The organism is Terriglobales bacterium (genome assembly GCA_035691485.1).
GTDB lineage: Bacteria > Acidobacteriota > Terriglobia > Terriglobales > Acidobacteriaceae > JAIQGF01.
On record DASSIZ010000043.1, the window covers coordinates 1 to 57,671 of the forward strand.

At 60.9% G+C, this 57,671-nt stretch carries 47 protein-coding genes (1 of these 47 running past the window's edge); 22 read left to right on the plus strand and 25 right to left on the minus strand.

Annotation, left to right across the window (positions count from 1 at the left end; all coding sequences use genetic code 11):
• The 5 genes from VFI82_05250 to VFI82_05270 form a co-directional block, all read left to right on the plus strand.
• Window positions 1–554: hypothetical protein (locus tag VFI82_05250; GenBank protein HET7184067.1), on the plus strand; the 554-nt coding region annotated here is incomplete at its 5' end.
• Entirely contained in the window at window positions 526–1,566 is a 1,041-nt protein-coding gene (locus VFI82_05255) for an ornithine carbamoyltransferase (protein HET7184068.1), read from the plus strand. The genes VFI82_05250 and VFI82_05255, both read left to right, overlap by 29 nt.
• The gene (locus VFI82_05260) at window positions 1,563–2,540 is read left to right on the plus strand and encodes a carbamate kinase (GenBank protein HET7184069.1); all 978 of its coding nucleotides are present in this window, start codon (window positions 1,563–1,565) and stop codon (window positions 2,538–2,540) included. The genes VFI82_05255 and VFI82_05260 overlap by 4 nt, the downstream gene beginning before the upstream one ends.
• Window positions 2,537–3,865, plus strand: coding sequence for a putative aminohydrolase SsnA (ssnA, locus tag VFI82_05265; protein HET7184070.1), 1,329 nt, complete (start codon window positions 2,537–2,539; stop codon window positions 3,863–3,865). Before VFI82_05260 ends, ssnA begins: the two co-directional genes overlap by 4 nt.
• Window positions 3,865–5,250 carry a pyridoxal-phosphate dependent enzyme gene (locus tag VFI82_05270; GenBank protein ID HET7184071.1) on the plus strand — a complete coding sequence of 462 codons (1,386 nt, stop codon included), beginning with the start codon at window positions 3,865–3,867 and terminating at the stop codon, window positions 5,248–5,250. The genes ssnA and VFI82_05270 overlap by 1 nt, the downstream gene beginning before the upstream one ends.
• A gap of 213 nt (window positions 5,251–5,463) precedes the next feature.
• Here VFI82_05270 and galE read toward each other — a convergent pair whose 3' ends face one another.
• The 9 genes from galE to VFI82_05315 all read right to left on the minus strand — a co-directional run bounded on the left by galE (window position 5,464) and on the right by VFI82_05315 (window position 16,509).
• A complete protein-coding gene (galE, locus tag VFI82_05275; protein ID HET7184072.1) occupies window positions 5,464–6,453 on the minus strand; it encodes a UDP-glucose 4-epimerase GalE in 990 nt (329 codons plus the stop codon).
• A gap of 16 nt (window positions 6,454–6,469) precedes the next feature.
• A complete protein-coding gene (locus tag VFI82_05280; GenBank protein HET7184073.1) occupies window positions 6,470–7,471 on the minus strand; it encodes a hypothetical protein in 1,002 nt (333 codons plus the stop codon).
• Between the two features lie 109 nt (window positions 7,472–7,580).
• Entirely contained in the window at window positions 7,581–9,287 is a 1,707-nt protein-coding gene (locus tag VFI82_05285) for an alkaline phosphatase family protein (protein HET7184074.1), read from the minus strand.
• Window positions 9,288–9,349: 62 nt separating this feature from the next.
• A complete protein-coding gene (locus tag VFI82_05290) occupies window positions 9,350–11,077 on the minus strand; it encodes a pyrrolo-quinoline quinone (GenBank protein HET7184075.1) in 1,728 nt (575 codons plus the stop codon).
• Window positions 11,078–11,212: 135 nt separating this feature from the next.
• Window positions 11,213–12,166, minus strand: a complete 954-nt coding sequence (locus VFI82_05295; protein HET7184076.1) for a glycosyltransferase family 2 protein — start codon at window positions 12,164–12,166, stop codon at window positions 11,213–11,215.
• 66 nt (window positions 12,167–12,232) lie between these two features.
• Window positions 12,233–12,748 carry a hypothetical protein gene (locus VFI82_05300; protein HET7184077.1) on the minus strand — a complete coding sequence of 172 codons (516 nt, stop codon included), beginning with the start codon at window positions 12,746–12,748 and terminating at the stop codon, window positions 12,233–12,235.
• Window positions 12,745–13,614 (minus strand): hypothetical protein, encoded by an 870-nt coding sequence (locus VFI82_05305; GenBank protein ID HET7184078.1) that lies wholly within the window; start codon window positions 13,612–13,614, stop codon window positions 12,745–12,747. The genes VFI82_05300 and VFI82_05305 overlap by 4 nt, the downstream gene beginning before the upstream one ends.
• A 4-nt stretch (window positions 13,615–13,618) precedes the next feature.
• A complete protein-coding gene (locus VFI82_05310) occupies window positions 13,619–14,752 on the minus strand; it encodes a hypothetical protein (GenBank protein ID HET7184079.1) in 1,134 nt (377 codons plus the stop codon).
• Window positions 14,752–16,509: a hypothetical protein gene (locus VFI82_05315; GenBank protein ID HET7184080.1), complete on the minus strand. Its 1,758-nt coding sequence runs from the start codon at window positions 16,507–16,509 to the stop codon at window positions 14,752–14,754. Before VFI82_05315 ends, VFI82_05310 begins: the two co-directional genes overlap by 1 nt.
• Window positions 16,510–16,800: 291 nt before the next feature.
• Here VFI82_05315 and VFI82_05320 point away from each other — a divergent pair, with 291 nt between their 5' ends.
• Both VFI82_05320 and VFI82_05325 read left to right on the plus strand, forming a co-directional pair.
• A complete protein-coding gene (locus tag VFI82_05320) occupies window positions 16,801–21,015 on the plus strand; it encodes a tetratricopeptide repeat protein (protein ID HET7184081.1) in 4,215 nt (1,404 codons plus the stop codon).
• 14 nt (window positions 21,016–21,029) lie between these two features.
• Window positions 21,030–22,316, plus strand: a complete 1,287-nt coding sequence (locus VFI82_05325; protein HET7184082.1) for a glycosyltransferase — start codon at window positions 21,030–21,032, stop codon at window positions 22,314–22,316.
• A gap of 96 nt (window positions 22,317–22,412) precedes the next feature.
• Here VFI82_05325 and VFI82_05330 read toward each other — a convergent pair whose 3' ends face one another.
• The 5 genes from VFI82_05330 to VFI82_05350 form a co-directional block, all read right to left on the minus strand.
• Window positions 22,413–23,297 (minus strand): hypothetical protein, encoded by an 885-nt coding sequence (locus tag VFI82_05330; GenBank protein HET7184083.1) that lies wholly within the window; start codon window positions 23,295–23,297, stop codon window positions 22,413–22,415.
• 419 nt (window positions 23,298–23,716) lie between these two features.
• A complete protein-coding gene (locus VFI82_05335; GenBank protein ID HET7184084.1) occupies window positions 23,717–23,947 on the minus strand; it encodes a hypothetical protein in 231 nt (76 codons plus the stop codon).
• Window positions 23,948–24,253: 306 nt separating this feature from the next.
• Entirely contained in the window at window positions 24,254–24,424 is a 171-nt protein-coding gene (locus VFI82_05340; GenBank protein HET7184085.1) for a Trm112 family protein, read from the minus strand.
• A complete protein-coding gene (locus VFI82_05345) occupies window positions 24,425–25,120 on the minus strand; it encodes a haloacid dehalogenase type II (protein HET7184086.1) in 696 nt (231 codons plus the stop codon).
• Between the two features lie 48 nt (window positions 25,121–25,168).
• The gene (locus VFI82_05350) at window positions 25,169–25,735 is read right to left on the minus strand and encodes a hypothetical protein (GenBank protein HET7184087.1); all 567 of its coding nucleotides are present in this window, start codon (window positions 25,733–25,735) and stop codon (window positions 25,169–25,171) included.
• A gap of 312 nt (window positions 25,736–26,047) precedes the next feature.
• Here VFI82_05350 and VFI82_05355 point away from each other — a divergent pair, with 312 nt between their 5' ends.
• The 9 genes from VFI82_05355 (at window position 26,048) to VFI82_05395 (ending at window position 33,058) form a co-directional block, all read left to right on the plus strand.
• Window positions 26,048–26,596, plus strand: coding sequence for an inorganic diphosphatase (locus tag VFI82_05355; protein ID HET7184088.1), 549 nt, complete (start codon window positions 26,048–26,050; stop codon window positions 26,594–26,596).
• A 139-nt stretch (window positions 26,597–26,735) separates the two neighbouring features.
• Window positions 26,736–27,980: a PP2C family protein-serine/threonine phosphatase gene (locus VFI82_05360; protein ID HET7184089.1), complete on the plus strand. Its 1,245-nt coding sequence runs from the start codon at window positions 26,736–26,738 to the stop codon at window positions 27,978–27,980.
• Window positions 27,981–28,192: 212 nt separating this feature from the next.
• Complete coding sequence (locus VFI82_05365; GenBank protein ID HET7184090.1) at window positions 28,193–29,107, plus strand: fatty acid desaturase; 915 nt, start codon at window positions 28,193–28,195, stop codon at window positions 29,105–29,107.
• 9 nt (window positions 29,108–29,116) lie between these two features.
• Window positions 29,117–30,055, plus strand: coding sequence for an acyl-CoA desaturase (locus VFI82_05370; protein HET7184091.1), 939 nt, complete (start codon window positions 29,117–29,119; stop codon window positions 30,053–30,055).
• Between the two features lie 87 nt (window positions 30,056–30,142).
• The gene (locus VFI82_05375; protein HET7184092.1) at window positions 30,143–31,051 is read left to right on the plus strand and encodes a HAMP domain-containing sensor histidine kinase; all 909 of its coding nucleotides are present in this window, start codon (window positions 30,143–30,145) and stop codon (window positions 31,049–31,051) included.
• On the plus strand, window positions 31,048–31,779 hold the full coding sequence (locus VFI82_05380; protein HET7184093.1) for a response regulator transcription factor: 732 nt from the start codon (window positions 31,048–31,050) through the stop codon (window positions 31,777–31,779). Before VFI82_05375 ends, VFI82_05380 begins: the two co-directional genes overlap by 4 nt.
• Before the next feature lie 33 nt (window positions 31,780–31,812).
• Window positions 31,813–32,199 (plus strand): DoxX family protein, encoded by a 387-nt coding sequence (locus tag VFI82_05385; protein ID HET7184094.1) that lies wholly within the window; start codon window positions 31,813–31,815, stop codon window positions 32,197–32,199.
• Window positions 32,200–32,251: 52 nt separating this feature from the next.
• On the plus strand, window positions 32,252–32,446 hold the full coding sequence (locus tag VFI82_05390; GenBank protein HET7184095.1) for a hypothetical protein: 195 nt from the start codon (window positions 32,252–32,254) through the stop codon (window positions 32,444–32,446).
• Between the two features lie 45 nt (window positions 32,447–32,491).
• Entirely contained in the window at window positions 32,492–33,058 is a 567-nt protein-coding gene (locus VFI82_05395) for a BON domain-containing protein (GenBank protein ID HET7184096.1), read from the plus strand.
• Between the two features lie 68 nt (window positions 33,059–33,126).
• Here VFI82_05395 and VFI82_05400 read toward each other — a convergent pair whose 3' ends face one another.
• From VFI82_05400 to VFI82_05410, 3 genes are all read right to left on the minus strand, one after another.
• Window positions 33,127–34,056 carry a 2-dehydropantoate 2-reductase gene (locus tag VFI82_05400; GenBank protein HET7184097.1) on the minus strand — a complete coding sequence of 310 codons (930 nt, stop codon included), beginning with the start codon at window positions 34,054–34,056 and terminating at the stop codon, window positions 33,127–33,129.
• 140 nt (window positions 34,057–34,196) lie between these two features.
• Window positions 34,197–36,053, minus strand: a complete 1,857-nt coding sequence (locus VFI82_05405) for a carbon starvation protein A (protein ID HET7184098.1) — start codon at window positions 36,051–36,053, stop codon at window positions 34,197–34,199.
• A 159-nt stretch (window positions 36,054–36,212) separates the two neighbouring features.
• On the minus strand, window positions 36,213–37,430 hold the full coding sequence (locus tag VFI82_05410) for an ABC transporter permease (GenBank protein ID HET7184099.1): 1,218 nt from the start codon (window positions 37,428–37,430) through the stop codon (window positions 36,213–36,215).
• 538 nt (window positions 37,431–37,968) lie between these two features.
• Between VFI82_05410 and VFI82_05415 the strand changes: the two genes are divergently transcribed.
• The 3 genes from VFI82_05415 to VFI82_05425 all read left to right on the plus strand — a co-directional run bounded on the left by VFI82_05415 (window position 37,969) and on the right by VFI82_05425 (window position 39,302).
• On the plus strand, window positions 37,969–38,316 hold the full coding sequence (locus VFI82_05415; GenBank protein ID HET7184100.1) for an RNA-binding protein: 348 nt from the start codon (window positions 37,969–37,971) through the stop codon (window positions 38,314–38,316).
• Between the two features lie 390 nt (window positions 38,317–38,706).
• Window positions 38,707–38,973 (plus strand): hypothetical protein, encoded by a 267-nt coding sequence (locus VFI82_05420; GenBank protein ID HET7184101.1) that lies wholly within the window; start codon window positions 38,707–38,709, stop codon window positions 38,971–38,973.
• 119 nt (window positions 38,974–39,092) lie between these two features.
• Window positions 39,093–39,302, plus strand: coding sequence for a hypothetical protein (locus tag VFI82_05425; protein ID HET7184102.1), 210 nt, complete (start codon window positions 39,093–39,095; stop codon window positions 39,300–39,302).
• A 15-nt stretch (window positions 39,303–39,317) separates the two neighbouring features.
• On the opposite strand, the gene VFI82_05430 is transcribed toward VFI82_05425, so the two are convergent.
• From VFI82_05430 to VFI82_05460, 7 genes are all read right to left on the minus strand, one after another.
• A complete protein-coding gene (locus VFI82_05430) occupies window positions 39,318–42,461 on the minus strand; it encodes an efflux RND transporter permease subunit (GenBank protein ID HET7184103.1) in 3,144 nt (1,047 codons plus the stop codon).
• Window positions 42,458–43,711: an efflux RND transporter periplasmic adaptor subunit gene (locus VFI82_05435; protein HET7184104.1), complete on the minus strand. Its 1,254-nt coding sequence runs from the start codon at window positions 43,709–43,711 to the stop codon at window positions 42,458–42,460. The genes VFI82_05430 and VFI82_05435 overlap by 4 nt, the downstream gene beginning before the upstream one ends.
• A gap of 166 nt (window positions 43,712–43,877) precedes the next feature.
• Window positions 43,878–47,000, minus strand: a complete 3,123-nt coding sequence (locus tag VFI82_05440) for a multidrug efflux RND transporter permease subunit (GenBank protein ID HET7184105.1) — start codon at window positions 46,998–47,000, stop codon at window positions 43,878–43,880.
• 2 nt (window positions 47,001–47,002) lie between these two features.
• The gene (locus VFI82_05445; protein ID HET7184106.1) at window positions 47,003–50,116 is read right to left on the minus strand and encodes a multidrug efflux RND transporter permease subunit; all 3,114 of its coding nucleotides are present in this window, start codon (window positions 50,114–50,116) and stop codon (window positions 47,003–47,005) included.
• Window positions 50,113–51,303 carry an MdtA/MuxA family multidrug efflux RND transporter periplasmic adaptor subunit gene (locus VFI82_05450; GenBank protein ID HET7184107.1) on the minus strand — a complete coding sequence of 397 codons (1,191 nt, stop codon included), beginning with the start codon at window positions 51,301–51,303 and terminating at the stop codon, window positions 50,113–50,115. Before VFI82_05450 ends, VFI82_05445 begins: the two co-directional genes overlap by 4 nt.
• A 212-nt stretch (window positions 51,304–51,515) precedes the next feature.
• The gene (locus VFI82_05455; protein ID HET7184108.1) at window positions 51,516–54,011 is read right to left on the minus strand and encodes a hypothetical protein; all 2,496 of its coding nucleotides are present in this window, start codon (window positions 54,009–54,011) and stop codon (window positions 51,516–51,518) included.
• 76 nt (window positions 54,012–54,087) lie between these two features.
• Window positions 54,088–54,465 (minus strand): holo-[acyl-carrier-protein] synthase, encoded by a 378-nt coding sequence (locus tag VFI82_05460; protein ID HET7184109.1) that lies wholly within the window; start codon window positions 54,463–54,465, stop codon window positions 54,088–54,090.
• A gap of 159 nt (window positions 54,466–54,624) precedes the next feature.
• On the opposite strand from VFI82_05460, the gene VFI82_05465 reads away from it, so the two are divergent.
• A complete protein-coding gene (locus VFI82_05465) occupies window positions 54,625–55,932 on the plus strand; it encodes a citrate synthase (protein ID HET7184110.1) in 1,308 nt (435 codons plus the stop codon).
• A gap of 71 nt (window positions 55,933–56,003) precedes the next feature.
• On the opposite strand, the gene VFI82_05470 is transcribed toward VFI82_05465, so the two are convergent.
• The gene (locus VFI82_05470) at window positions 56,004–56,654 is read right to left on the minus strand and encodes a response regulator transcription factor (GenBank protein HET7184111.1); all 651 of its coding nucleotides are present in this window, start codon (window positions 56,652–56,654) and stop codon (window positions 56,004–56,006) included.
• 208 nt (window positions 56,655–56,862) lie between these two features.
• Between VFI82_05470 and VFI82_05475 the strand changes: the two genes are divergently transcribed.
• Window positions 56,863–57,462, plus strand: coding sequence for an MXAN_5187 C-terminal domain-containing protein (locus VFI82_05475; protein HET7184112.1), 600 nt, complete (start codon window positions 56,863–56,865; stop codon window positions 57,460–57,462).
• A 123-nt stretch (window positions 57,463–57,585) separates the two neighbouring features.
• A protein-coding gene (locus tag VFI82_05480; GenBank protein ID HET7184113.1) for a hypothetical protein crosses the window boundary here: on the plus strand, window positions 57,586–57,671 show its beginning. Its footprint extends 460 nt past the window's final position; the window shows 86 of its 546 coding nt (coding positions 1–86); its start codon is at window positions 57,586–57,588; the stop codon falls past the right edge of the window.

A 57,671-nucleotide genomic window follows, 5' to 3' on the forward strand; every position in this document is an offset into this window, starting at 1 on the left:
CCGAAATTGCATACCACAACTACGAATTTCTCTCCGGCGGCGAAGCGCGCGCGGTGCCCGGCGGCGTGTTCAAGACAACGCGCGCGCACCAGTTCGCCAATTACGCTGACGCTTGCAACGACTGCGGCAATTGCGACATCTTCTGTCCGGAAGACGGCGGCCCGCAAATCGAGAAGCCTCGCTTTTTCGGAAGTCTGGAGTCGTACCATAAATTTGCCGGGCGCAACGGGTTCTTTCTCGATTTCGATGGCGCCACCACCACCATTCACGGCACCATCGCGGGCAAGCCCTACCGGTTGAGTTGCGCGGCGGGGGAGGCATGCGCTCATTTCGACAATGGCGCCGCCGAGGTCCAGGTCCGCACGAGCGACCATGCGCCGGTGACGTGGTCACTGAAGCCGGGCGTCGCGTGGCCGCACGTGGTGGACATGCTGCCGTACCTGCAGCTGAAGTTCTTGCTGGACGCAGTTTCCAATCCGAGCCGCGCGCATTACGCCAACGTCGCGGCGCTCGCGGGAGCGAACCTTGCTAAAAAAGGCGCTGTTCAAAGGTAAGGATTACATCACCACCGAGGAATGGTCGGACGGGCAGATCGAAACGCTGCTCGCTGTTTCCTACGACCTGAAGCGCAAGTTCAAGCATCGAGTGCCGCACCGCTATCTTCCCGACCAGACCATCTTCCTGATGTTCTTCGACAAATCCACGCGCACGCGCAATTCGTTTGAGGCCGGGATCACACAACTAGGCGGGCATGCCCACTTCCTGACCGCCGATGTCATGCAGGTTTCGCACGGGGAGAGTCCGAAGGACACCGGCATTATCTTGTCGCGGTATGGGCACGCCATCGCCATCCGTCACGACCTGATTCCCGGCGAGGGCAATGCGTACATGCGCGAAGTGGCGAAGTGGGCCGACGTTCCGGTGATCAATATGCAATGCGACGTCGACCATCCGTGCCAGACGCTGGCCGACCTGATGACGATGCGCGAGAAGCGCGGGCGGGACTTGCGTGGGCTGAAGGTCGCGGTCTCGTGGGCGTACGCGCCGAGCTACGCCAAGCCGCTCTCCGTGCCCCAGGGGCTGATCATGCTGCTGCCGCGCTTCGGCATTGACGTCACCCTGGCGCATCCGCCGGAGTACTTCCTGATGCCGCAAACAATGAAGGCCGCGCAGGACAATGCCCGGCGCTGCGGCACAAAGTTCGAAGTCACCCATAACATGGACGACTCCTTCCGCAACGCCGATGTGGTCATCCCCAAGAGTTGGGGCTGCCTCGACACCATGGGCCAGAACCCGCAGGAGTCGCTGCGCATTGCGACCCAGTACAAGCACTGGATCTGCGACGCCAACCGGCTGAAGCTCGCCAAGAATGACGCGCTCTACATGCACCCGCTGCCTGCCGATCGCGGCAACGAGGTGACCGACGAAGTGATCGACGGTCCGCACTCCGTGGTGTACGACGAAGCGGAAAACCGGCTGCACACCTGCAAGTCGATCATGGCGCTGACCATGGCCGGCGAGGAAATCGAGTACGAAGAGGAGCCGGCCGCGGCCGCACGGGCATGATTGAGTCCCTCGTGATCGCGCTCGGCGGCAATGCCATCACCCGTCCCGGCGAGCGCGGAACTATTCCGCAGCAGTTCGCACACACACGCGAAACTCTGCAGCACCTGGTGCCGTTGTTTCGCAGCGAGCGCCGCATCGTCATCACCCACGGCAACGGCCCGCAGATCGGCAACATCCTGATCCGTTCCGAGGAAGGCGAGCGCCGCGTGCCGCCGCTCCCGCTCGATACCTGCGTTTCCGACTCGCAGGGCGGCATGGGCTACATGATCCAGCGCGTCGCCGACGAGATGTTCCGCCGTGAAGGCATTCGCCGCGAGTGCGCCACCGTGATCACGCAGGTGCTGGTCGATCGTAACGACCCTGATTTCGAGCACCCTTCGAAACCGGTGGGCTCCTTTCATACCACCGAGGAGTTGGAGAAATTGCGCGTCGACAAGCCGCACTGGCGCATGAAGGAAATTGAAGCCGGCCGCTGGCGGCGCGTGGTCCCCTCGCCGCGTCCCATCGATATTCTGGAAAAGGAATCGATCGCGGCGATGCTGGCGGCCGGGGTCGTCGTGGTGGCATGCGGCGGCGGCGGCATTCCGGTGGCCTGGGATGGCGAGCGACTGGTAGGCGTCGAAGGAGTAATCGACAAGGACCTTGCGTCCTGCTTGCTCGCCAAGCAGGTGCGCGCGAACAAGCTGATTATCGTAACCTCGGTCGACCAGGTGGCGGTTTCCTACCGCAAGCCGGAACAGCAGTGGCTCTCCAACTTGACCATCGAAAGTGCGCGCGGGCACCTCGACGCCGGTGAATTTCCGCGTGGCTCCATGGGTCCCAAGATCGAGGCCGCCATTGATTTCCTGGAGAACGGCGGCGAGGAGTGCATCATCACCTCGACCGAAAAATGCGCCGATGCGGTCGAGGGCAACGGCGGAACGCACATCGTCGCCGCCTGGGGAAACCGCTCGCTTTCGTTCAACGCGCCATGATCATCGAGAATGCCCGGATTCTGACTTTCGACTCGCGCAACCGCGTGTTGGATTGCGGCCGGGTCGAAGTGCGCGAAGGCTGTGTGGCGCGTGTTTCTGACACGCGATCAAAGGTCGACGACCCAGACCACACCGATGGGGAGCGCCTCGACGCTCGCGGGCGCCTGCTCATGCCCGCTCTCATCAACTGCCACACTCATCTCTACAGCACGCTGGCCCGCGGAATCTCGCTGCCGGGTGCGCCGCCGAAGAACTTTCCCGAGATTTTGAAGAAACTCTGGTGGCGGCTCGACCGCGCGCTGAACGAACAAGACGTTTATTACAGCGCGCTGGTGGGGGTCATGGATTCGGCGCGCTGCGGCGTGGGCACGCTGGTGGACCATCACTCCAGTCCGTCGGTGGTAAAGGGCAGTCTTGACTTGATCGAGCGCGCGTTCCGCGAAGTCGGATTGCGCGGTGTCCTGTGCTATGAAACCACCGACCGCAATGGTCCGGCGAATGCTCAGGAAGGATTGGACGAGAATGTTCGGTACATCGAGCGTGCACGGCGTTCAGACAGCCTGGTGAATGCCAGCTTCGGCCTGCACGCGTCGTTCACGCTCAGCGACCGCACGCTACGCCGCTGCGTCGAAACCAACCAATCCCTCAAAGCCGGCTTTCACGTGCATGTTTCCGAAGACGGCAGCGACAACAAGGATGCCCGCAAGAAGTACGGCAAGTCGCCGGTTCGCCGCCTGCGCGACATGGGTGTGCTTGACGACCGCGCGCTGGCGGCACATTGCATTCACGTCAGCGGTGCCGACATCGCGGCGCTGGCGCGGCACAAGATCAACGTGGTTCACAACCCGCAATCGAATTGCAATAATGCGGTGGGGACGGCGCGAGTTCTGGAAATGATCAAGGCGGGCGTACTGGTCGGACTTGGCTCCGACGGCTACAGCCCGCGCATATGGGATGAATTCAAGACCGCCTTCCACGTCCAAAAAATGCGCGCCGGTGACCCGCGTGTCGCCTCCAGCGAAGCATTCGCACTGGCCTTGTTAAACAATCGCACCATCGCCAAGAAAGTTTGGGACTTGGACGTGGGCCGGGTCGAAGAAGGCGCGCGCGCCGATCTCGTTCTCTACGACTACTTCCCGCCCACACCGCTCACCAACGAGAACATCTTCGGCCACGCTCTGTTCGGCATTGCGCACGCGCCGGTGAATTCGCTGATCGTGAACGGCCGCTTCGTCATTCGCGATCGGCAATTCGTTAACCTTGACGAGCGCGCAGTGGCGGAGAAGGCCAGCGCCTGCGCGCGCGAACTCTGGAGAAGATTCTGATGCCAGCTCCCCGCCTGAAATCCGAGTTCGGCCTCGGTCCGACCTATCACGAGATGCTTCATCCCGAAACACTGCCGGCGCCCATCCGCCAAAAAGCAATGGCGGCACAGGCCGATGAACTCGACCCGATGAATTTGTACAACATCACATGGCGCGAACCCGACAACCGGATCCGTCACATCGTGCTGCCGCAGACGCTCACCGGGGTGCAAGCGAACATTGTCGTGTTAGTGGGCCGCGAATTTCCCTCGGGCAGCCACAAAGTAGGGCCGGCGTATGCGACGCTGATGGAGGGCGAGTTGGCGGACGAAATCCGTCCTGGCGAGAACACCATCATCGGACCGTCCACCGGCAACTTCGGCATCGGCGTGGCCTACATCTCGAAGCTGAAGGGATATCCCGCCGTGGTCATCATGCCCGAACAGATGAGCGCGGAACGCTATCAGCGCATCCGGCAGTACGGCGGAAAGCTGGACCTTACGCCGGGTTCCGAGAGCGACGTCATTCTGGTGCTGGAGCGCACCGAGGAATACAAGAAGGACGCGCAAAACAAGGTATTGGCGCAATTCGAGCTGCTGCCGAACTACCGTTTCCACCGCCATGTTACGGGCGGCAGCGCGCTGGAAGCTGCGCGTGCGCACGGCAACGGCAGGGTCGCGGCATTCGTGGCAGCGCCGGGATCGGCGGGAACGCTGGCGGCGGGCGACCAGGTCAAGGCGCAATTTCCGGACGCCGTAATCTGCGCCCTGGAACCGCGCGAGTGCTCCACGCTGTTCAACAACGGCCGCGGCACGCACCGTATCGAGGGGATCGGCGACAAGATGGTCACCCTCATCCACAACGTGCTGACCACCGACTACGTGATGCTGATCCACGATGACGACTGTGTGGTCGGCCTCGAGTTGCTGCAGCAGCGGCAGGCATTCGTGGAAAAGCTATTGCACATGCAAGCCGGCTCGCTGCGCGCCTTCGATGGCTTGTTCGGCATTTCGGGATTGTGCAATATTCTCGGCGCCATCCGCTTGGCCCGGCATCTCAGGCTGGGGCCAAAGGACAATGTGGTGACCATTGCGACCGATGGCTTTGATCGCTATCCGTCCGTGCTCGCCGAGTTGGCAAGGCGCAAGCCCATGACTGCCGACCAGACACTGCAGGATCTGTTCGAAGGGATCTTCCGGGGCGGCGCGCGCGAGGACTTGCTCGATGTGCGCCCACGCGACCAGAAGCAGCGCCTGTTTCGCTACAAGCAGGAGACGTGGAGCAAGTTCGGATATTCCGATGCCTACCTGGAAAAAATGAAGTCGCAGGGGTTTTGGGAGACCGAAGCAGCCAAGGTAGAGCAGTTCGACGCAGACCTGCTGCGCGCCCGCAAGAGCTCGGCGTAGCCCGCGTGCCGGGCCTCATCGCACCACTCCGTAGGCATCTAAGTACGGATGGAGATGGAGCGATCTTCGAGCATTCTGCTGCTGGGCATCGCCATCCTCATCTTGTCTTTTGTTCTGGGCGCGCTGTGGTGGTTTCATCGAACCGATGAGGCGCCGAAACCGCCGCTCCATTCCGCATTGGGCCAATCTGCGCCTTGAATCGCTGAACCTGCCTCAGCGCTCCGATACCGCCTCGGCGCGGCGGCCTCGATGCTGCACAAACTTCCAGGCGCTGGATACCATGTCCTGCAACGAGCGCTGCGCCTTCCATCCCAATAATTTCTGGGCCCGCGAAGGATCGGCCAGCAGCACTGGAGGATCGCCGGGACGTCGCCCCGTAACGCGCTTGTTGAGTTCGCGGCCGATGATGCGCTCGATGGTCGTGACCACTTCTTTCACCGTGTGGCCCTGGCCGGTGCCGAGGTTGAGAATCCCGGAGGCGCCGCCGTGCGCAAGGTGTTCCAGCGCGAGCACATGAGCTTCCGCCAGGTCTTCGACGTGAATGTAATCGCGGATGCAGGTGCCGTCCGGCGTGTCATAGTCGTCGCCGTAAATCTGCAGCTCCTTGCGCGCACCCGTGGCTGACTGCAGCGCGGCGGGAATCAGGTGCGTCTCGGGATCGTGCAACTCCCCGATTTCGCCGCTGTCTTCGCATCCGGCCGCGTTGAAGTAACGCAAGCTCATGAATCGCAAACCGTACGCCTTGTCGTAAGCCTGCAGGGCATACTCAAATGACAGCTTCGACATCCCGTACGGATTGACCGGCGCTTTGGGCGCGTCTTCCACGATCGGCACCTCGCGCGGATTCCCATACACCGCCGCCGTGGAAGAGAAGATGAAGTTTTTGACGCCGGATTCCAGGCAGGTGTTGAGCAGCACGAGGCCGTCGCGGACATTGTTCCCGAAATATTTGCGCGGGTTCTCCACCGATTCCCCGACCAGGGAATGCGCTGCGAAATGCATGACGGCATCGACGCCACGCAGGGCGCGGCCAAGGAAAACGGCATCGCCGACGCTGCCTTCGACCAGTTCGAAACCGGCGGCGAGTTCGCGATGGCCTGTGGAGAGATTGTCGTAGATCACGACCGAGTGTCCGCGACGCGAGAGAGAGCGCGCGCCGTGGCTGCCGATGTATCCGGCGCCACCGGTCACCAGAACTCGCATGGGTTTTTACCCCTCGTTAGTCGGAGTTGGAATTGGCGGCAGCGGTGGCGGCGCGCGAATTCCCCGGCTCGCGGCAGTTGAGGCCGCGCTCGATGGCGGTGCCCTCCTCATAGTCGTTCCAAGTGACGACGAGGAGAAACGGCAGCGGGTCGGAGCTGGTATAGTACCGCCGCCACAGCCGAAGTGACTCCTCAAAAGTCTTGCCGCATCGCGGATCCATGTAACGGTTCAAGCTCCAGGAGGCTTTCCGGTCGTTGAAGCCGGGCCAGGCGGCGCCCACCGCGAGCTTGTTGGGATACTTTTCGCGCATTTTCTTATAGAACCCTTCCAGGTACTGGCGGCCCCAGTTGCTGCCGTCGGCCGACCAGCCATGGTCGCCGGGCTGGACCCAGGCGTAGAAGCCGTCCAGAACGTCGGCGAAGCGCATGCCGCCGTCTTCCATGATCAGGATGGGATTGGCCTCCCAGCCCTGGACATGCTGGCGAACCTGGCGCCAATCCGTCTGCTTGCTCCGCGGCCATAGGAAGATAACGGGACGGCCGTCATAAGTCAGATATGCGGAACGACCCTCGGCCTTGGGCCCGATGTAGTGTTCATAGGCGTAATCGAGCGCGGACATAGCGGCGGAGGTGAAGTCGGGGGAATCCTCCGGCTCGTCATACATCAGCGCGACTTTGAAGTTTTTCTGCGCCGCGGTTTGCTGCAGCAGGGCGTAACTGGCGTCGAGAAACTCCTTGCGCGGCCCGTACCAGTCCACCACAAACGATGAGATCCCCAGATTCTGTGCCTGGTCGATCTGCCGGCTCAGTACCACACGGTCATGGCTGGAGTATCCGACGTCCATGTGGTCGTTGTCCCCGAACCAGGGCTCGTAGACGGCCAGGACGATGGGCGCGCCTTCGGCTGGACGCAGGTTCTGCTTCAACGTCTGGTGAATGTCGGCGCGATGACAGCCAAGAGAAGCAAGCAGTGCCACCACAGCGGCCAGAAGCTGCCAATGGGTACGGAAGCTCAGCATAAGAAAGATGCACTCATTTGGATGTGCGCTGCTGAAAACGGGTTGGCATTGGAGCGCCACCCACCCCGGTCTCGCGCGATGCGAAACCAGGATAAGTGGCGGTTCCCTCCTACGGCAGCGCCGTGTAGTCACACCTCATGTTCAACGACTGCAGGGGCGGCGTTGGCGGAGTCGGAGTCGGCGGCGTGTCGAAGGTGAAGAACTCCTGCATGTCAATCTGCGCTGCATCCCGCTTCGTCAAACTCGGAAGATTGAAACGGGTCTCAATGAACTTGAGAATGGCGGTGAAATCGGCGACGCTGTGGGACACGTAACCCTTCTTGGTGAACGGCGATACCACGATGAGGGGAACGCGATAGCCGGTACGATTAAAGTCACCAGGCGGTTGAATGACCTGCTGCTCCACCGGCGTCAGATCCGTGGGAGACAGCCCGTCGGGATGGACGGCGGGCTGCGGCGATACGTGATCGTAATATCCGCCGCCCTCGTCAAAGGTAAGGATGAACACGCCATCCTTCCAATAAGGGCTGTTCATGAACGTATTGATGAAGGTGGAGACGTACTGCGCGCCCGCCTGCACATTATTGCCGGAATGAATATTTCCCGGCAATACGGCGCCCGGGTGCTCATCTTCGCCGGGCAGTTCCTCGATGAAAGCCACCTGCGGCAAAGTTCCATTCTTCAGGTCGTCGAAATACTGTGAAGTCGGCACCAGGTTAGCCATGTGCTGGCTGGCAAAGGGCTGGAACCGCGTCAGGAAGGTATGCGGAACGTTGGGATTGCCGGGTTCTGTCGTGTAATACACCTTCCAGGTAATCCCGGCGGCATCGAGCAACTGGAAAATGTTCTTTACCACTCCGGAATCAAACGAACCAGGATCATGAGCGTGCCCATGGGTGGTGGCGGCATACATGTACGACCGGTTGGGTGGACTGTTGCTGGAGACGGGCGAGAACCAGCGGTCGGAAGTCGCGAAGGTAGACGCCATGTAATAGTAGTAATTGAGGTCGTCGCCGGTGTAGTAGCCCATGGCGCGAGTGCCCAACAGGTCGTAATGCCAGTTGATCATCGTGTCCCTGGCGTTGGGAACGGTCCACGTCAAAGTAGTTGACTGGCCCGACGTGATGGTCGAGGGCGTTGCGGTGAATACGACACCAGAGGCCGGAGTGATGTTCGGGGCAACCGGCGAAGGGGTCTGCGTGTCGCCGGAAACGGTGACGCTGGCTACCGCCAGCGGACGCGTGTCGAAGTTTCCGTAACCATCAGAATTAGCGTAAAGGTAGTAGTTCGTCGTCTTTGTCGGCGAGACTTGGAATGTACCCATGGAATTCGCGACATAAGCGATAAAGCCGTCCGATCGGGCCGAACCCTGGCCGCCGTGAACGAAGCCGTCGCCCAGGTAGGTATTGGACCCCGGACTCTGCAGGTTGTAAGAGCCGTGCGCGCCGAGCCAGTCGGGATCCGTGTTTTCCAGGCATGCCGTTTGCAGATGGAAGGCGTTCACCAACACGCCGCTATCGCTCTTGTTGCTGGTGCCGGGCGGCAGACCATCCACCCCGGCGAGATGCCCGAAGTAATTGTCGAACGACCGATTTTCCTGCAGCATGAAGATGACGTGATTGACCGCCTTGATCCCCAACGGCGGCGGCGGTGCCGGCGGAGTGGGAGTCGGAGCAGGAGCAGGAGTAGTAGTCGTCGTCGTGGTAGGCGAGGCTCCTAAGCCACTACAGGCGCTCAGCAGGATGAGAGAGGCAGCCACCAAGCCAAGCAGCAGAAACTTTCGCCGGGATTGCAGGTAACGCAGAGTCGTAATCATGTTCAGTCCTACTCCAGCTCGTTCGATTTTAGAAACTTGGGTGCGAGTGCTCTGCATTGAAACTAATGCGACAGCAATCCGTACACGGTCAGCGTGCTGCCTCCGCTGATGTAAACCTTGCCATTGATGACAGTCGGAACAATGAACTTCACCGCCGTGCCCGCGGTGTCGCGTCCGCCCGAAGCTTGGTCGCTGTTGTACAGTTCATGAGTGCAATCGTTGGCGTCGTAGGCGTGGAGAGTTGCAGGGCCGTTGTCCCACTGGTCCACCTGCAGCGCCCATACAATGCCGTTGCTGTCACCATTGGAGGAAACAGCGGTACTGATTCCAGGGAAACCAGAGGTCGCCGATCCCCGGCTGCCAAGCGTCAGTTGTCCATTGCTGATCTTGTAGCACTGCAGCGGGGCGCCGACCGGACCGATATAGACGTTGTCCTTCCACACTGTAGGATTGGTGAACAGCCCGCTGCCGAGGGCGATTTGCTGCACCGCCTGGCTGTTGTCGCTGGCATGGCTGTGACCCATGGCGTCGCGATTGATGACAAAGAAATCGCCCGCTTTGTCGCCGCCCATCAGAAGATGGGCCGGACCCGACGGCTGATCCGGCAACAGGATGGGCCCTCCGGATCCCAAATCGTGATCGAGATCATTCAGTTCCTGGAAATTGAACGGCGTAAACCAGTCCACGACGTTGAGCGTGTTTCCGGATAGCGCGAGCTTCAGGAACGAGTCGCCGTAATCGCGTCCACCGATATCGGCCGTGTAGTCGCCGTTTCCTATTCCGACAAACACATGGCCGGAAGCATCGGCGGCCGGACCATTTCCGCTTTCCCAAATGCCTCCTCCGGTGCCATCCGCGCTAGGAGCAAAGGCCGCAACCTGCTTCAGCGTTTGCGCGTCATAGACCAGCAACCAACCCAGGAACGGATCAAAATCGCCGTGCGACGCAAACGCGATATAGATCTTGCCGTTGAGGAGAAGCAGCGCGCTTCGCTGCAGGCAATTCAGGGGACCGAAGACGATGTTGCCGTTGCCATCGTTCACGATACCGGCGCCGGGAATGGAAGCTTGGATAGTCGTCGGGCCGCCGAATTTTTCCGCTCCGCTACTGATATCGAGCGCGTGCAGGCGCTGAAAAAACTTGCCGTTCTCTTTCGTCTTGGCCACCACGTAGATGGTGCCGCTCGTGGAGTCGATCACCGGCGTACTGGTAATGCCCACCTCGGGAGCAATGTCTTCGTACGGCACTGGGAAATCTGTAGCGGAATCGACGGTGGTAATGCCGGCGCCCGGGTTGAGGAAGTTCTTGTGCCAGAGAGGCGACGTGGTTTTCGCGTCGGCGTCGAAGGCGTATACGCTGTCGTGCTCAGTGGCGACGAAGACGACGTTGTGCGCTGTTCCGCCGATGCTGACGCTCTGCAGGTAAAGAGGCTGGCCGTAAATCTCCCCGTCCACGTCGAACGAAGCCACTTTCCCGAAGGTGGATGCATTCACGTTCGCGAGCGTGAGAATGGTTTCATTGCGGTTCGCGCCCGTGCGCAACGTATCGTAGTGGTAGGTGGTGACGGCCAAAGCTCCCGACTGATTTCCTGACGGATTGCCGGATGGGCTACCGCTCGGATTGCCGGAGGGGCTGCCGCTCGGATTGCCAGAGGTTGAGGAGCCGGACTTGCTCGACGTGACCCCGCCGCAATTCGACAACATGAGTATGATTCCGAACACCACCAGCGCTGCCAATGCGCCGGAAACGAACTGGTAGGAACAATTCGATCTCCTGCGGCCCTTACCCATGTCGAACACCTACCTCAAAACACTCTCGCTTTCTGAAGCAGAGCACCTGCAGGAATGTGTGAAGGCGGCGTCTGGGCGCGAGTTGCCACGCCATCGGAAGGGCCACCAGCACTCGAAGCTGGATAGGGGCTTGCATTACGCGGCGGCTGGCAAGACCTCCTGGCCGGCCTCGGAGGGAACTTCCTGGGCTCGATGGACGGCATTGATCAGCGAAATCGGCCGGCGGCGCACCTCGTCGTAAATGCGGCCAATGTATTCCGCCAGCACGCCGACGCAGAACAACTGCACTCCTCCCATGAAGAAAACCGAGGCCAGAATCGCGGCGGTTCCGGTCAGGTTGCCGCTCACGGCAAGCGCGAGGGCTGTGATGAGCGCCAGGCAAATAGCGGGAATGCCCAGCGCAAAACTGAGGCGCAGCGGCTTATAGCTGAAGCTGGTAATGGCATCGAGCGCGTACTTGATGCGGCTGACGAAGCTTAGCTTGCCATCGCCCGCCGCCCGGTCTTTGCGGTCGTAGCTGACGATCGTGGTGGGATAACCTATCCAGGCGCGCAGCCCCGGCAGGTAGCGGTTGTACTCACGCAGCGCCAGGAAAGAATCCAGCGCTTGTCGGTCCATCAGGCCGAAGATGCCGGAATTTAGCGGAATCGGAAAATCGGAGAGCGCGCCCAGGATGCGGTAGAACAGCGCGAACAGGACCAGCAGGTACTTGCGGCTCTCTTCGCGCTTGCGCCGGACCGCGCTGACCACCTTGGCGCCGTTCCGCCACGCCCGCACCATTTCCGGAATTACTTCGGGCGGGTCCTGCAGATCGCCATCCATGAGGACCACGGCATCGCCGCGCGCCGTCTGCATGCCCGCGCTGAGCGCGCCCATGTGACCCCAGTTGCGCGATAAATCCACGACTACGATATGCGGATCCTTGGCCTGGAGTTCGAGCAGCAGCTTGAGCGTGGCGTCCTTGCTCCCGTCGTTGACGTATACGACCTCCCAGTTCTCGCCGATGCCGTTCATCACGTCGGAGACGCGGGAGTGGAGAAGATGGACAAGTTCCTCTTCGTTGTAAACCGGGATCGCAACCGAAATCATCAGGGCCCTCGGACCGTTTTAGTTATTTACAACTCTTCACGGGTCAAAGACCCATGCCACACGCGCCTATTGGCCAGGGACTTCCTGCAACAGGCGAACCTTCCAGCGAACTTCCGTCGGCGTCATCAGCGAAATGTAATGCGCGGTAACCTGCTCGCTGTGGATGACCTTGTCACCGTCGAGCACCTGCCGCTCCAATTGCGCTGTGTCGCGCAGCTCGATGGAGAGTCCTTCCGGCGAATAAAAAAGCACATCCAACTTGTGACCGTGATCAACCAGGCGAGTGTGCAGGCCGGCTCGTGCCTGGTCACTGACCGCGGCGGCGAACTTCTCCGCCGCGACCCCAACGAAATCGTTGTCAATCACGCTCGCGCGGTTCTGCTCCATCGCCTCCGCTAGCGAACGCCAGGCCTTGGCATAATCGCGCGCCACCGATTTCCTGGTCAGTTCTTCGACAGGGCGGCCCGCGGCGTTGTCGCTGTTCAACTGCACGTTCGGCAGTTGCGGATCGGCAGCGCGGACCGGAGTAGCCGGGCAGACGAGCAGGACGAGCCCCAAGGTCGCAATCAATGTCCTGGTCATCGGCCACTTCCCAGGTGAATTTCATTCCCCATCACTACGCCCGAGGCAACGGACACGGTGGCGTCGTGCAGATTGGGCAGCTCGGCTGTGGCGATCCCTTTTTTGATGCGTGCGTCAACGCTGCTCTTGCCCTGCGCCGACACCGCGGTAAAAGTGACGATCGTTCCATCCGGAACCGGGTTGCCGCTGCAATCGCGAATGGGATCGGTTTCCACCCGAATTCCGACTTTTGCTGGCTGCGCGTGCATACGCAGGTTGCAGGGATCAGCTGCAACTTCCTGCACCACCCGCCGCTCGGTCACGTCGCCGATGCCGGCCACAAACTGCGCCGGGCCGACTTTGCGGCTGGAGTCGAGCGAGAGCCACGCCATGCCGTACCGGGTCGGCACGTTGCGGGTGAGTTCCTGCGAACCAGCCACCGAAAACTTGAAGGTCACCTGTCCCGGCTGGACGTCCAGGTTGTGAAACTTGTCGAAGACGTAAACTACGCCGGAGACGCCATTGGTTACCGCGACCGGCAGGCGCGACGGACGCGCGATGAAGCTCATCCGCGCCGGCTTAGCGGGATCCACCCAGAAGTTACCGCTGCTCGCGCTATCGCCGGTTCGAAGCACCACGACGTACTTGCCCGCGGTCTGGACCTCTTCCGGTGCGATGCGGATGTCTCCGCCGAGCTTGACCGCGCGCTTCACTGCGCTCGCCGGCCCGACCAGGTAGAGAGTGGCCTCGCCGCTGCCTGCAGAAGGAATCGCCAGCCCGGTGCCGGCCTCCACGTGCTGCGGCAGCGCGAGGTCAGAGGCATGCGCCGCGTAAGCAGCGAACCAGCACACCGCGACAAAAAGTAGCCCAACCGTTACCGTTCTCATGTCCCTAGTACCCGGCACTCGAATAGTGGTTCACCGTAACGCGATAGCTCTGCACGTCCTTTGCGATGTCGTCCGGTACATCGACTGCGAATGCTATCGGTGTCTGCGGCATCAGCGCCCTGTCGACATAGCCGTCCGAAACCCAGATCACCTGGCCGTTGTTGTTGTAGTAAGTCGCCAGCACGTGCGGGATGTTCACCACCTGGCCGCTTTCATTCAGCAGTTCGCCGGCCAGGACCCGCCGCCCGCGCGCATCGGTTTCCAGTCGCTGATGGAGCACACCGATAACCGGATCGGCGGAGGCTGATACCAGCGAAGAATCCGGCTGCATGCGCACGCTCTTCACGTCCGCCAGCTTGATGTTCGGGAAGTCGATGCGAAACGGTGAAACTTCCTTGGGGAGCAAGGTGTGCGACATCTTGTCGAAGCTGCTCTCCTGCCCGATGGTGGAACCGTCCTTGCCGACCAGCGTCGCGTTCACCGAGACAAAAGCCGGGACCGTGTCTTCGTTGAGCACTTCGCCGACGATGACGGTCGCGTTGCCACGGCTGGTCGCCTTCATTGAGATCAGCCGCACGTGCGGCGCTTCGACGTTCTGCGCGCCCCATTCATCGCCGGCGCCGCGGTAGATCACATCCCAGCGCAGGTAGTTGACGGGGATCACTTGCGGCGGGGCCTTGGTCTCCTTGACCTCGGGCCAGACCACCTTCCACTCGCCGTCGCGGTTGACCACCTTGAGGTCGCGGGTGTCGTAGAAGGCGCCCACCGCGGTTGCCCAGCGCATGTTGGTGCGCACCACGGCTTCGCTGTCGGTTTTGCGCAGCACGCGAAGGTCGGCGTCTTCAAGATTGGAATAGGTGCGCAGGCTGCCGTAGGTCCCGCGCATGTCGTCGGTGAACTCGCGTTCGTCCACCTGGTTGGTATTGGCGATGTAGGAGTACGCGCCATGGTACTGGCGCTTCTTCACATTGTCGATCACCGACTGGACTGCGCCCTCAGGAGTCTTGCTGGTAGCCAGCGCGCCGGTGCCTTCGCCGGCGATGTACATCACCGTCGTGGTCTGCTGCGGCCACAAGGTTCCCACCGTGACCAGCGCCAGCGTGATGAGAGCGATTAGGACTGGGAGCGAGAATTTCATTACTTCACCCCCTCGCGCAGATATGCGCTCTCGCGCGCTGTGGCGGGAGCGGGGAATGCAATCGGTTCTTGCGCGCGCCGGGACTCCGGCAAGGCAAGCAGCAGGAAAATTGCCAGTATGCTGCTGCCGATCGGCAGAATGCCCCACATCAGGCCTTCCCACGGCGCGGGCATTGCGTTGGCCTCGATCGGCTGCGCCGGAGGAACGTCATCCTTGGTCCACACCTGGATCGCCCCGACGTCGAGCGAGTCCACCATGCGCCAACCGGCAAATGCCATCAGCGGCCGGTAGAACGGATCGCGTACGAAGACCCACTTCAGGCCGTACTTGTCGGCATGGCCCAGGATGGCGCGCAGTGAAGCGATGCCGTTGGTGCCGTAATACTTCGCATTGGTCAGCTGCGCCGCGCCGTGCTCGGTCATTTCCGGCAGCATGCGGGCGGAGTTGTATTCGCCGTCCACCGTCTCCGCGTCGGTCATGATCGACAATTCCGACAGATGCGACCCGAAGCCGAGCGTCAGGTAACGGTACTTGTCGTGCCCGTCGCGATTCAGAAAATCGGCAACCGGACGGACGCGCAGTTCTTTGTCGTAGTTGATGGGGTGGAACGTGGTCCAGGCCACCGATAGCGCGCAGGTTCCTACCGCCGCCATCGCCAGTCCGACGATGGCTCGGGCGCGATAGCGATCGATCAGGTGCGAAGCGATCACGCCCACAAACGGGAGTGCCATGATCGTCGCCCAGAAGCTGAAGCGCTCAAACGTCAGAATTTCGTAGGCGCGCCCCAGGAGCCAGCGCGGAACCGGCGTCGTGCCGCCCAGTCCGAACAGAAACGTGATCCAGAATCCGAGCAGCAAGGGACGCAGACGCTTGTGCCTGGAACCCAGCATCACGATAAACGGAAGCGCCAGAATCAAAGCGCCGTATGGCACCACCCAGTAGTTCAGTCCCCACTCCGGATTCAGGATGTAGTTGCTGCGGCTGGCGTGAGGAATGGGAACCTGGTTGATCGGGTTATGCAGGAAGGCCACGAAGTACGGCAGGATGACGATCGCGGCGCCGATGCCGGCAATCGCGGCAAAAACCAGCGCGCGCGAGACTACCGCCGCGGTCGCGCGCTCCTCGCCGTCATTGTTGCGGTCCATGATGGCCAGCCACAATACGGGGAGCGCAAACAGCACCGATCCGAACAGCAACGTAACGTGGTGCGCCGCCGCCCCGGCCAGCGTCAGCGCCACCCCTTTCAGCAGCGACTTGCCCTTTGCCTGGCGGCTCCATTGATAAAAATAGGGAAGCGCGTTCAAGTAGAGCGGGATCGCCGCCGTGGTGGACAACTGTCCGGCCTGGTAAACCAGCATGCCAAGCGATCCGAGAAACACGCTGCCCAGCGCCGCGTAACTGGCGGAGCGCTCATCCACCCACAATTTCGCGAAGCGATACACACCGACCGGCAGCAACAGGATGATGATCAACTGCACCAGCATGTACGCCAGGTGCAGCCCGGTGACGTACGAGACCAGCGCCAGCCATTGCTGCGGCAGCGGCGGATACGTGGTCTGGGAAAACCCGCCGAACCACATCGGGTTCCACGGACTGAACCAGTGGTGCGCGTAGTGGGAAGCAAAGAAGATATGGAAATTGGCGTCATAAGAACTGAGCGGCAGTTCCATCAGCAGCAAAGGGCCGTGGACGGCCACTGCGGCCAGCAGGATCGCCAGCAAGGGGATCGGCCTGCGCAGGGGATTCGTAGGGGACATCGCAGTCAAGGTATTCCTCCGCTGCTTCTCTCCAGCAGCAGTTTCGATTCCGAATCGCGCACCTCGGGTTTCCCTTCTAAGCACGGTAAGCTGCCGCTGAAACGCGATGTCACGATAATCGCCAGGTGTGAACTAGGCGAGGTACAGAGAGCATCGGCGTACCACCTTGTGGTACTCGGCACGCCCCCTCAGCTTCAAAATGATTGATTTCGTTGACAAATCCGGCTGAGCAGTTGGAAGCGCATTTGCGGGTGCTCAGGACAGCGGACACTGTCTCGAGCGGGTGGTCTCGTGAAAAGAAATCGAAGTTTGTTCCTGATCTGTTCCCTGGCAGTGCTGGCCTGTTCTCCCCTGGCCGCGCAGACGTTTGAAATCAATCCTAAAGGAGGGGCGCAGGCAACGCCCGCCTCTCCGCAGGCAAAACCAGGTAACAAGAATCAGAATCCAGCGGCGAGTTCCGGTACCCAAGGCTCGCTCTCGTGGGGATCCAGCATCGAAGTGGCGCGCACCGCCCGTGCCGCCGACAACGCACTGCGCCGCAATGACTTCAATGGCGCCCTCGTTTATGCCGAGCGAGCCGCCCATGCCGCGCCCCAGGACATCAACATGTGGCTGATGTACGGCTACGCCGCGCGCGGGGCCGGCCGGCTGCAAGTCGCTCTCGACGCCTACAACCGCGCCCTGCAGTTGAACCCCTCGTCGGTCGAAGCGCTTTCCGGATTGGCGCAGACTTACATGCGCATGGGTCAGACAGACCAGGCCAAGCAGATGCTGCGCAAGGTGCTGGCGCTCAATCCACGCCGCGCCAACGACCTCATGATGGCCGGCGAACTGTTTATTCAAACCGGCGACTACAACGGCGCGCTCCAGCTGTTGCAACGCGCTGACGCCATCCAGCCTTCGGCGCGCGCTGATCTCCTGCAGGCGCTTGCCTACCAGCATTTGCATAAGCCCGAACAGGCGCGCCAGCTGCTGGATCGCGCCCGTTCCAAGGCGCCGAACAATCCCGAAGTGCTGCGCGCGCTCGCCGGCTACTATCGCGAGACCCGGGATTACCAGGCAGCCATTAACACCCTGCACGCCGTGCCTAACCAGAGCGCCGACGTCCTCGCCGAAGTCGGCTATACCTACGAGCTTTGGGGCAAACGGAAGGAAGCCGCCACCAATTACGGCCGCGCCGCCAGCATGGCGCCCGGCCAGTTGTCCTACCAGCTTTCGGCGGCGGCGTCGGATCTGAGCCTCGGCGATCTCAAGCAGGCGCGCGTCTATCTCGACCGCGCGCAGAAGATCAACCCGAATTACTACCGTGTGCACGCCATTCGAGCCGAGGTCGCCAAGCAGGAAAATCATTACGACGAGGCCATCCGGGAGTTCAACGCGGCCTTAAGCGCCCTGCCCGAATCTTCCAATGAGGGCGTGCTCTATCCCATGGAGCTGCGGGTCACGCTTGGCGAGCTGTATCGCGCAGTTGGCGACGACAATGCCTCGCACCAGCAGTACCAGGCAGCATTCAACCAGATGCAGCACATGAATATCGAGGGCCCGACGCGGGCCGAGTTCCTGCGTCTGCGTGGCAGCCTGAAGGCCAACCTCAACGACCCCGAGGGCGCGCTGGCCGATTTGAAGGAGGGCGCCGCGCTCGATCCCACCAAGCCCGACATCCTTTTGCAGTACGGCAGCGTGCTCTGGCGTGTGGGGCAAAAGAGCGAGGCCAAGAAGCAGTACGAGCGCGTGCTGACGCTGGACGCGAAAAACGAGTGGGCCATGACCGCGCTCGGTTACCTGGCCCGTGACATGGGTGACACGAAATCTGCCGAGGCGTACTTTCACAAGCTCGCCGCTGCCTATCCCACAAACTACGTGCCGTATCTCGCGCTCGGCGACATGTATACCGCCGACCGTCGCTTCGCCGAAGCCAACGATGCTTACGACAAAGGCTGGAAACTGGCGCCGACGAATCCGCTGCTCGTAGCCGGCGGCGCCAACGTCGGCATTGAGTGGCACAAATTCGATCTCTCCAAGACCTGGCTCGATCGCGCCAACGCCGAAATGAATACCAATCCATACGTCATGCGCGAGCGCGAGCGTTACCTTACCTGGACCGGCAAGTACGCCGAGTCTGCTCAGCTGGCGGAGCAGACGATCAAGAAGCTGCCCAAGGACCGCGATGTCATCGTCTATTACGGGTATGACCTGCTGCACCTCGGGCGTTACGACGATCTGCTCCAGCTCACCTCGAAGTACGAAAAGGTTCTTCCCAAGGACGCCGATCTGCCGCTGCTCGCCGGTTACGTACACAAGAATGCCGAGCTGCTGCATGAGGCAGTCGACGATTTTACCCGCGCCATCGAGCGTGGACCGGAAGTGCGCACGGCCTACGTGAATCGCGGCTATGTGTACAACGATCTACAAAATGCCGAGGCTGCATCCGCTGACTTCAATAAAGCGTTGCAGCTTGATCCCAAGGACGGTTCCGCCCAGCTTGGCATGGCTTTTGCCCAGTTGGAGCTTCATCACGGCAAAACCGCGCTCGACCATGCCCAGGCGGCGCAGAAGCTGCTCGGCGAATCCGGCGCCATTCACGACGCCATGGCCACCGCCTACCGTCAGCAGGGATTGCTGGCCCAGGCGGAGAAGGAGTACCGCGCGGCCCTGAAGTATTCGCCCGACGACCTGAAGCTCCATCTCGCGCTCGCCGACACCCAGTATCACCTCCGGCGCTATGACGACTCGCTGGCATCGCTGCGCGCGGCGCTCGCGTATTCCCCTGACGATCCTTTCATCTACGCGCAAATGGCACACAGCTACGCAGAAATGAAGCAGCGCGATGAAACCTTGCGTTACGTGCAGACCGCGGAAAAGATCGGCTACGATCAGTCCGACGTCCTGCTGGCCACAGGCGACGCGCTGCTTGCGCTCGGCGATCGCGACGCCGCCCTCGATCGATTCGGCCGCGCCCTCGACGCTCCCGATTCCGATCGCGTGGAAGCCCGCCTGGCCGTCGCCAGGGTCCTGCAGCGTGAAGGCAGGTGGGACGCGGCACGGGAACAGGTGAGCCTTGCTTTCGCGGAGTCACGCATTGGCGAAGCTTCCCCGATCACCGCCGAGCACCTGCTCCAGGCCGCCGACATGTTCCTTCGCATGCATGACTTCGACATGGCAGTGAAGCTGTTTGAGCGCGCCCGGGCAGCCGGCGCCGCCGACCAGGTGGTTGCCATCGGCCTCGCCAACACCTACCTGGAGAAGGGCGACGCGCTCGACGCGCAGCGCCAGTTGGCCAGCCTGGGCAGCCCGTCCCAATACCAGGAAAACTATGATTACATGCTGGCGCAAGCCAATGTCTATCGCCAGCAGCACCACGATTTGCTCGCCCTGTCAGCGTTCGCCCATGCCAACCAGATTGCCGGCCAGGACGACGTTGCCGAACGCGAGTTGGAAGAAATGGCAGGCCAGGAAGGTCTTCGACTGACCGAGAAGGTCAGCGTCCTGACTGATTTTGCCGTTTCGCCGATCTACGAGGACTCGACCATCTACCAGATGGACGCCCGCATGTTCGGCGCCACCGGCCAGACCCTGCCCCCGCCGCGGTCCTCGCTCGAGACCCGCTGGACCAGCGCTTATCGCGTGCATGAGCAGGGTCTGCCGACCATCAGCGGATTCTTCCAGGTGCGCAACGCATCCGGCACCACCTCGCTGCCGGCGGAAAATGTCATCCTCAATCGCAACACCTTGGATTACAACTTCAACGGCGCTCTCAATCCCGTCCTGCGGCTGGGGCGCAACTCGATCACCTTCAATACCGGCCTGCAGTTCACGGTGCGCCGCGACAAGAACGACCCCATCGACGTGAACCAGAACCTGTTCCGCCAGTTCGTCTACGCCAACACGAATTCGCTGGGCAACTGGCTGATCATTCGCGGTGAGGGTATCCACGAGTCCGGTCCTTTCAGCCTGCGCGACCTGCACTCGCGCGAACTGGTGGGCCGGTTGGAGTTCCAGGTCGGCCGCCCCTGGGGTACCACCTCCCTGATAACCGGCTACGTCATCGACGACCTGCTGTTCCGGCCGCTGGTTCGGGAATGGTTTACCACCTCGACTTACATAGGGCTGCAGCATCGCTTCGGCCAGAAGCTGACCGTCCGCGGCCTGGCGCAGTACATCCGTGGCTGGCGCGTGCAGGACATGCAGTTCGCGCTCGGACAGGCCTTGCGCCCCGGCGCCGAGATCCATTACGTGCCCAAGAAGAATTGGTCGGTGGATGCCAACTTTGCCCTCTCCCGCGGCATGGGCATCCACACGTACGACAATGCCACCAGCGGCGTGTTTGTCACCTACCAGAGGAAGTTGCGTCGCACCGTCAACGACGGCCTGGGAGCCGTCCCGGTGGATTATCCCTTGCGTCTCTCTATCGGACTGGAAAACGATACTTTCTATAACTTCAACAGCGCCGGCGGCGTGGGATCGCAGATGATCATGCGCCCGGTGATTCATCTGAGTATTTTTTAGGCTCCAGGGGGCCCATGAAGATTTGTCTGATTACTGCTTTTCCGCCAAGTGGGCGGCAGTTGAACGAATACGGGCTGCATCTGGCGCGTGAATTACAGAAAAATCCGCTGCTCAGCCTCACCGTGGTCGGCGACGAACTGGCGGCCTGCGACTGGGCCACCGACGCCCACGGAAAGCAATTGGACGCGCACGAGGAGTTGCCCGAGTTCGACGTCGTCCGCACCTGGCGTTTCAACAGCATCAGCAGCCCTTACCGGATACTGAAGGTCCTGCGCGAAATCAAGCCCGACGTCGTCTGGTACAACCTGGTGTTCTCCACCTTTGCCACGCAGCAGCATCCCGTAGCCGCTTTCGCCGGGCTCTGCATTCCGGCGCTGACACGGGCCGCCGGGTTCTACACGCACGTTACCTTGCACCACCTGATGGAGCACGTCGATTTCGGCGCTGCCAACATTCGCGCCGAGCGGCTGTTCCGCTTCGCCAGTTCGCTGGCCACGCGCATGCTGCTGATGTCCAATTCCATCTCCGTGCTCTTGCCGGCTTACCGCCGCACGCTGATCGAGAAGTATCGCGCCGAAAATGTGCACTTCCGATCGCACGGCATCTTCGGCGCGCGCCCGGAGCCACCCGATTTCTCGCGCCGCGGGAATCCCGAGCACCGCGTTCTCGCCATCGGACACTGGGGTACTTACAAACGCCTGGAGACGCTGATGGAAGCGTTCCAGAAAATCCAGCGCCGCGTCCCCAATGCCAGGCTGGTCATCGCCGGCGCCAACCACCACACCATGCCCGGGTATTGGGAATCGATCGCGGAGAAGCATCGCAGTAATTCGGCTATCGATTTTCGCGGCTATGTCCCGGAGGACGAGATTCCCGATCTTTACAGCACCGCCAGCGTGCTGGTTCTGCCCTACGATTCTTCGACCGGTTCCAGTGGCCCCGCCCACCAGGCCTGCCAGTTCGGCCTGCCGATTGTCTCTTCCGACCTGCGCGAATTTATTGACATGGCCAGCGACGAATCCATGGCCATGGAATTTTTCCACCGCGGCGACGCCGAAGATCTCGCCAACAAACTGGTATCGATGCTGGAATCGCCCGAAAAGCTACGCGAGATGGCCGAGCAGAACTTTTCCGCCGCCTTGCGCATGACCATGCCCCAGATTATCCGTGAATACCTGCGCTCTTTCGACTTGCAGAAACGGGCCCGCGCCCTGTCGCATTCACGCTTCCGCCGCATCCCCCGTTGGAGCACGTCGCACTCGGAAAGCTTCCGCTTCGGCGGCTGGTCTCCCTGGATGTAAACACTTGAGGTCGTCTCCAGCAGTACAAAGGCCGTCCCGGAATTTCGAGACGGCCTTTCTTACTTTCAATGCAGTGAACGTGCTCAGGGTTTCAGATCATTGCCCGTCGAGGCAGCCGTTCTGGCCCGAATTGTTCGGGTAACCGGTGCCCGCAGTGTACGCCGCATTCGACCACTCCCCTTGCAGTTTCCAGCTGATTCCATTCGGGAACGTAACGTAAGGGACATTGAACGTCCAGGCGCACTTGTCACCATTCTCGCTGCCGCGGCTGTCGTACCAGCCGCCGTTCCGCGGATCGGTGCGTGCCTCCGACAATTCGTGCGCGCTCACGTTCGCCAGGGCCGCCAGGCCCTGCGAGTGCCCCGTCTGCGTATCCTGCGGATCGCATCCCGCGTCTCCATCAAGCTCCCAGAAGAACGCAAACTGCACCGGTGTGGTGCCGCACGTACCATAGCTGTGCCATGCGCAGTACCCGGCATTGCCGCGTGGCAGGTCGGTGTAAACCGGATAGTATCCGTTCCATACAACCGCGTTGCCGATCATACGGCAAACTTCTGCCAGGATCGCTGACGTCGAACCACCTCCGGAAGCTGTCGTGGTGTCGATCAAGTGACCGCCATAGCTGGTTGTCGACGTTACCTGACCGTTGGTACCGGTATATTCATCGGAAGTCGCGGCATAATGGGAACCGCTGAATCCCACATACCAGTTGTCCAGCCCTGAAATCTTGTCGTTGATGAAGTTGCTGTCGGTCCATCTCGGTCCCCACAAAATTACCGTCGATGCCGCCGTCGGCATAATCTGGCCGTTGTGAAAGACCATGTTTGCGCTCGATCTCGGGCGCGCCGCTTTGATGTCCTTGGCCCAATGAATTCCGAGCATCGGCGGTTCTGGCCGGCCATGCTCCTTTTGCGTTTCTTGCGCGAATCCGAACTGCACTGCCAGCAGCATAGCGAAGACCGCGACACAACCCCTCTTCATGAATGGCTCCTTAATGGATTCTTGACTCCAAGTCCCGTTGTGAATGCCGGAAACCCCACCAGCAGTTCTGACAGCGCAGGGAACCGCACGTCTCACCCCAGTTCAGGCATCGTAAAAGTGAGCAGAGCAGCGGGTCAATCCCGAAACTCACGATGTCTGCACCGCCGTAACCTCCAAAGCAGGTACTTAAGTTGTGTGCCTCTCGGAAGGCGGATGAGCTGAATGTACTAAGGCATGCGGGGACTAAGGCAAGAAAGGCGGTTTCGAGCGACCTTTGGCCGGAGAACTGGTAGAAAAAGGAGAACTGGTAGAAAAAGAAGAGGCCGGACTGTTTGGTCCGGCCTGGTCTCTCTTGTACTTCGCCTGAGTTCCGGCGAATCTTTAACTCGACGCGGCGTCACCTTCCGCGCCGAAAAGACTTACATCACGAGCGCGATCCCTTCCAACTCCTTCTGGATCACAGCCAGCGAACAGCCCGCGCCTTCCACTCTGCTGGCGGCATCGAGCGCTGCCTCGGGCGAGACCCCGTAGCCTCGTCCGGCCAGGAAAATCTGGAGTACGCGCGCAGCGTCCCAGGAATCCACGCTGCTTTGCAGCAATTCATTCCGTAGGGCTGCCAATTCACCGCTTGAAAACTTTTCAGCCATCATGGATCACCTCCGACCCTGAAGCTGGGTTCCTCACCCTCTCTAACAGTGCTAACCCTTACCTAATGAATTAGACTCCGCGTCCCCACTCTTAGTTGCAAGCAATTTTGAGACCAAATGTTGTGCAGACCCGCCTTCGGATGCTTAACCTTCATGCAAACTATTACAAATAAACAGTTTGCCAGTATTGTTTTGTTGCATGGGGAAGCACTCGCCGTCTCCCTTTGAGCCGGCCAAAGGACAAATCTTGTTCGCTGTTGGGAAAACACGTCGCCGAATCCGACCGCTCGCACCGTTGGTAGTGCAAATTTATGTCACTTCGGCTTCTTCCTGCAGCAGGATAGGAATTCCGTCCCGAATGGGGTAGGAAAGGTGGCAGTTGTCGCACTGCAGCCTGACCGCCTCAGTCAGCCGCAAATGCGTCTTGCAGACAGGGCAGGCGAGAATGTCGAGCAGTTCCTGGCTGATCACATTCACCATCTAGGCCACCATCGAGGCCAGTGTCATCATGTCGCCTACCACCAGATCAGGCTTAGCGCCACCTGGCGTTCCGCCCGATGCCCCTGGGCGCTGGTGCCGGTTCACCCACACGCTCGCAATCCCCAGCTCGTTGGCCGGAGCGACGTCATGATACAAGCTCTGCGCAACGTGTAAAACCTGCTCTCGGCCCACGCCCAACCGTTGCAGGGCAAGACGAAAGTTGTTCAACGATGGTTTGTAGCTTCGCGCCTGCTGCGCCGTGATCACGGCATCGAACGGAACCTCCAGGTGGACGGCGGTGCGGGCGAACAAATCATCATCGGTGTTGGAGATTACCGCCAGCTTGTAACGCTGCTTCAGCTTTCGCAGCGCCTCCACCGTATCGGGAAACGGCGCCCAATTGCCCAGCGCATCGGGCAAGGAGCGCATCTCCTCCCCGCTGATGGAAAACACCAACCGAGCCGCCATCTTTGCGATCACCGTCTCAAGGATCTGCCGGTATGTACGGTATTCACCCGCCTCCTCCACCCGCTCGATGTTGGCAAACAATTCGAGAATGCCGGTATCGCTCAGGTTGCGCCCATGCACCGCCAGGATCGGGCGGATCGAGGAAAGGATACCGGCGTCCCAATCGATCAGGGTGCCGTAGCAATCGAAGGTGAGCCAGGAAAACTTCGAGAAATCGAAATCTGACATGAACGAATCCGCCCTGACTCCTCAGCCCGGACTCCACCCCTACGCGCTCTACTTGAGTTGAAGCGGCTGCAGCAACTTGAAGCTGAGCGCCGATTCCGAAGGCAGCACGATGTCCTTGTTGCCGGTGAAGGCCGCGCCCGCCGTGCCCGCGCCCGCGCCCGCCAACACGCCGATCGCAGCACCCTTGCCGCCACCCGCCAGCCCGCCAATGATCGCGCCCAGTCCAGCGCCTCCGCCGACAGCAACTGCGGTGCGTTTACCCTTGCCCTTGGTGGCTTCGGTCACTGCCGCCGTCTGAATGTTGTAACTGTTACCGCCAACCTTCAATGTATTCAGCGCCAGCCGCAGCCGCGCGCCGCCTTTAAACCGGCCCAGCGGCACCGCTTCCGCGACCGTTCCGCTCGCTTCGGCGCCCGTCGGGATCACGACCTTGCCATTGATCTCAATCGGCTGCGACACCGTCGCCGCAAACGCCTGTCCGGGGCTGCTGATCTTGGATCCGACCGCCTGGCTCAGCCGCACCACGATGTGCTGGCCTGCCGGGACCACCAGGCTCTCGGCCGCCGATGGCTTTGCTATGGTTCCGGTTGCGGCCGTTTTAGCGCCTGCGGCCATGCCACCCGCCGCACCCGATGCGCCTCCTGCAGCAGTCGTTCCACTCGCAGACGGCCCTCCCTCCGTGGTCGCCGGCTCAGCCGGTTTCTTCGCGCACGCCAGCAACAATGAAATACACAAGACTATAAGAACCGACGGGAGTAATGTTCGCCGCATACGCACCTCCACTTTCTCGCACGGTTTTTACCAGAACCCCGCTTGGATATCAATCTTACTGGAAACCGGCTCCCGCGCTGCGCCTGGCCCAGCCCGATTTGTGCTCCCACGCGAAACCCTGTTGCATCCAACCTTCCGTCGAAGCACGAAAGAACCGTGGCGCACGCATGGCACGACATCAGTCCGGGTGAGCATCTGCCGCAGGAATTCTACGCGGTCATCGAAATCCCGCTCGGTTCCAATGTCAAATATGAACTTGACAAGGTGAGCGGCCTGATCAAAATGGACCGCGTGCTCTACTCCGCCGTGTATTATCCCGCAAATTATGGGTTCATTCCGCAAACCCTGGCTGAGGACGACGATCCGCTCGACGTTCTAGTGCTCTGCCAGGAAAGCGTCGCTCCCCTGACGCTGATCGCCGCCCGCGCCATCGGCGTGATGACCATGGTGGATTCCGGCAAGCTCGACCACAAGGTAATTGCGGTCGCCGTCAACGATCCTGAATTCAGCGCCTACCATGAGGCCGAGGAGATGCCGCCGCACCGGCTGGTCATGGTCCGCCGCTTCTTCCAGGACTACAAGCAGCTGGAAGGCAAGGCGGTTGAGGTCGACACCATCCAGCCCGCCCACAAGGCCTATCCGATCATCGAAGAGGCCTTGGCCCGTTACCGCAGAATGCCGCGACGTGGCCTCAACACGAAATAATAGTGTCCATTCTCTGAGGCCTAAGCCCGAAACTTTTTTGGCACCTGCTCCCACTATGGTTACGCGGCGTTTTCTTGTCTGGCTCCATTCCCCCCGCACGGCGTGCGCAATGCTAGCCTGAGGGCTGACGGGAGCGGCTATGCCTACGGGTAGCAGCGTGCGCGAGCCGGAGCGCGTGGCGCCGGAGAAGTTCCAGTGGTACTTGATCGAGAGCTCCAGCGCCGGACCTTCCCCGCTTGCGGACCGACCACTCGAGCTTGGACCCTTCGCCAGCGAGAACGAGTGTCGCGCCGTGCTCGACAGCGCCAGGCGCATCGAGCGCTTCCGGAACTCCGTTCTTGAGATTCACAAGCGAATCGAACGCGGCGACCAGCGCTTTCGTGTCGAATACACGGTGCGCCTTTGCCGACCGGGCAACGACGCCGCGATACAGCTTCCCCACACCTTGGATTTGTCTATCTCCGGTGTGCGTCTTGGCGGCCTCACCGCCAGGGTCAATCCCGGCGAGATCTTCACGATTCACTGGCAGGAACGCAAGGCGCCGTTCCAGGTGGTCTGGGTTGGCTCAGGATCAGTGGCCGACCAAGCCGGGCTGAAGTGTCTTGCCCCCGACGTCAACATCTGGAAGCTGGAGTCTCTGGAACTGACGCCTGAGCAACGCCTGCCTCGGGAGATCGACCGCGCACGAGCGGTGCAGAACCGGCTCTTTCCCCAGCAAAAGCCATGGTTGCAAACGCTGGACTACAGCGGACACTGCATCCAGGCCAGGACGGTGGGCGGCGATTATTATGATTTCCTGCCGTTTGCGCCTGGAGACGTCGGCTTGGTGGTGGCTGACGTCTCTGGCAAGGGCGTCGCAGGGGCTTTGCTGATGGCCAACCTGCACGGCAGTCTGCAGGCACAGTGCGCTTCCGGCTCGCGAGATCCCCTCCGCCTGCTCGCCTCCGTCAATCGCCATCTTCACAGGCACACCGAGAGCCAGCGCTATGTCACGGCATTTCTCGGCTGCTACCGGGACCAGGGACGCGTGTTGCGATACGTCAATTGCGGGCACAATCCGCCCCTGTTGCTGCGCCACCACGGCGCGGTGGAGCGGTTGGAACCAACCGCCACCGTGCTCGGTGTGTTTCCTGGCTGGGAGGGCGCGGTCGGCGAAACCACGATTGCGCCCGGCGACATTCTGACCATCTACACCGACGGCATCACCGAGACCAGGGGCATTCATGACCAGGAGTTTGGCGAAGCCCGCCTGCTTCGCACCATCCGAATAAATCGCCACCTTGAGGTGGCATGCCTGCTTGAGAAAGTGGAGAAGGTGGTGGAAGAGTTCCGCTTCGGCGACTGCCACGATGATTTGACCATGATTATTGCCCGGGGCAGGTAGCGCAGCCCCGCCAGGCTTCCGTGATTGCGGAACTGCGGCATTAAAACGGGCAGTTCGACATCAATTCCCCAATTCGCCAATTTCGCAATCCAAAACACCATCTGCCCGCTTCGAGTCCCGCCCAGAGATTACACAAGTATTACAAACCCTGCCCTCCTCGGCTGCTACCTTAAGTGTGGGGCGTTTTCCCAAATCATCTCAGGATGGCATTCATGCGCATTGCTGCGCGAGACCGCACGTTTCGCGAATCCATTAGTCCGCTGACCACGTTCTTCATGTTGATGTACCACATCGGCGCCGTCGCCGCCCTGTTCCTGTTCACCTGGAAGGGAGTGCTGGCCGCGGCCATCCTTTGGTGGATCTCGGGAAGCCTCGGCATCGGCATGGGCTACCATCGCCTGCTCACCCACCGGGGCTACAAGTGCCCCAAGTGGGTGGAATATTTCTTGACCCTTTGCGGAGCGCTGGCGCTGGAAGGCGGACCGATGTTCTGGGTGGCAACGCACCGCGTTCACCATCAGAACTCCGATCATGATGGCGATCCCCACTCCCCTCGCGACGGCGGCTTCTGGTCGCACATGGGCTGGATCATCACCGGCCGCGCCATTCACAACAACTCCAGCGAAGTGCTTCCCTACGTTCCCGACCTCCGCAAAGACAAGTTTCACGTCTGGATCAGCCAATGGCACTGGATGCCGCAGGTAGTCGTCGGCCTGGCCCTGCTCGCCTTCGGCGGCTGGAGCTGCATGCTTTGGGGCGTTTTCTTCCGCACCACCATCGGCCTGCACGCCACTTGGCTGGTGAACTCGGCAACCCACATGTGGGGACGCCAGCGCTTTCTCACCGGCGACACCTCGCGCAACAGTTTCTGGGTTGCCGTGCTGACCTTCGGAGAAGGCTGGCACAATAACCATCACGCGCACGCCCAGTCGGCGCGCCATGGCCTGGCTTGGTACGAGTTCGACATGAACTGGTACGGCATTTGCGCTCTGCGCGCTCTCGGCCTGGCATGGGACGTTAAGCTCCCGCGGTTCATGACCGACGCGCCTTCCCGGCCACTCGCCACTATTCCCGTTGAAACCCCGTTGCTTGAAGAACAGCTGGCCCCGGTCACATCCGGTGACTAGGAGACCCACATGAGAATCACCGCGCGTGATCGCACCTTCACGCAACCCCTTAATTTCACCATCGCATTTTTTCTTGGCTTGGTTCATGTCGGGGCGATCGCGGCCTTCTTCTTCTTTACCTGGCAGGGGCTGGCGTGGGCAGTCTTTCTCTGGTGGGTTTCAGGAAGCCTGGGCATCGGCATGGGCTATCACCGCCTGCTCACGCACCGCGGATACAAATGTCCGAAGTGGGTGGAATATTTCCTCACCGCGTGTGCCTCCATCAGCTTGCAAGGCGGGCCCATCGGCTGGGTCTCCACGCACCGCCTGCATCACCAGCGGTCCGACAAGGAAGGCGACCCGCACTCCCCGCGCGAAGGCGGATTCTGGGCGCACATCGGCTGGGTGATCACCGGCGAAGCCAATCACAACCGGACTACCGAGCTACTGGCGTATGTTCCCGACCTTCGCAAGGACAAGTTTCACCTCTGGATCAGCAAGTGGCACTGGGTACCACTCGCTGCGCTTGCTGTCTTCACCTTTGTCATCGGCGGCTTGGCCTTCGGATGGGCGGTGGGATGGTCGTGCCTGCTTTGGGGAATTTTCCTGCGCACCGTCGTCGGCGTTCACGCCACGTTTTTCGTGAATTCCGCTACCCACATGTGGGGCCCGCAGCGCTTCCCCACCGGCGATGATTCCACCAACAATTTCTGGGTCGCACTCTTCACCTGGGGCGAGGGCTGGCACAACAACCACCACGCCCATCCGCAATCCGCGCGGCACGGGCTGGCGTGGTACGAGTTCGACATCAACTGGTATGGCATCCAGGTGCTGCGCCGGCTCGGCCTCGCCTGGGACGTGAAGACGCCCAAGTTTGCAGCTCAGCAACCGGAAACGCCTGCCGTTCCGCAATCGTCGGTCGAAGTTCCAGTCAGTGCCGACCTGGTCCAGGCCGCTTCCGGCAACTGACAAATGCTGTCTCCAGAAGTTGAAGTGCCTGGTGAGCGCCAGCCGGCGTGAACGCGATGCGACCATCGCGTAGAATATTCACCGCCGATGCGCATCGCCAGCCGCACCAAGACGATCGCTTTCTTCATCACTTTGGGCGCCTGTCTGATCGGCGTCGCCATCGCGCTCAACGTCAGCTGGATCGTTCTCAAGTGGCGCGAGGTCGGAGCGCTCGTCCTCGGCATCATCTTTTTCGCCTTCATTATCGCCGGCGTGGTGCTGAACACCGTTTTTCTGGTTCGCGAAATTCGCCGCAACGAGCAGCAGGACAGTTTTCTCAACGCCGTCACCCATGAGTTGAAAACTCCGGTGACCTCGATCCGCCTGTACTTGCAGACCCTGCAGCGCCGCGAGTTGGCCGACACGGAACGCCGCGATTTCTACCGCATCATGCTGGAGGACACCGACCGTCTGCTGGGCACCGTCGAGCAGGTGCTCAAGGCGGGCGAGGCGCGGCATGGTGTCAGCGACGAGCGCCATCGCGAGGAGGTCGATTTTGCCGCGGTGGTGAAAGACGCGGTCGAATTGGCGGCGCTTCGCCATCACCTCGAGCCCGGCGTCCTGGTGCTGCACCAGGGTTCCGCCGACGGCATCGTCGTCATCGGCAATCGCGAGGAACTGCGCACCGCGGTGGCCAACTTGTTGGACAACGCGGTCAAGTACACACCGGCGGAAAAAAACATTGTCGTGGACTTGCTCACCCCCGATATCGATAGCGCGCTCCTGCGCGTTCGCGACAACGGCGTCGGCATTCCGCGCTCCGAGCTGAAGCGGATATTCAAGCGCTTTTATCGCATCCCGGCTAAGATCACCAGTTCGGTCCGCGGCACCGGGCTGGGACTGTTCATTGTCCGCTCCATCATCAAGCGTCACGGCGGAGAAGTGATGGCCGAGAGCCCGGGCGAGGGCCGCGGCAGCACCTTCAGCGTCCGCCTCCCGAGGGTCTATCGCACATGAGCCGGATACTCATTGTCGAGGACGAACCGCACCTGGCCCAAGGCTTGCGCTTCAACCTGCAAGCCGAAGAGCACCAGGTTGACCTCGCCCCAACCGGCGAAGACGCGCTGCAGTTCCTGCTGCAGGACAAAAAGAACTTTGACCTCGTCGTGCTCGACATCATGCTCCCCGGCAAGGACGGCTTCGAGGTTGCGCGCGAGCTGCGCGATGCCGAGCTCTACGTTCCACTGCTCATGCTTACCGCGCGCGGCCGCCCGGAAGACGTGCTCAAGGGCTTTGAAGCAGGCGCCGACGATTACCTGCCCAAGCCCTTCAACCTCGACATCCTGCTGGCCCGTATCCGCAGCCTGTTGCGCCGCAAGGACTGGCTGCAGGGCGGCAATGACAAAGCCCCGGGCAGCCGCGTGTCGCGCGAGCCCGACGTGTTCACTTTCGGCCACAATACCTTCGATTTCGGCAAGCTTCAGATCCGGTCGGGCAAACAGGTCTTCCAGCTCACCATGATGGAAACCGACCTGCTCCGCTACCTGATCCGGAACAGCGGCCGTCCGGTTTCGCGCAAGGCAATGCTGGAAAATGTCTGGAACCTGGCGGAAGACACCGAAACCCGCGCCATCGACAATTTCATCGTCCGCTTGCGCCGTTACATTGAGAAAGACCCGGCCAAGCCGCGGCACCTGATCACCATCCGCGGCCTCGGTTACCAGTTCGTGCCTGCTCCTGATTAATTGCTCCAGAAGTCAGGAACCGAAGGAGGGTGGATGTTCCGGCTCCCGCCAGAGTACGCCGATGCCGCACTGCTGCTGTTGCGTCTGATGATTGCTTCCATCTTTATTACCAGCGGATGGAGCCACGCCAAGGATCCCGAGGGCCGCGGCAAAAGCATCGGCATGAGCAAGGGCTTCACGCTCTTCCTCGGCTTGGCAGAACTGGCCGGAGGACTCGGCGTCGCCTTTGGCGTGCTCGCGCAACTCGCGGCGCTGGGCTTGATCCTGGTCATGCTCGGCGCCATCCACAAAAAGATCTTTCTCTGGCACACCGGCTTCTGGGGAAAAAATGCATCCGGCTGGCACTACGACCTGATGCTCGTCATCATGAACCTGGTGGTGATTGCCACCGGTGGCGGACGCTGGGTCCTGCTGAAGTAAAGTACGCCGGGCGAAGCGCTACAATTCCAGGCGCGTGCAACGATCAAGATCCATGCGCGAAGTGCTGGAAGCGTTGGACTGGGTGCGGCACGAGATGATGCACCGCGGCTCTCCTGACTTCATCCGCCAACGCCAACTGGAGCAGCGCGTCCACCAGCTCGCGTCTGGGCTGGCGCGCAGCAACTCCGGAAAGCCCGTTTCCACCTCGAATCTGCGCCACGCCTGGAAAAACTATCCTTCCGGGTAAGCACGGCAACTTCGAGCCGCATCGTAAGTTGCGGGAGGTAAAGGCATGAAACGAGTGTGTCTGCTGCTATTGGTGCTAGGACTGTTCACCGCCACTGTTGTCGCCCAGACAACAGCCTTGCCGTCGGAACGGCAGAGACTTGGAGGGAATGACCCGAGTGCGCGGGTCAGCCGCGAGGTCATGCACGAGTTGCTGATGCTGCCCTACTACAGCGTGTGGGACAACCTGGCATTCCAGGTGAACGGGTATACGGTTACCCTGTTGGGGCAAGTGGTGAATGGCGCCACGAAGTCTGATGCCGAGTCAGCGGTAAAGCACATCGAGGGCGTGCAGAAAGTGATCAACAACATCGAGGTGCTGCCGCCATCGCCGATGGATGACCGGATCCGCCGGCAGGAGTACCGCGCCATCTTCGGCTACGACGGGCTGAGCAGGTATTCCTGGGGCGCCGTGCCGAGCATTCACATCATTGTGAAGGGCGGTCACGTTACCCTGGTCGGCGTAGTGGACAACGATGCTGACAAGCATGTGGCGGAGATACAGGCGAAGAGCGTGCCCGACGTGTTCTCGGTGGATAACCAGTTACAGGTAGCATCCAACCGGCCGAAGTAGCCGATTTGAGTTTCCACCAAGGTTCCCCGAGGAACCTTGGTGGAGATCGTGAGCTACTGAATCTGAAATCACTTGCCGCGAGCGCGGATTTCCTGGGGCAGGAGCGCGGCGTAGGTGAATTCCATGGCGGGAACGGCAACAGCGGCGGCGCGGCCCAGGCGCACAACGCTGCCGACAATTGCCTCCAGTTCTGACGGACGCCCGTTCACGATATCGCGCTGCATGGAGGCGGTGCCTTCGCCGGGTATGCTGTCGATGAACGCCAGGTTGCGCGCAACAATGTCGTCGGCGAGGCGCACCCCGCGCTTGCGCGCCACCGCCGCCACTTCTTCCATCATGCGCTGAACCAGTTCACGCGTAGGCCGCACCTGGCGCATTTCGCCCGCAGTGGCGCGCGACACCGCGCCGACACCGCTGATGGAAGAGATGAACAGCAGCTTCTCCCAGAGCGCCGCCTGGATGTCGGGAGTTGCCTTCACGTTCACGCCCGCAGCATGCAAGGCATCGAGAAGAGCTTTCGCGTTCCCGTTCAGGGCGCTGCCGTCAACTTCTCCCAGCACCACCGCCGGTTCCAGCCCGCCAATTTTGATTACGCCAGGCGCAGCGATGGAAGCGATCACGCGGCACAGGCCGCCGAGGACGTGCTCGCGCCCGAGAACTTCGACCAGCTGGTCTACCGCCTCGACGCCATTCTGAAGCGGCACCACGCGCGTGCCGGATTTCAGCAAGGGCCGCATCGCTCGCGCTGCGTCGGGAACCTGCCAGGCTTTGACCCCGACGATGACACTGTCCACCGGACCAATATCGGCGGGATTGTCGCTGGCGGCGGCGGGTTTGATAGTGAACTCTTCCTTGGGGGTCTGAATGCGCAGGCCGCCGGCGCGGATGGCTTTCAGGTGCTCGCCGCGCGCAACCATGGAAACGGAGTCGCCGGCGCGCGCCAGGACAGCGCCGAAGTAGCCGCCCACACCACCCACGCCATAAATAGCAATTTTCAAAATGCTCAACTCAATCACCTACCGGACACAAGGATCACAGTGATAGTAACTCGCCGCAGCAGCCGGCGATTGCCGATTGCAATCGGTCAAAAAACAGCCCCGGCGATGGCGCCGGGGCCCTGGACCGAAGAAGTTAACTTCTAGCGTGTTCCGACCAACTCGGCTTCCTCTGTCATCTTGGCCTGTTGTTTCGCAGGCTCCAGGTATATGGGCGTATCGAACTCTGGGATCAGCAGCGGTTGCTTGCGCTGCAGCAGTTCGATCCACCGTTTGAAGGTGGCGACAAAGAGGATGACCATCAGTACCATCACCGCGATAGAAAAGCCCACCAGCAGGTACAACTTCTTGGGCAGGAAGTTGTCCACCACGTTCAGGTACCCGGCATACATGGTGATGAACGCCATGCAGACACCGGGCACGCCCGTGACCCAGGCGTACTTCTTTTTGCCGGTGCGGATCAGCATGGTCGTGCAGATGATCAGGGCACTGGAGGCCAGCAATTGATTGCTCATGCCGAACAGCGGCCAGATGGTCGCAATATCGCCGGTGTACACCAGGTAACCCCAGGAGCCGGTAAACAGCAAGCTGGTAAGAACGATGCCCGGCCACCACTTCTTTTCCAGCATCTTCGGGAACACCTTCCCGAGCAGCTCCTGCAGCAGGAAGCGTCCGACGCGCGTGCCGGTGTCGACGGCGGTCAGAATAAACACCGCCTCGAACATGATGCAGAAGTGATACCAGTAAGACATCAGGTGCTTCATTCCAGGCACTGACGAGAACACGTAAGACATGCCGACGGCCAGGGAGACGGCGCCACCCGGGCGACCTTGTATGGTTTCACCGACCTCCTTCGAAAGCGTTGGCAAGTTCACCGGCAAGAGGTGAAGCTTGGCGAACGCGGCCGGAGCCGAGTTAATCGCGAAGTAGTCGGCGGGGACCAGCACGCAGGCCGCGATCAGCGCCATGATGGCCACGAAGCCTTCCAGCAGCATCGCACCGTAGCCGATGAACAGGATTTCTCTTTCATTGGCGACCATCTTCGGCGTAGTGCCGCTGCCGATGATGGCGTGAAATCCCGACAGCGCGCCGCACGCGATGATGATGAAGACGAACGGAAACACCTTGCCCGGTACTACCGGCCCGCCACCGTGGATATAAGGCGTTAGCGCCGGCATCTGAAGCGTTGGGTGGACAAAGAAGATGCCCAGGGTCAGTGCCGCGATGGTGCCGACTTTCAGGTAAGTGGACAGGTAATCCCGCGGGCACAGCAGCACCCAAACGGGCAACACCGATGCCACGAACCCGTAGAGCGGAATCACGATCGCCAGTTGGTGCTTGGAAAGCATGAACAGCTTCGACAAAGCGGGACTCGCGGCGACATAGGGTCCTGTTATGACAGCAGCGAAGAGCAGCACCACGCCGAGAATGCTGGCGCCAAGTACGTCACCCTTTCGGAAGCCGTAGAGCCAATATCCCATCAGCAGCGCGATCGGAAGCGTGCAGAAGACCACGAACGCGCCCCAGGCGCTCGAAAACAGCGCGTTGACCACGGCGATGGACAATCCGGCCAGCGTCAGGATCAGAATGAACAGGAACGCGAAGTGCGCCACCATGCCGGCGACTTTTCCGACCTCGGTTTCGGCGATCATCGAGAGGCTTCTGCCCTTATGCCTCACCGAGGCGAACAACACCACCATGTCGTGAACCGCGCCCGCCACCACGCACCCGATCAGGATCCACAGCGCACCGGGGAGGTAGCCAAATTGCGCGGCCAGCACCGGGCCGAGCAGCGGGCCAGCGGCCGCTATGGCAGCGAAGTGGTGTCCGAACAGTACGTATTTGTTGGTTTTGTGGTAGTCCACGCCATCGGCCATATAGTTGGCCGGTGTCGCTCTGCCATTCAGCTGAAGAACCTTGTCCGCAAGGAATATCCCGTAGAACCGGTACGCCATTGCGAAAATTAATAATGCGGCGAAGACAAGGACTAATGAATTCATCAATTCCTCCCTCAGGGCCTCTGGACAGCGTCGGGGGACCGGGCGGCCAGGCCTGGGTCTTCAACGTGAAACTATCGCTGCCGGAAGCCATCTACCGTGATGTGACGCACTTGGAAATGTGCGGTCCGACACAGGGCAGTGTGCGGGGGGAGAGGGCGCTTATTCGTAGCGCAGAGCTTCGATGGGGTCGAGCTTGGAGGCCTTGCGGGCGGGATAGAAGCCGAAGAATACGCCCACGGCGACCGCAAAAATGGCGGCGATGCCGATGGCCTGCGGGGGGATCTCCATCGGCCAGCGCAGCGCTTGCCCGACCAGGAACGAACCGGCCACGCCGAACCCCACCCCCAACACTCCACCAAACAGGCTGAGGATCACGGCTTCCCCGAGGAACTGCTTGGCGACGTCGCCATCGGTGGCGCCGATGGACATGCGCACGCCAATTTCGCGGGTGCGCTCGGTGACGGAGACGAGCATGACGTTCATGATGCCGATGCCTCCCACCAGCAGGGAGACGCAGGCGATGCTGATCAGCAGGAGCGAGAATGTGCGCCGGGCTTCCAACTGCGCGTTGATGAACTCATCGGGCCGGCGGATGTTGAAGTCGTCGTCCTGGCCGGCACGGATGTGATGGCGCTCGCGCAACAGGGCCGTGATCTGCTGGATCGCGGGATTAATGGCGTCCGGTGATACCGCGGAGCAGACGATGTCGTCCAGCCAGTTGTTACCCTTCAATTTTTTTTGCGCCGTGGTGTACGGCATGATGATGGTGTCGTCCTGGTCCTGGCCGAAGGAAGTCTGCCCGCGGGCAACCAGCACGCCCATCACCTGGCACGGAAGACTGTTCACGCGGATCACTTTGCCGATCGGGTTCTCGGCTTCGAAAAGCTGCTGGCGCACGGTTTCACCGATCACGCAAACGTCGCTGGCGCGGTCCACATCGGCCTGCGTGAAGGGCGCGCCCACGGAAAGTCCCCAACGCTTGATGGTGAACCACTCCGGCGCAACGCCGCGATAACCCGTGTTCCAGTTCTTGTTGCCGTAGATGATTTGAATGCGGGAATCGACGTTGGGCGAAGCCAGCTTGATCAGCGGCACCTGGCGCACGATGGCTTCCACATCGCTCTGCATCAGGGTCTTGGTGCCATGGCTGCCGGTGCGGATACCGTTGGGAGCGCGCGAACCGGCTTCGATCCAAACGAAGTTGTCGCCCAGATTGTTGAGCTGCTCCTGCACCTGCGCCGATCCCGCCTGGCCGATGGCAACGACGCAAATGACCGCGCCGATACCAATGGTGATGCCGAGCACGGTGAGCGTGCTGCGCATCTTGTTGCGGAACAGAGCGCGCAGCGCTTCGCGAACGATGGCGCGAGGAGACATCTGCTGATTATTCTAACTCCTGATCGGAAGGCGAGTCGCGCCATGCACTTGCAGACCCGGCACCGGATGTCCGGCAGCGAGTTTTGCTAGCTCCGGTCTCGGAGGGAGGCGAGGGAAGGATACGGCGAACAGTCGGGAGAGGATGCGGGCTTACAGGCGTGGGCGAGATAGTGCTCGGCATCACGGCACATCAACTGGCACTTGTGACACCGAATCGGCCCTTTGACCTTGGACGGGGACTTGATGGGTTCCGACTCCGAATTACGCATGGCCTTCATCGCCACCGATAGTAGTCTTTGTAGCCATTCTGCGCAAATCACGCTGCCCTTAGAGCGCGGCGCAGCGTTCATTCCTAAATCAGGAGAGCCGAGGAATCCGCCTCCTGCCGGCCTTCAATCGCCTTTTCTCGCTGCGGCTATGTTATGGTTAATGTACCGAGGCCGCCTGGTGCCCTCCCTGCAAAGCGATTTTCGCGCCCGATGTTGGCAGGTCGTGCATACAACGTCTTCCCAGTAAATGAAGTGCAGAAGGAACAAACATGAAGAAGATTTTTGTTGGAAACTTTTCGTTTAAGACAACCGAAGAAGATCTGCGCAAGTGGTTCAGTCCTCACGGCGTAGTCGAGAGCGCGACCGTGGTCAACGACCGCGATACCGGACGGTCGCGTGGCTTCGGCTTTGTCGAAATGCCGAACAATAGCGAAGCCGACGCCGCCATCCTGGCCTTGAATGGCAAGGATGCCGATGGCCGGCCGCTCACGGTCAACGAAGCACGGCCGAAAAGCGAACGCCCGGGCGGTTTCCGTGGCGGCCGCGGCGGCGGCGGGGGCGGCAGCAGCGACGACTACCGCGGGCATGCCCGGCAGCGCGGCGAGCCCCGCTGGTAAGCGCCACAGCTCAGGCTTGGGTTTGCGGACGTGCTTGCTTTTTCTGAGGCGCGGTTGGACGCGACTCAGGCGCGCCCAAGTGCTGGGACAATTCGCGATTGAGTTTTCGCCGAAGAATTTTCTTCCTGCGTTCACGGCCAAATCTTGACTTATCGCCGTTGCGTTCTGACATCATATCCTCCCTGCCGAAAGCTCGCCGGCTTGGCGCTCCATCTTACAGGTCGGACGGCTTCTTGAGGATGCTGGAACACTTGCCTCTTGCGGTGCGCAAGATTCAACACTCTTGGCACGCACAAAAGGCGTAGGATGACTGCTAACACCTTAAGGGTAGTTCAAAGCAAGACAGCCGCCCGTTGCTGACGTCGGAACCTTATCTTCGGGAGGGGTCGAATGAGCATCCTTCAAGGAAAGACGATCACCAGTCAGCGCGTCGTTCTCGACGGGAACATGTACGTGAATTGTCTCTTTATCCGGTGCGAACTGGTGTACCGGGGCGGCGCATGCACATTTCACTCCAATACGCGCGATTGCAGTTGGCTGTTTGAGGGGCCGGCGAAGAATACGATCCGCATTCTGCGAGAACTGGGTGTGCTTGAGAACGACCCCTCGGACTTCGAAAATGTCGAACTTCGCACCGGCCCGAACCATGTGAACTGAGTAAGTGGGCGCTGTTAGTGGCTAGTGGCTGGGAAAAGTACAGACTATTGACCACTGACTCTAACTACTAGCCACTGACCACTAGCCACTTAACGACGACGAAGGGAAACTTACAACCGATGGAAAATATCAAGTTCCTGGTGAAACTGAACCGCGGCGGCAATCGGGCGGCGGAATACGTCAAACGCAGCGGTCAGATCCCGATCCAGACAACCACCAACCGTAAGCAGGCATTGCCAATGGGAAAATTCGCCGCCGAGGACCTGGTCAAAGCCATGACCAATCCACGCTGCAGGCCCGAGTTGATTTCGGTAAAGGTTCCCGCCTGATCGCGCCGCCTCTACTCAGTCGTGATGTCCTAGCAGCGTCGCTTCGTCCAGTTCAGGGACAGCACGAGCTTTGCGGCGGTCGCGCCACTCCTCAAAGCGCCGCTGCAAGCGATCGAGATAGACGTAATACACGGGCGTGATGTAGAGCGTCACCAGTTGCGAGAAGAGCAATCCGCCGACGACCGCCAGTCCGAGACCGCGACGCGAGTCGGCTCCGGAGCCGAAACCGACGGCGATCGGCAGCGTACCCATCAGGGCCGCCATCGTCGTCATCATGATGGGGCGGAAACGGACCAGCGCTCCCTGGTAAATGGAATCTTCCGGCGACTTCCCTTCCTTGCGCTCGGCCTCGAGCGCGAAATCAATCATCATGATGGCGTTCTTTTTCACGATGCCGATCAGCATGATGATGCCAACGAAGGAATACAGGTTCAATTCCTGGTGGAACAGAATCAGCGTCAGCAGCGCGCCCACACCGGCGGAGGGTAGTCCGGAAAGAATCGTGATGGGGTGAACGAAGCTCTCGTAGAGAACGCCGAGGATGATGTAAATCACCAGGATCGCTGCCACCAGCAGCAGCCCCATCCCGGTGAATGACTGCTGGAAAGCCTGCGCCGTACCCTGGAAAGTCCCAACAATATCGCCGGGGAGAATCTTCTGCGCCTGCTCCTGCACCGCGCGAGTGGCATCGCCCAGCGCCACGCCCGGTTTCAGGTTGAAGCTCAGGGTTACGGCCGGCAACTGCCCCAGGTGATTGACTGTCAGTGGGCCGACTGACGGCACCAGCTTGGAGACGGTGTCGAGCGGCACCAGCTTCCCTGTGTTGGAACGAATGTAGAGCCACGACAGCTCAGCAGGATTGTTCTGGAACTGTGGTTCCAGCTCCACGATCACGTAGTACTCGTTGTTGGGAGTGTAGATGGTGCTGACCTGGCGTGTGCCGTAAGCGGAATAAAGCGCGTCGGTGACCTGGCCGGGAGTGACGCCCAGTGCGTACGCCTTGTCGCGATCCACCTGGATGGTTAGCTGCGGGTTCTTGATCTGCAGGTCGCTGGTCACGTCCTGCAACAAAGGAAGGTTGCGCAGGGCGGCTTCCAGCTTGGGTGCGGTGGAATAAAGTTCCGCCAAATCGGGCGTCTGCAAGGCGTACTGGTATTGCGACTTGGTCAGGCTGCCGCCGATACGGATGGTCGGGGGAATCTGCAGGAACACGTTGATGCCGGGTAGCTGCGCCAGCTTGGGGCGCAACTCCTGGATTACGTCCATGGCGGTGGCGTGATGGACCCGGTCCTTCTTGTCCTTAAGGCGGAAGAACATGCGACCCTGGTTGAGCGAGCCGCCGAAGGAGGGATTGCCGCCCATCGAGGAGATGATGTTCATCACGTTCGGGTCCTGGCGAACGATGTTGGTGGCCTTCTGCTGCAGGTCGAACATGTCACGGAACGAAATTCCCTGCTGCGCCTCGGTGAAGGCGAACACCAGGCCCTGATCTTCGTCGGGCAGGAAGCCGGTTCGGATCTGGATAAACAGTACGGCGGTGAGCGCAATCACTAGGAACGAGACCATCAAGGTCGCGAACTTGTGACGCAGCACCTTTTTCAGAGACCAGTCATATCCGCGCAACCAGGCATCGAAGACGCGCTCCGTGGCCTGGTAAAAGCGGCCGTGCTGACTCGCTTCCTGGTGCTTGAGGAAGCGGCTGCACAACATCGGAGTGAGGGTCAGCGAAACGAAGCCCGACACCAGGATGGCAACTCCGATGGTCACCGCGAACTCGTGCAGCAGCCGTCCGATGATGCCGCCCATGAACAGCAGCGGGATAAACACCGCCGCCAGCGAAATGGTCATGGAGAGAATGGTGAAGCCGATCTCGCGGGAGCCCTCGACGGCCGCCTGCATGGCGCTCTTGCCCATCTCCATGTGGCGAACGATGTTTTCCAGCATGACGATGGCGTCGTCCACGACAAATCCCACCGATAGCGTCAACGCCATCAGCGACAGGTTGTCCACGCTATAGCCGAGCAGGTACATCACGGAGAAGGTGCCGATGATCGCCATGGGCAAGGCGAACGACGGAATAATGGTGGCCGAGATGTTGCGCAGGAACAGGAAGATCACCATCACCACCAGGGCGACGGTGAGCAGGAGCGTGAACTTGACGTCATTGACCGAGGCGCGGATGGATTCGGAGCGGTCGTACAAAGTATCGATGCGAACCGAAGCCGGAATCTGTTGCTCCAATCGCGGGAGCAGCTTCTTGACACCGTTGACAACCTCGACGGTATTGGTGCCCGGCTGGCGCTGGATGGCCAGCACGACGGCGCGATTGCCGTTGTACCAGCTCGCGCTCTTGTCGTCCTGAACACTGTCAATCACCCGCCCGAGCTCATTCAGGCGCACCGGCGAACCATTGCGATAAGCAACGATCATGGGGCCGAACCCCGCCGCGTTCTGCAGCTGGCCGTTGGAGAGCAGCGTGAAGGTGTGCACGCCGCCATACATGGTGCCGGTCGGCGTGTTGGTATTGCCGGCCTTGAGAGCGTTTTCGACCTCGTCAATGCCAATCTGGCGCGTCGCCAGCGCGCGCGGATCCACTTGCACGCGGACGGCATACTTCTGCGAGCCGAACACCGAAACCTGTGCCACTCCATTCACCATGGAGATGTTCTGCGCCATGGTGGTTTCAGCGGCTTCATCCACGTCCGACAGCTTCAGCGTCGGCGAACTGACGGCGAGATAGAGGATGGGCTGGTCGGCGGGATTCACCTTCTGGAACGAAGGCGGAGTCGGCATCTCCGGTGGCAGCTGGCTGGCCGCCTTGGAAATGGCGGACTGCACGTCAAGCGCGGCGCCGTCCAGGCTGCGGCTGAGGTTGAACTGGATCGTGATGTTGGTGCCCCCCAACGCATTCGTCGAGGTCATCGAATCGATGCCGGCGATGGTGGAGAACTGCTTTTCCAGCGGCGTCGCCACCGATGACGCCATCGTCTCCGGGCTGGCGCCGGGCAATTGCGCGATCACCTGGATGGTCGGGAAATCCACGTTCGGCAGATCGCTGACGGGCAGCAGCGTGTAGGCAAAAATTCCGAATATCAAAATCGCGGCCATGACCAGCGTGGTCATGATCGGCCGCTTGATAAAGAGCTCGGAAATACTCACTGGCTGCCTCCTCCCGCAGGCGAGGGTGCCTGCGCCACACCGGAGGCTGGCTGTGCGGTGGACGAGTTCGGCGCCCCGGCGGCGGCGCCGGGGACTACGCTTTGAATATTTACCTTACCGTTGGGAACGACGCGCAACTGTCCATCCACGATAACGCGCTGGCCGGGAGTGAGCCCACCGGCCACCAGGGTCAGGTTCTGGAACGTGCCCGTGCTCTGCACCGGCTGCGGCTTCGCTGTGTTTTCCTGGTCTACCACGTATACGTAAGACCCTTGTTGCCCGGTCTGAATCGCCTTGGTAGGCACAACCATCGCGTTCTTGTGCATGGAAAGATTCAGCACGACGTCCACGAATTCGCCCGGCCACAGGCGCCGGTCTTTGTTCACAAAGGTGGCCTTGAGTTTGACTGTTCCGGTGGTGGGATCAACGCCGTTATCGATAAACGTCAGCTTGCCCTCCGCCGGATTGCTGGTCTGGCCCTTGGGATAGGCGAGCACCTTCAGCTGCCCGCCGGCAGAGTACTGTCGCACCGCCTGCAGCTGCGTCTCGGGAATGGAGAAGGTCACATAGATAGGTTGCACCTGGTTGAGCTGAACCAGGAACGGCGTGTCGTTAGCCTTGATTAGGTTGCCGACATTGATCAGCAACGCTCCCGCGCGGGCATCAATCGGCGCATGGATATCGGTATAGCGAAGTTGCACCCTGGCAGCGTCCACGGCGGCCTTGTCGGCATTGACAGCAGAAGCGTTCGCCTGCGCCTGGGTGCGCATCTGGTCAGCTTGCTCCCGCGAAATCACTCCTTGCTTCTCCAATGCCGTGTAGCGCCCAGCCTGCGCCTCCGCATTCACCGCATTTGCCTGGTCGCGCTGCAGATTGCCTTCGGCCTGCGCGAGCGCAGCCTGAAAAGGGGCCTTGTCCAGTTGAAAGAGCAATTGTCCCCTGCGAACGTCGTCGCCTTCTTTGAACAACACGCGCTGGAGTTGACCGTTGACCTGCGCGCGGATCTGCACCGCCTGATAAGCCTCCACGTTGCCGATGGCCGTGATCTGCACGGGGATGTCACGCTGCTCCACGGTGGAGACCACAACCGGCGCCGGCGGCCGCTGGCCTCCCGGCCCGCCAGGACCGGCGGCTTGCGCGGTGTTCTTGTTGCAACCAGTCAACAGGCAAACCGCGGTAATCGCCATTACGCACACAGCGAGCACGGATAACTTGCGGAAACGGTTCTGGAAATGATTTCTGTAGGTCATTAGTCTTTCTGATTGAGTGCGAAGTAAGATGCCCAAGTAAGTGACTGCTTACTGCTTCGATGCTTTACCACCTGATAAGTTTCCACCAATCACTGATTTTACCTTTGTTTACAAGCTGCTCGGAAATTCGTCGGTCCACAAACTCACGAACTCAAAGAAGCGCAGGTCAGGGAGCATGCGGCTCCGGCGGATTGAAATCCGCCGCTACATCGCGCAACTCCCGCGGCTTACGTCCGCCCCGGCGCATCAGCTTCCACCGCAGCCGGTCCAGGTACAAATACATGACCGGGGTCGTGAACAACGTCAGTGCCTGGCTCACGATAAGCCCGCCGACAATCGTCAATCCCAGCGGACGGCGAAGCTCGGAGCCGACGCCGCCGGCCAGCGCCAGCGGCAACGCGCCGAACAGGGCCGCCAGCGTCGTCATCATGATGGGCCGGAAACGCAGCAACGACGCTTCATAGATCGCCTGCTCCGGCTCCATGCGATCGCGGCGCTCGGCTTCGAGGGCAAAGTCGATCATCATGATGGCATTTTTCTTGACGATCCCGATCAGCAGGATGATGCCGATCAGCGCCATGATCGTGAGGTCGGTGTGCGATATCAGCAGCGCCAGCAGCGCACCGACACCGGCCGAGGGCAGCGTCGACAGAATGGTGATCGGGTGCATGTAGCTCTCGTAAAGCACCCCGAGCACGATGTACACGGTGAACAGCGCCGCCATGATTAGCACCGGCTGGTTCTTCAGAGATTCCTGGAACGCCGCGGCCGTGCCGGAAAAGCTGGCAATGATGTTGCCGGGAAAACGCATGGTTCGTTCCGCGTCCTGGATGGCGCGCACCGCCTGCCCGAGCGAAACCCCGGGCGCCAGGTTGAAGGAGAAGGTGGTGGAGGGAAACTGGGACTGGTGATTCACCGTCAGCGCGGTGTTTCCGGTTACGTAATGTGAGAACGCGCTCAGCGGAACCAGCTTTCCGTTGGCCGCATGCACGTAGATCTGCTTCAGCGCATCCGGATTGTTCTGGAAGGTCGGATCGACCTCCATCACGACGTGGTACTGATTGAGCTGGCGGTAGATGGTGGAAACCTGGCGCTGGCCAAAAGCGTCGTAGAGCGACTCGTCAATCTGCGCCGGCTGGACGCCGAGGCGGCCGGCTGTGTCGCGGTCAATGGTCAAGTGCAGTTCCAGCCCCTTGTTCTGCTGGTCGCTGGAGACGTCGCGCAGCTCATTCATGGTGCGCAGTTTCTGCAGTAGCCGCGGCGCCCATTCATTCAGCTCCGCCAGGTCAGCGTCCTGCAAGGTGTACTGATACTGCGCGTTGCTCATGCGTCCGCCGACGCGCACATCCTGGACCGGCTGCAGAAACAGGGCGGCGCCGGGAATATGGCTGAGCTTGGGCCGGAGACGGGCGATCACCTGGTCGGCGCTGGCTTTGCGCTTCCCCTTCAACTGGATGAAGAAGCGCGCCGTATTGCGGGCGCCCCCGCCGGTGAACGCACCCACCGTGTCCACCTCGGGATCGGAGAGGACGATGTCGCTGAACTGTTGCTGTTTCTGCCGCAGCGAGACGAAGGAGATGTCCTGCGACGCCTGGATGCTGCCCATCAGGCGCCCGGTATCCTGCTGCGGGAAAAATCCCTTGGGCACGATGATGTAGAGGTACACGGCCAGCGCCATGGTGCCGAGCATGATGACCAGCATCAGCGCCGAATAGCGGAGCACCCAGCGCAGCCCCCCGGCATAAGTAGAGTGCATCCACTTGAACGCCCCCTCGCTCATGCGGTAGAGCCGCCCGTGTTTGACCTCCGACACCGGCTTCAGGAACTTGGCGCAGAGCATGGGCGTCGTCGTGAGGGAAACGACCAACGACACCGCGATCGCTAGGCTGAGCACGACGGCGAATTCCCGGAACAGCCGCCCGACAATTCCGCCCATCAGCAGGATGGGAATGAAGACGGCCACCAGCGACGTGCTCATGGAAAACACGGTGAAGCCGATTTCGCGCGAGCCTTTGAACGCGGCGGCCACAGGATGTTCGCCCGCCTCGATGTAGCGCGTGATGTTTTCGATGACGACGATCGCGTCGTCAACCACGAAACCGGTGGCGATGGTCAGCGCCATCAACGACAAATTGTCGATGCTGTAATGGAGCAGGTACATCAGCGCGACGGTGCCCAGCAACGAGAGCGGAACGGCGACGCTGGGAATGAAGGTTGCGGCCGCGTTGCGCAGGAACAAAAAGATGACCAGCACCACCAGCGCGACCGCAATGGAGAGCGTGATTTCGACATCCTGCACCGAGGTGCGAATGGTCGTGGTGCGGTCGTTCACCACCGAGAGTTTCATCGAGCCCGGAATCGACGACTGAAACAGCGGGATCAGTCCGCGAATGCGGTCCACGGTGCCAATGATGTTCGCGCCCGGCTGGCGGAAGATAATGATCAGCACTGCCGGTTTGCTGTTGAACAGCGCCGCGTTGCGGATGTCCTCCACGGAATCGGAGACGTTGGAAACCTGGTCCAGCCGCACCGGAGCGCCGTTGCGATAGGTGACAACCAGCGGCTTGTACTGGTCGGCGACCTTGAGCTGATCGTCGGCGGCAATCGCGAAAGTGCGGGTGTCACCGCTGAACTCGCCCTTGGGTATGTTGGCATTGGCGCGGTTCAGCGCGTTGCGCACCTCGTCCATGCCGATGCCGTAGGCGGAAAGTTGCGCCGGATTGGCTTGCACCCGAACCGCCGGCTTGGCGCCGCCGCCGACGATCACCTGTCCCACGCCTTCCACCTGCGAGATTTTTTGCGCCAGGATGGAATCGGCGGCGTCGTACATGCGCGCCAGTGGCATGGTGTCGGAGGTCAGCGCCAGCAGGATGATAGGAGCGTCGGCGGGATTGGTTTTCCGATAGGTCGGATTATTCGGCAGGTTCGCCGGAAGCTGTCCCCGCGCCGCATTGATGGCGGCCTGCACGTCGCGCGCCGCGGCATTGATGTTGCGGCTCAGATCGAACTGCATGGTGACGTTGGTGGACCCAAGCTGGCTGGTCGAGGTCATTTCGGTGATGCCGGCAATGCGTCCGAACTGGCGTTCCAGGGGAGTGGCCACAGCTGAGGCCATCGTTTCCGGACTGGCGCCCGGTAATCCCGCCTGCACCGAGATGGTGGGGAATTCCACCTCCGGAAGCGGCGAGACCGGCAGCAGGAAATAGGCGATGATCCCCGCCATCAGCACCGCCACCGCGAGCAGCGAGGTCCCGACCGGCCGGCGTATGAAGGGAGCAGAGACGCTCATGGTTAGTCCGCCGGCACCGATTCTGCATTGATGGGATTGCCGACGCGGTAACGCGACAGCTTGCGCGCCAGCCGGTCAAAGAAGAGGTAAACCACGGGCGTGGTGTACAGCGTCAGCAACTGGCTGAGGAGCAGCCCGCCGACAATGGTGATGCCGAGCGGATGGCGCAACTCGGAACCTGTGCCGCGACCCAACGCCAGCGGCAGCCCGCCGAAGAGCGCCGCCATGGTGGTCATCATGATGGGGCGGAAGCGCAGCAGGCAAGCCTGGTAGATGGCGTCTTCCGGAGGCATGCCATCCTTGCGCTCGGCCTCGAGCGCGAAATCGATCATCATGATGGCGTTCTTTTTCACGATGCCGATCAGCAGCACCATGCCGATCAGTCCGACCACGCCGAGGTCCATGCCGAACAGGAGCAGCGCCAGCAAGGCGCCTACGCCGGCGGACGGGAGGGTAGAGAGAATGGTGATGGGATGAATATAGCTTTCGTAGAGCACGCCGAGCACGATGTAGACCGTGATCACGGCCGCCAGGATCAGGATCGGCTCGTTCTTTAGCGATGATTGAAACGCCGCCGCCGTCCCCTGGAAGCTGGCGTGGATACTTGTCGGCAACCCGATTTCCTTCTCCGCCTCCTGGATCGCCTTCACGGCGTGGCCAAGCGAGAGCCTGGGGGCAATATTGAATGACAGCGTCGCCGCCGGAAATTGTCCCTGGTGATTGATGGTGAGCGGCGCATTGATATTCTGCACCCGCGTGAACGTGGTCAGTGGAACCGAGCCCCCATTTGCGGTGTGTACGTAAATGTCTTTCAGATTGTCCGGGGTAACCTGGAACCTCGGATCCACTTCCAGCACCACGTGGTACTGGTTCAACTGGGTGAAGATGGTCGAGACCTGCCGCTGACCGAAGGCGTCGTAGAGGGTGTTGTCAAGGTCGGCGGGAAGAATGCCCAGCCGTCCGGCGGTGTCGCGGTCAATCGTGATGGCCGCCTGCAATCCGCCATTCTGCTGGTCGCTGGCGACATCGCGCAACTCCGGCCGGGTGCGCAGCTTGTCCACCAGGCGCGGCGTCCACTCTCCCAACTCCTGCGCGTTGGCGTCTTCGATCGTGTACTGGTACTGCGTGCGGCTGACCCGGTCCTCGACGGTCAGGTCTTGCACCGGCTGCATGTAGAGCGTGACGCCCTGCACCTGCGCCAGCTGTGGCTGCAGCCGCTGAATGACCTCCGAAGCCGTTGAGTTGCGCTTGTCGCGCGGCTTCAGGTTCACCTGGATGCGACCGCTGTTGATCGTCGTGTTGATGCCGTCCACGCCGATGAACGACGAAAGGTTCGCCACATCCGGGTCTTTGAGGATGATCTCGGCGAGTTTCTGCTGGCGCTCCGCCATCGCCTGGAAGGAAACCGTTTGCGAGGCTTCCGAGATCCCCAGGATCGCGCCCGTATCCTGCACCGGGAAAAACCCCTTGGGCACGACGATGTAAAGGAAGATGGTCAGCACCAGCGTGCCCACCGTGACCAGCAGCGTTTCCCGCTGGTGACGCAGCACCCACCGCAGTGTCGTGCCGTACTTCTCGATGACGTTGTGAAAGAACTGCTCCGACTTGCGGTAGAACCAGCCTTGCTCCTGTTCCGTCCGGTGGCGGAGCAGCTTGGCGCACATCATCGGCGTAAGGGTCAGAGATATACCCGCCGATACCAGGATGGTCACCGCCAGGGTAACCGCGAATTCGCGGAACAGTCGTCCGACCACGTCGCCCATGAACAGCAGCGGGATGAGCACCGCGATCAGCGACACGGTCAACGACACGATGGTGAAGCCGATCTGCTCCGATCCCTTCAGCGCCGCCATCACCGGGGAATCGCCTTCCTCGATGTAGCGGGCAATGTTTTCGATCATGACGATGGCGTCGTCCACCACGAAGCCGGTGGAAATGGTCAGCGCCATCAGAGAAAGATTGTCGAGACTGTACCCCAGCAGGTACATCACCCCGAACGTCCCCACCAGCGACAGCGGCACCGTGATGCTGGGAATCACCGTCGCCGACAGCGTCCGCAGGAAAAGAAACATGACCATGACCACCAGGGCGATGGTCAGGACCAGCTCGAATTTCACGTCCGCCACCGAGGCGCGAATCGTTTCCGTGCGGTCGGCGACCACTTCCGCCTTCACCGCGCTGGGCAGCGCCGCCCGCAGCGTCGGCAGCAGCGTCTGAATGCGATCCACGACGCTGATGATGTTCGCGCCCGGCTGGCGCTGGATGTTCATGATTACGGCCGGATGCAGGTTCTCCCAGGCCGCCTGCTTCACGTTCTCGGCGCTGTCGACGACGGTCGCAACATCCATCACCCTCACCGGTGAGCCGTTGCGGTAAGCGATGATCACCGGTTTATAGCCGGCGCTCGACATCAGCTGATCGTCGGCCCCGATGGTGTAGGCCAGCCGCGGCCCTTCAATGCTGCCCTTGGCCTGATCCACGTTGGCCTGCGTCAGCACCGTCCGCAGGTCCTCCAGGCCCAGGCCGTAGGAGGCGAGCGCGGTCGGATTCGCCTGCACACGCACCGCCGGCTTTTGCCCGCCGCTGATGGACACCAGCCCGACGCCGGGTATCTGCGAAATTTTCTGCGCCAGCGTGGTGTCGGCCAAGTCTTCGACCTTCGAGAGCGGCAGCGTGTCCGACGACAGCGCCAGCGTCAGAACCGGCGCATCGGCGGGATTCGTCTTGGTATAGATGGGCGGGTTGGGAAGATCGCGCGGCAGGTAGGTGCCGGAGGCATTGATGGCTGCCTGCACCTCCTGCTCGGCGACATCAATGCTCTCGTTCAAGTTGAATTGCAGCACCACAATCGAGCTGCCGAACGAGCTCGTCGACGTCATCTGATTCAGCCCGGGAAGCTGGCCGAACTGCCGCTCCAGCGGCGTCGTCACCGACGAGGCGATGACATCCGGACTGGCGCCGGGATAGAAGGTCAAAATCTGGATGGTGGGGTAATCCACCTGTGGCAGCGCCGAAACCGGCAGCTGCCGGTAGGCGACCACCCCGACCAGCAGCAGTCCCACCGTCAACAATGACGTGGCCACCGGCCGAAGAATAAAAATGCGGGACGGATTCATAGCCCCGCTGCCCGGTTAGGATTCTGCGGCTGCTGCGGAGGCGCACCCGCCGGACGATTGCCTTTTTGCACTTCGACCTTCGCCCCGGGTTGCAGCTTGTCCTGCCCGTCGGTGACTACCATCTCCCCGGGTTGCAGCCCCGAGTCGATGGAGGCGAGGTTTCCCTCGCTGACCCCGACCTTCACCGGCCGCGCTTCCACCGAATTGTCTTGCTTCACCACGTAGGTGAACGTTCCCTGGTTGCCGCGCTGGAGGGCGGCAACCGGAACGGTGGTCGCATTCTTCTTGGTCTCAAGCAGTAGGCGGATGTTGACGAACTGGTTCGGCCACAGCACGCGGTCTTCGTTCTGAAACACCGCTTTGTACTTGTTGGTGCCGGTGGTGGGATCGATCTCGTTGTTCAGCGTCAGCAGCTTCCCGGAAGCCAGCTTGGTCTGGTCGTCGCGGCTGTAGACTTCCACGTCCAAGGGCCCCTTGCGCATGTGCTGCAGCACCTGCGGAATGTTGTCTTCCGGCAGGGTGAACAGCACGGCGATCGGATGCAGCTGCGTGATGACCAGCAGCCCGTTCTGGTCGGATGCGTGCACGATGTTCCCAATATCCACCAGCCGCAGTCCGATGCGCCCTCCAATCGGCGCGGTAATGCGCGAATAAGTAAGCTGCAGCTTGGCGTTTTCAATCGCGGCACGGTCGGCGCTGATGGCTCCCGCTAGCTGCCCGACCAGCGACTGCTGCGTGTTGTACTGCTGCTGGCTGATGACGCCTTCCTTCCACAGTGCCGTGTAGCGATCCAGATTCAGCTTGGCGTCGGCAAGGGTGGCTTCATCCTTCGCCAGGTTCGCTTCCGCGGTGTGCAACATCACGTCAAACGGACGGGGATCAATCTGTACCAGCAGTTCGCCCTGCTTGACTTCATCTCCCTCGCGGAAGTTGATCTTCGTGATCTGTCCATCAACGCGTGTTCTGATGGTCACAGTGTTGAACGCCAGCACCGATCCCAACCCGCGCAGATACACCGGAACATCACGCTGCGCCGCCGCTTCGGCCAGCACCGGCACGCCGCGATTGGCCGCGTTCGGCGCCGCGCCCTTCGGGGTCTGCGTTTTCTTGCTATTGCGCACCGCGGTGGCGCCGATCACCACCAGCAGGATGCCGGCGAGAACAATAATGATGCGTCCACGTGACATTGGGTATTTCCGTCATCGGCGGACATCGCACCGGGAGGGGAAACGCGTCGCGAGTGCCGGCCCGAAGACCAACGAGCCCCTGACAGCAGCTTCAAATTATAGGTCCACGTGGCACAGCAGGCTTTCGCCGGCACGGGGCCACCCGTCAGGGTAAACCCGCACACCACCGACGGGGTGTAAAAAGATTGGATGCGGGCGTAAAGATTTGTAACTCAGGAAACGAGCCGGCCGCTTAGTTTCGGCAGCAGCAACAACGCCGTAACATAGGCCAGGGCGCCGCAAGCCAGCGTCCAGTTCAGCCCGTACTGGATCGCCACCACCATCGCCGCGACCGACCCGAGCACGCTGGACGCCGCATTTAATGCCCATGCCCACTCGATGCTGTTGTCATCGTTCGGGGCCGCGCCGGCCAGAGCGCGCAGTCCGCTGGGGAAGGGCATGCCCATCGCCACTCCCAGCGGAACCAGCATTACAGCACTCACCAGCAACTTGGCGATAAAAGGAAGCCCGACCAGCGTTCGCAGCAAGGGTGGCAGGACCCACACGTAACCCAGCAATAGAACGATCACCAAAAGCAGCGCGGTCCGGACTTGTTGTGGATCCACCAGCCATCGCCGCGACAGCAGGCTGCCGGCGCCGCTGGCCAGCAGCATGAGGAAGATCACCACGGTTAACGCGTAGGTCGGATGGCCGAGAAAGAGCACGAAGCGCTGGATGAACGCGATCTCGGCTAGGATGTAGCCGAGCCCGATGGCAATAAAAAACAGGAGCCGCGAAACTGGGGCGCGCCCCACTCCGGTTGCTCCTCGGTTCCGGTAACCGTGCAGAGCCAGCGGAAGGATCAGGAACAACAGCACCGCGAGTACCGATATCACCAGCACAACTCCCAGGACCACTACGCCGACATGATTCTTCCAGTCGCCACCGCGCCCGGTGCCGCCGAGAAGCCGCGAAAATGCTTCGCGCGTTTTCATGGTGAAGAAGAAGAACGGCGCGTTGTCATATACCGGGGCGATGTTGAAGGGATATTGCCGTACATAGTTGTTGAACGCGCTCCACTGGACGCCCGCCGGTCCGGGTAACACTGCTTTCGTGACATCAGGCTCAGCGGTGATCAGGTCATGGAAGGCGCGCGCGTCATCGACAATGGCCGATGGCTGATTGCGGACGCCGGCGTCGGAAGGCTTGAACAGCGTGTGCAGTTCCGGATTTTCCTCGATGTGGCTCAGTACCGTGGCTTCTTCTTCCCGCGTGAACGGCGAGCGCTTGAACAGCACCGTGACCGGGCGGCCATCCTGGTCCAGCGTTCCCTCACACACAATGATGAAGTGCTTGGCGGGATCAGTGATGCCCTTGCCTCTAAGCACTTCCAACTCCTGCGAAACCACCCGCAGCGCTTCGCGCGGATGGCTGAACTCCCAACGCGTGATGGCAATAATCCCATCCGGCTTCAAGTGATCGAAGTACTCGCGGAATGCTTCCACGGTGTATAGATTGTTTTCGCTGAGCGCGAATGCTCCCGCCGCGGTGGAAGCCCAGGTGTCCACCAGCGTCATCTGCACCACGTCGAACTGCTGGCGCGCGTTCCTCACCCAGGAACGGCCGTCGCCGACATGAACGTGGACCTCGGGCTGCTCGTAGAGATGAAACGAATAATCAGCCCAGCGGCCGCGCATGATGTTGTTGGCAATGATGGGGTTGATTTCAATCGCCGTAACGCCGGAGCTGCCGTTGGCCAGCGCGCGCAACATGTCCACCCCGCCGCCGGGGCCGATAATCGCGTACTCGCCACGCGGACGCAGCACGTTGACGGTTGCCGGCGCCGTTGACATCAGGTCCTCTTTGTAGTCCGGACGCCAGTCATGCGGGTTGGTGTTCATGATGAACGTCGACGCATCCGCGTCGATGACGATCACCTCGGCATCGCCTACCCGGTCCACTTCCACGCGCGAGATCGCGTTCCAGCGCGCGTACAGCACCCACGGCTGGTCTCGCCGAATTCCCTTCGCGTAGACGATGTCGATGATCTTGCCGGAATAGTTGGCGCCGGTCAGCACAACAAAGGCGGCCAGCAGCGCCAGTCCGGCGCGGCGGCCTCTGCGCGTACTTGCCCAAACCGCCGATGCGCCTGCGGAGGCAATCGCCGCTACCAGGATGGCATTGGGACCGCCCACAAAATTCAGTAAGGGAACGATTGCCAGGCAAGCGAGGGCGCCACCGGTCAGGTCAGCCGCATAGAGTTCGGTGATGCCGCGCGTTTCGCGGGCGAAGACAACAGAGAACAGCAAGCCGGTGCAGAAAAACGGCAAAGCCGACACCACGTACATCAGCGCCAGCCGCAGCATGACCTCCGGCGTCAGGACAAAAGAAATCGAAACCGGCGCGTGCAGGTCGATTTCAAGCACCACCAACAGCAGCACAGCATTCACCGACGCCAGACGTGCTCCCAGCGTGCGCGTGTCCCAGCGCGCCAGCCGGTTTTTCTCCAGGTACGCCATTACGCCGCCGGCGCCTAAACCGAGAAGCGCGATCGAGATTGCGAGGAACGCGAAGTGGTAAAAGAGAATGACCGAGAACAACCGCGTAAGCGCCAGTTCCAGCAACAGGCTGGCGAAGCTCATGATGAGCACGCCGGCAAGATGCACGCGGTGCTCCGACCCTGGACCTGCGGTGGAGGCGAGTTCACTGACAACCGCGGTTTCGGACATACATTCCCTTCAGCAACCGGCATCTGCACTCGCCCGCCAAACTCAACGGCTGAACGTGACTGCTGACCGCCGACTGCTAATCCTCCAGGATTACCGATGCAATCGCTTGTTCCTTGGTGTGCGACAGCGACAACGAGACACGCTTCGCGCCCAGCCGGGCGGCGAATTCGGCCGCCTTGCCTGTGAAGGCGATGCTCGGACGCCCGCCGGGTTCGCGCCTTACTTCTATGTCGGTCCAGGCAACGCCGTTTTTCCAGCCGGTGCCGATGGCCTTGAGTGCGGCCTCTTTGGCGGCAAAGCGCGCCGCATAACGCTCGATGCGATTCGCCTTTGCGTCACAATACCGGATCTCGCCCGGGGTAAACACGCGCCGCAGGAAACGCTCGCCGAACCGTTGAATGGCGGCCGCCATCCGTGGCACTTCGGCGATGTCAATGCCGGTTCCGACAATCATGGAAACTCAGTACGTTAACACACGTCCGAAATAGGAACCGCACTCGCCTTGAGTTTCCGCCGCCCTAGCCAATCGCCGCAAAAAGGACTAATTTGGCCGGTTGCAATCGATCACCCTGCTGCCCGCCCGCGTTCCCGGGCATCCGCCGAGGAGGAACTCATGGCCAACGATACGCTCACCATTGCGGACAATCGGACGAACCGCACCTACACCTTGCCGATTGAACACGGAACTATCCGCACCATGGATCTGCGGCAGATCAAGACCGATACCAATGATTTCGGGCTCATGGGCTACGACCCGGCATTCATGAACACCGCGTCGTGCCAAAGCCGGATTACCTTCATTGACGGCGATCGCGGCATCCTGCGCTACCGCGGTTACAACATCGAAGACCTGGCGGAAAACTGCACCTTCCCGGAGGTCGCGTATCTGCTGCTCAACGGCGAATTGCCGACTCCGGAGCAGCGCGCCGAATGGATCAAGCAGGTCACCTTCCATACCATGGTGCACGAAGGAATGCGCAGCTTCATCGAACGCTTCCGCTACGACGCGCACCCGATGGGTATCCTGGTCAGCGCCCTGGCGGCCCTCTCGACCATGTATCCGGAGGCCAAGAACATTGGCGATGCCGAGTGCCGCAAGATGCAGATCGTGCGCCTGATCGCCAAGACCCCGACTCTCGCCGCTTATTCCTACCGCCACAGCCTCGGCTACCCCATCGTTTATCCCGACAATGATCTCAGCTACACCGAAAATTTCATGAACATGCTGTGGAAAATGGTGGAGCCGAAGTACGCAGCCAACCCGGTCATGTCACGCGCTCTCGACGTGCTCTTCATCCTCCACGCCGACCACGAGCAGAACTGCTCCGCCAATGCCATGCGCTCGGTGGGCAGCTCGCATGCCGATCCTTACCTGGCGGCGGCCGCCGCCGCGGCCGCGCTCGCCGGACCTTTGCACGGAGGCGCCAACGAGGAGGTGCTGCGCATGCTCGACGAAATCGGCGACGTCAAGAATGTGCCCGCTTACATCAAGCGCATCAAGGAGGGCAAGGGGAGGCTGATGGGCTTCGGCCACCGCGTGTACAAGAATTACGATCCGCGCGCGCGCATCATCAAGCAGACGGCAGAGGATGTATTCAAGGTCACCGGCCGCAATCAAAAGCTCGACATCGCGCTCGCGCTGGAAAAAATCGCGCTCCAGGACGAATATTTCGTGACCCGCAAGCTCTATCCCAACGTGGATTTCTACAGCGGCATCATCTACCAGGCCATGGGCTTCAGGCCCGACATGTTTACCGTGCTCTTCGCCATTCCTCGCATGACGGGATGGTTGGCACAGTGGCAGGAAATGATCGAGGACCACGAACAGAAAATTGCCCGCCCGCGGCAGATCTATCTCGGCCACGAACTCCGAAAGATCGAGAGACCCAAGCCCGCGGACCGGGCCGTTGCGAGGCAGTGAGTCAGGTAGAACTACGCAATAGGAGTACTGCCCGGAGCCGCTTACAGGGTTAGCCTCAAGGCCGCGCCCTGCTACGCCGCCTTGCTGAGTTCGGTCAGCGCAATTACCGCCAGCTCCAGCCGATCACGCGCCCCGGTCTTGTTGAAAATGGACTGCAGGTGCCGTTTGACCGTGTTCTCGCTGATGGTCAGCTCGTGCGCAATGTCCTTGTTTTTCATGCCGCGCGCAACCAGCGCCGCGATCTGCCGCTCTCGTTCCGACAGGCGCCGGATGGTGGAGGGCTCTTCTTTGGCTTCCCCGGCCATCGCGCTCAGGACCTGTTGCGCGATGTCTTCGGAAAACGCCAGTTCCCCGTTGGCTACGGACCGTATGGCGGCAAACAAACGCTCTGGCCCTTCGCCCTTTAGCACCAGGCCACGGGCGCCCAAGCGGACCACCTGCACATAGTCAGGCTGGTTCTCCGAACCGGTCAGCACCACCGACGCCACCCGGCTGCCCGCCTTGTCCAGCGTGCGCAGTACTTCGAAGCCGTCCGTGTTGGGCATGAACAGGTCCAGCACCAGCACGTCAGGATGAGTCTGATTGACCAGCTCCAGCGCTTCCGCGCCGCTGCCCGCCTTGCCTACCACATCAAAATCCTTTTGTGTCTGCAGCAGGGCGCCTAAGGATTCGCGCAGCACCGCGTGGTCGTCAGCAATTACGATTGGGATACGGTTGGCCATTTACTCTATTGTAAACACAACTAGGCTCGTTCACCTAACCCACTGCTTACGATGTAAGGAAAGATTCCCGGGATTTCCAATAAACATCGTTTTATCACCGCCTCCGGCAGGAACGTTGGGGGCCCCTAAAGTTTGGCAGCCCATCAGTTAACGCCATGGCAAGTCAGAAGTGATATATTCCCGCCGCAACGCTGTCAGGGAGCTCGTTTTGACGGTTGATGAGGAGCTGAACGTTCTCGAGGAGACCGTTCGTAAGCTCAAGATCGAATATGACGTGTATTTTGGCGGGGGCGCCAAGAAACCGCCCAACGATACGGAGTGGCGCGTCCAGAACCTTATCCGCAAATACAGCGACTCCTCCAAGCTCAGCTTCGCCCAGCGTTTCCGCTACAACGGCATCGCCCAGCGCTATGCGCTTTTCAGCGATTTATGGCGCAAGAAAATCAAGATTAAGGAAGAAGGCTTCCGCCGCCCGCAAGATGCCGCGCTCGGTATTCAGGGCCTTCGCCATGAAGAGGAACAGGCGGCCGCTGCGGCCTTGAAATCCGGGGTTGCCGGGGCGCCGTTCAAAGTGCATTGCTCTGATGTTGACGCCGACCAGGTCGCGGTCAAATCCCTTTTCGACGCGATGATGGAAGCCAAGAAGAACGCGGGACAGCACGCCGATCCCAACAGTTTCGACTCCTTTAGAACCTTCCTCAAGAAAAAGACGGACCAGATCCGTGGCCAGTATGGTTGCGCGGCCGTCGAATACTCGGTCGAGGTCCAGGACGGCCACGTCCGGTTGAAGGCAAAAGCGAAAACATAATTTCGCAGCCTTCCGCAATTCTGAGTTTCTCAATTCCGCAATTCCGCAGTTCGGCAATTCCACAATTTTTCGCGTTCCTCCCTGGTTACTTGCCATGCTGCGCAACAGAACCCACAGTGGCACATGACCCACTCGGCCCTGGTGGACCTTGCCGTGCGCTGGCTCCACACTTCCTATCGCTGCGGCATTATTCTTTCCGAGCAGGCTTG

Bases quoted from the DNA above. Each gene is read 5' to 3' on its own strand.
- VFI82_05340 (HET7184085.1), bottom strand. From the start codon at position 24,424: ATGGTGAATGTGATCAGCCAGGAACTGCTCGACATTCTCGCCTGCCCT.
- VFI82_05370 (HET7184091.1), top strand. From the start codon at position 29,117: ATGAGAATCACCGCGCGTGATCGCACCTTCACGCAACCCCTTAATTTC.
- VFI82_05440 (HET7184105.1), bottom strand. From the start codon at position 47,000: ATGAGCGTCTCTGCTCCCTTCATACGCCGGCCGGTCGGGACCTCGCTG.
- VFI82_05465 (HET7184110.1), top strand. From the start codon at position 54,625: ATGGCCAACGATACGCTCACCATTGCGGACAATCGGACGAACCGCACC.
- VFI82_05420 (HET7184101.1), top strand. From the start codon at position 38,707: ATGAGCATCCTTCAAGGAAAGACGATCACCAGTCAGCGCGTCGTTCTC.
- VFI82_05395 (HET7184096.1), top strand. From the start codon at position 32,492: ATGAAACGAGTGTGTCTGCTGCTATTGGTGCTAGGACTGTTCACCGCC.
- ssnA (HET7184070.1), top strand. From the start codon at position 2,537: ATGATCATCGAGAATGCCCGGATTCTGACTTTCGACTCGCGCAACCGC.
- VFI82_05445 (HET7184106.1), bottom strand. From the start codon at position 50,116: ATGAATCCGTCCCGCATTTTTATTCTTCGGCCGGTGGCCACGTCATTG.
- VFI82_05425 (HET7184102.1), top strand. From the start codon at position 39,093: ATGGAAAATATCAAGTTCCTGGTGAAACTGAACCGCGGCGGCAATCGG.
- VFI82_05290 (HET7184075.1), bottom strand. From the start codon at position 11,077: ATGGGTAAGGGCCGCAGGAGATCGAATTGTTCCTACCAGTTCGTTTCC.
- VFI82_05435 (HET7184104.1), bottom strand. From the start codon at position 43,711: ATGACCTACAGAAATCATTTCCAGAACCGTTTCCGCAAGTTATCCGTG.
- VFI82_05375 (HET7184092.1), top strand. From the start codon at position 30,143: ATGCGCATCGCCAGCCGCACCAAGACGATCGCTTTCTTCATCACTTTG.
- VFI82_05360 (HET7184089.1), top strand. From the start codon at position 26,736: ATGCCTACGGGTAGCAGCGTGCGCGAGCCGGAGCGCGTGGCGCCGGAG.
- VFI82_05405 (HET7184098.1), bottom strand. From the start codon at position 36,053: ATGAATTCATTAGTCCTTGTCTTCGCCGCATTATTAATTTTCGCAATG.
- VFI82_05325 (HET7184082.1), top strand. From the start codon at position 21,030: ATGAAGATTTGTCTGATTACTGCTTTTCCGCCAAGTGGGCGGCAGTTG.
- VFI82_05295 (HET7184076.1), bottom strand. From the start codon at position 12,166: ATGATTTCGGTTGCGATCCCGGTTTACAACGAAGAGGAACTTGTCCAT.
- VFI82_05450 (HET7184107.1), bottom strand. From the start codon at position 51,303: ATGTCACGTGGACGCATCATTATTGTTCTCGCCGGCATCCTGCTGGTG.
- VFI82_05335 (HET7184084.1), bottom strand. From the start codon at position 23,947: ATGATGGCTGAAAAGTTTTCAAGCGGTGAATTGGCAGCCCTACGGAAT.
- VFI82_05390 (HET7184095.1), top strand. From the start codon at position 32,252: ATGCGCGAAGTGCTGGAAGCGTTGGACTGGGTGCGGCACGAGATGATG.
- VFI82_05300 (HET7184077.1), bottom strand. From the start codon at position 12,748: ATGACCAGGACATTGATTGCGACCTTGGGGCTCGTCCTGCTCGTCTGC.
- VFI82_05330 (HET7184083.1), bottom strand. From the start codon at position 23,297: ATGAAGAGGGGTTGTGTCGCGGTCTTCGCTATGCTGCTGGCAGTGCAG.
- VFI82_05345 (HET7184086.1), bottom strand. From the start codon at position 25,120: ATGTCAGATTTCGATTTCTCGAAGTTTTCCTGGCTCACCTTCGATTGC.
- VFI82_05315 (HET7184080.1), bottom strand. From the start codon at position 16,509: ATGTCCCCTACGAATCCCCTGCGCAGGCCGATCCCCTTGCTGGCGATC.
- VFI82_05365 (HET7184090.1), top strand. From the start codon at position 28,193: ATGCGCATTGCTGCGCGAGACCGCACGTTTCGCGAATCCATTAGTCCG.
- VFI82_05415 (HET7184100.1), top strand. From the start codon at position 37,969: ATGAAGAAGATTTTTGTTGGAAACTTTTCGTTTAAGACAACCGAAGAA.
- VFI82_05310 (HET7184079.1), bottom strand. From the start codon at position 14,752: ATGAAATTCTCGCTCCCAGTCCTAATCGCTCTCATCACGCTGGCGCTG.
- VFI82_05410 (HET7184099.1), bottom strand. From the start codon at position 37,430: ATGTCTCCTCGCGCCATCGTTCGCGAAGCGCTGCGCGCTCTGTTCCGC.
- VFI82_05270 (HET7184071.1), top strand. From the start codon at position 3,865: ATGCCAGCTCCCCGCCTGAAATCCGAGTTCGGCCTCGGTCCGACCTAT.
- VFI82_05460 (HET7184109.1), bottom strand. From the start codon at position 54,465: ATGATTGTCGGAACCGGCATTGACATCGCCGAAGTGCCACGGATGGCG.
- VFI82_05385 (HET7184094.1), top strand. From the start codon at position 31,813: ATGTTCCGGCTCCCGCCAGAGTACGCCGATGCCGCACTGCTGCTGTTG.
- VFI82_05260 (HET7184069.1), top strand. From the start codon at position 1,563: ATGATTGAGTCCCTCGTGATCGCGCTCGGCGGCAATGCCATCACCCGT.
- VFI82_05280 (HET7184073.1), bottom strand. From the start codon at position 7,471: ATGCTGAGCTTCCGTACCCATTGGCAGCTTCTGGCCGCTGTGGTGGCA.
- VFI82_05285 (HET7184074.1), bottom strand. From the start codon at position 9,287: ATGATTACGACTCTGCGTTACCTGCAATCCCGGCGAAAGTTTCTGCTG.
- VFI82_05380 (HET7184093.1), top strand. From the start codon at position 31,048: ATGAGCCGGATACTCATTGTCGAGGACGAACCGCACCTGGCCCAAGGC.
- VFI82_05305 (HET7184078.1), bottom strand. From the start codon at position 13,614: ATGAGAACGGTAACGGTTGGGCTACTTTTTGTCGCGGTGTGCTGGTTC.
- galE (HET7184072.1), bottom strand. From the start codon at position 6,453: ATGCGAGTTCTGGTGACCGGTGGCGCCGGATACATCGGCAGCCACGGC.
- VFI82_05470 (HET7184111.1), bottom strand. From the start codon at position 56,654: ATGGCCAACCGTATCCCAATCGTAATTGCTGACGACCACGCGGTGCTG.
- VFI82_05350 (HET7184087.1), bottom strand. From the start codon at position 25,735: ATGGCCGCAGGCGCTAAAACGGCCGCAACCGGAACCATAGCAAAGCCA.
- VFI82_05455 (HET7184108.1), bottom strand. From the start codon at position 54,011: ATGTCCGAAACCGCGGTTGTCAGTGAACTCGCCTCCACCGCAGGTCCA.